The organism is Thalassospira sp. ABL2_045, assembly GCF_056161285.1.
On sequence record NZ_JBSWYV010000021.1, the window covers coordinates 1 to 49,625 of the forward strand.

Genomic DNA, 49,625 nt, shown 5'->3' on the forward strand with positions numbered 1-49,625 from the left:
CCGAACTCAGAAGTGAAACCAGCCTGCGCCGATGGTACTTTGTCTTAAGGCACGGGAGAGTAGGTCACCGCCGGGCCTTCCAAATACAGCACATATTCCCTATAAACACACGACTTTGAAAACCCTCGACCTTAACCGGTCGGGGGTTTCGTCGTTTCTGGCTTAGGCGTCAGTGTCATTCTGTGCGGCCGCCTCACGAAGCGCCTCACGCGGGTGTGAGGATTTGTGTGAAATCTCTCACGTCCCTTTGACTGCGCGTGTGCGAATGGTGCAGTGACGAAAATACACATCGCCCTTACGGTTAAATCATCACCTGGACTTGAGAGTCCTTATTTAACCGAAGGGAAACGACGATGAAAAAAGCAATGGTTCTGGGCGCAGCATTGAGTGCTGCTGTTTCAATGGCGGCGGTCAATCAGGCAGCTGCCGATGGTGCCAAGGAAAAGTGTTTTGGCGTGTCGCTGGCGGGTCAGAATGACTGTGCTGCTGGTCCGGGCACGACCTGTGCCGGTACCTCGACTGTCGATTATCAGGGCAATGCCTGGAAGCTGGTTCCGGCCGGCACCTGTGAAGATATGAGCTTCACCACGGCCGATGGCCGCGAAGTCATGGGCAGCCTCGAAGCACTCGATCGCGATATCCCGCAGGGCTAAGCCCCATACCTCCTGAAGCCTGCCTCGCGTCCCAACGGACGGTCAGTACAGATCTGCATATGTCTCCCTTGCTGACCGTCCGCCCTTGGCGCTTCGCTCTGAGCGCAGAGTAGAAAACACAAGGTTCCCCGATATGAAACCGCTGACACAGATTTCCAAACGTTCGCTTCCGGCCCATGGGCTTCCTGAACGCGCGGGTGTCGGCTTTAAGGCCGAGCACGCGCAAGATGTCTTTAGCAAATCCCCCGCTGTTGGCTGGTTTGAGGTGCATCCGGAAAACTATATGGTGGCCGGTGGCCCGCGACTGGCCATGCTTGAAGAACTGTCGGCGCAATATCCGGTTTCCATGCATGGGGTTGGATTGTCGCTTGGGGGTGGGGAGCCGCTCAACAAAAACCATCTGGCCGATCTCAAACGCCTGGTCGACCGGTTCAATCCCGCCATGGTGTCCGAGCATATTGCCTGGTCAGCCCATGAAGGGCTTTATATGGCCGATCTGTTGCCAACCCCGATGACGAAAACCTCGTTGTCGCAATTGGTCGATGCCATCAACACGGTTCAGGATTTTATTGGCCGCCGGATCCTGATTGAAAACCCGACCTCTTATGTGCCGTTGCCGCAAAACTCGATCCCCGAGCTCGAGTTCATCAGCGCAGCAGCAGAGCGCAGCGGCTGTGGTTTGCTGATCGATGTAAACAATGTATACATATCAGCGCATAATCTGGGCTTTGACGCCAATGAATTTATTGATGCCGTGCCCGGTGATCTGGTTGGTGAAATCCATCTGGCCGGACATGAGGAAGACGCCAACCCCGACGACATTGTTCTGATTGATACCCATTCACGCCCCGTGGCCGATCCCGTATGGGATCTGTTTGATCGTCTTGTTGCCCGCATTGGGCGCAAGCCGACCCTGATTGAATGGGATAATGATGTGCCCGACTGGGATGTGCTGGCGCGTGAAGCAGCCCTTGCCGACCGTCATCTTGATAATACCATGGCCGAACCGCTTGAGGTCGCGTCATGACGGCGCTTAAGACATTTTATGACGGTTTTACCGATGCTCTGAATGCATCCGAGCCAGATGCTGCACCCAGCAGTGTCGCAGATGGCTATGCGCATCGGTTCAAGATTTACCGCAACAATGTCCATCGTGGACTTTATGACGCGTTGGGGGCGGCATATCCGACCGTGCACAAGCTTGTCGGGGGCCGCTTTTTTGATCGCCTCGCGCAGGGGTTCGTTCAGTCCGAAACCACGCGGTCCGGATCGCTTGCGCTTTACGGGGCGGGCTTTGCGGCTTTTCTGGAACATCATCCGGTGCGGGAAAGCTTGCCGTATCTGCCCGATATTGCGCGGCTCGAACGTGCCCAGCTTGAGGTCAGCACATCGACTGATGCCAAACCATTAATGGCCGATGATCTGGCCGGGCTTGAAGACCAGCTTGAAGCCATGCAACTGCGGGTCCATCCGGCCTGTCAGGTGATTGCCTCAAGCTACCCGATCTTTTCCATCTGGCATGCGCAAAACCCGGTCGAGGGTGAACAAGCTGGCAAAGCCAGTATTGTGCAACGTGCTGAAACCGTTTTGATCACCCGGCCTTACATGCAGCTCGAAATGCGTCTTCTGAGCGCAGGGCAGGCGGTGTTTTTTAGTGCACTGACGCGCGGCGGTTCAAGCCTTGGTGATGCGTGCGCCGAGGCGCTTCAGGCCGATCCGGATTTTGATGTCATTGCGAGCTTTGCCGAATTTTTAACAACGGGCGCATTCGACGCCCGCCTGAATACCCCGAGAGGAAACGGGCATGATGACGAATAATGTACAGAACGTAATGGGCAGTTTTGCCCGTCTTGAGATGAAAATGGACGCCCTTGGCGGTCGGGATGTTGTCGGGATTACCAGCCGCGCGCTTTTTGTGCTTTTGCTGCTGCCCTATTACTTCAACAGCGCGCTGACCAAGATTGATGGCGTTGGCCTCAGTGCCGGGGCATTTGCGCAGATCCTGCCACCGATTGCCGAGCAGTATCTTTATGATACGTCTGCCATTCCGTTCTTCCCGTGGCATCTGATTGTCTGGGCTGGAACCATCGGTGAGTTTGTCCTGCCGATCCTGATTGTGGCGGGTCTTTTCACCCGTCTTGCAGCGCTCGGCATGATCGGCTTTATGGTTGTGCAAACCATTGTCGATGTGGCGTTCCATGGCGCGGCCCTTGGTATGCTTGCCAATGGCCTGCCGAATGAGTTGATTGATCAGCGTTTGCTATGGATTGCACTTCTGGCCGCCATGGTCTTTGCCGGTGGCGGCAAGCTGTCGTTCGACCGGTTTTTGTCGAACCGGTAAGCCTGAAACTCCGTTAAAGGGGGAGTAACATCGGCGCCATTGATGCGACCAAAAGCACCGCCATGATGATGTTAAAGACGCGGGCCCGGTTGCCCTGGCTGATGAAACTTCGCATGGTGGCGCCAAACATTGCCCAGCTTGAAATGGATGGGATATTGACCAAGGCAAAGACAGCAATCATCGTCAAAAGTCCGTGTATGCCTGCGTCCGGTGCCGTGTAGGTGACCGTCACGATCAGTGCGACCGTCCATGCCTTCGGATTCAGGAGCTGTAACATTGCAGCCTGAACAAAACCGATCGGTTTTGATGTTTTTGGATCGGTGCCGTCAAGGGATCCGGTTTGCGATATCTTGTAGGCAAGCCACAGGATATAGGCAAAGCAAACAATACGCAGAATATCCTGTGCCATGGGAAAGCGGTCCAAAACCTCGCCCAGTCCCAAACCGATCAGGAACACCATCGAAAGAAAGCCGCTGCTGATGCCAAGGATCAGCGGGATGGTGCGAACGATGCCAAAATTTGCACCCGATGCCAGCAGCAGGAAATTGCCCGGACCGGGGGACACTGACATGACAAAAGCAAAACCGATCAGGGCGGTAAGGTTTTCAGGGTTCATAATCTTATCTGTCCATCTGGTGATATGCTTTACGGATCATTGAGTATTCCCGGACAGGTGTCTTTGCGCTAAGCTGCCAATAATTTAGCAGATCGTTCCAAATTGGCTTGGCGGCTAAGATGCAGCAAGATGTATTAAGTGATGCTTGTGCCGGATTGCGGTTGCGCAGTGACCTTTATTTCACTGCAGAACTGGCCAATGCGTTCAGTGTGCATGTCCCGAGCGAGGGCGCACGCATCCGGTTTCATTTGGTTTTGGCGGGCAGCTGTAAGCTGATGCTTTCCGAAGATGAACCGGTCATCGACCTTTGCGAAGGTGATCTTGTGTTGGTGCCGAATGGTCGCGGGCACATTCTGTGTGATGCGCCGGGACGCGACGTTGTCGCGCTATCTGATGCCATGGCTGCCTGTTTTGACCCGATGGCGGGCATGTTGCGCAATCATTCCGATAACGGGTGTGATGTCCGTTTGCTGTGCGGGTTCTGTGCCTTTGACGAAGATGAGCGCCATCCGGGATTTGGTCTGATTGACGATCACGTGATCCTACGCGCAGATGATCGGACATCACAGGCGCAATCATCCATCGTTGCGATGATCCGAACGCTTGCACAAACGGCAGAACCTGGCTGGCGTGGTGCGTTGGCTCGTCTGATGGAGGTTCTTGTGATCACGCTTATGGCTGCGCAGTTGCGACGTTCCGATTTGCCGCAAGGTTTCCTTGCCGGGTTGGCGGATATCAAAATCGCCCGAGCACTCTCCAGTATCCACGGCCAACCTGAACGTGACTGGACCGCAGAGCTTTTGGCTCAACAAGCCGGGATGTCACGAACACGTTTTGTTGTGCGGTTTGGTGAATGCGTCGGGATCGCACCGATGCAATATCTGCAGAATTGGCGCATGCGTCGGGCAAAGGTGCTTTTGCGCGATACCAACCTGTCGATGGTAGAGATTGCCTTGCATTGCGGCTATCAATCAATGCCGGCGTTTTCCCGGCGTTTCATGGCGCAATATGGCGAAGGTCCCGGCGCATTCCGACGCGAATTACGAAAGCCTGTGGCAGCACAATGATCCCTGTACTGAACCTTATTTCGCAGCGAGCCGGTCGTTTTGCGCACTCGCGTCACGCAGGCTTGCAAGGTATTCCTGACTGATTTCATGCACCGCCATGATGTGCCCGTAAAGCAAATCTTCGGCCGCCTTGACGTCACCGCGCAGGATGGCATCGACAATGCCCTGATGTTCCTCATGCGAGGAGGCCAGTCGTGCCAGGCTTTGGAACTGGACGCGGCGGAAGGGCGCCACGCGGCGACGAACAGAGAGTGTTACATCGACCAGCACATCGTTATGGGTGCCGCGATATAGCGTGTTGTGGAATGACCGATTGAGGGTCTCGTAGTTGTCGCTATCCCCCAGACGGACCGTTTCCGCCAACTCATGATGCAGTTTTTCAAGGTTGTGGCGTTCAGTGCTCGTCATGCGTTTGGCGGCAAGGCGGCCGCATGTGCCCTCGAGTTCGGCCATGCTTTCAAACATTGCGGTCAACCGTTCCGGGGTGGCCAGCGAAACATAAACGCCGCGGTTGGGGATTTTTTCTGCCAGTTCTGATGCGGTCAGCAACTGCAACGCTTCGCGCACCGGAGTGCGTGATACGCCAAACCGTTTGGCCAAAAGCGGTTCTTCCAGACGCTGTCCCGGGGGCAGCTTGCCTTTGACGATATCATCTTCCAGCGCCTGACAAAGCTGCTGGGCAATACCGACGGGTTCGGATTGCTCGGGCGGGGTGGTGAGCGCATGGCGAAGCTCGATCATCTGGCGTTTAGACCCTTCTTGCGAGGTTTATTTGGTTCGAATGTATACACCAATATTTGCATCAAGGCCAAGTATCTCAAGGGGTGTAAAATTTGCTTCATTTTTCCTTCCTTGAATTGCGTATTTTGTGTGCATTGAAAATGTGCGATGCGATATATCGATTAAATATTGTGCATAGTGATGTTGCCTGAAAAGACTGAAAACAAGTTAAGTTATTGAAAAATAAGCAATGGCATGCGTGTTGCAGGATGTATACACAATGCGGAGTGCATTCCGTTGAGCTTACGTTTCACAGAAACAGCTATCTCTATCAGGGAGACATCAATGACAAATGTTAAACGGCGCGACTTTCTGACCAAATCGGCAATCGGTGCTGCCGCAACCGGTGCAGGGGTGGTTGCAGCCCCGAATATCGTGCGCGCTCAGGAAACCTTTAACTGGAAAATGACCAATGCCTATGGCCCAGGGTCACCGTTCTATGTGACCGGTCCGGGCAGCCCGGAAGATTTCTGCAGGCGTGTCACCGAAATGTCGAATGGTCGTCTGAACATTCAGCATTTTGCCGCAGGCGAACTGATCCCGGCTCTTGAGGGCTTTGACGCGGTGCAGGCCGGTACGGTTGAAATGAATGCGGCCAACGCCTATTTCTGGGCGGGTAAAATCTTTGCTGCCCAGTATTTCACAACTGTGCCTTTTGGCCTGAACTTCCAGGGGGTAAATGCCTGGCTTTATCACGGTGGCGGGCTTGAGTTGTGGCACGAAGTTTATCAGCCTTATGGTCTGGTGGCCTTCCCGATGGGCAATACCGGCGTTCAGATGACGGGTTGGTTCCGCGAACCGATTGAAAGCCTTGAGGATTTCAATGGCTTGAAAATGCGTATCCCGGGTCTGGCGGGTAAGGTCTATCAGCAGATCGGCGTTGAAGTGAAACTGCTGCCGGGCGGCGAGATTTTCCCGGCCCTTGAGCGTGGCGTGATTGACGCCGCCGAATTCGTTGGCCCGTATCAGGATCGTCGTCTGGGTCTTCAGAAAGCCGCCAAGTATTACTACACCACCGGCTGGCATGAGCCGTCCAACGTGACCGAGCTTCTGATCAACCAGAAAGCCTGGGAAAGCCTTCCGGCTGATCTCCAGGCGATTGTCAAAAACGCGGCACAGGCCTGCAACCTTGATAGCCATTCATGGTGTGAAGCTAATAACGCGGCTGCCTTGCGTGATCTGGTCGAGAACTTTGGCGTTACCGCCCAGACCCTTCCTGATGAAGTGGTCACCAAGCTTAAGGGGATCACGGCTGATACCCTTGAAGCCGAAGCCGCCAAGGATCCGGTCACCAAAAAGGTCCATGACAGCTTCATGGCGTTCCGTGACACCCACCGTGAGTGGGCCGCGATCAGTGAAAAGCCCTATCACGGCATCATTTCATCGAAAGGCGGGATGGGCTGACATGAATTCGACCCGTACTGAACCGTTACCGGACCGTGCCTTGGGGCTGGTTGTCGACATTGCCGGATGGGGGGCTGCGATCAGTGGTCTGGCCCTCGTTCTGGTGGTCGGTGGCAATGTATTGCTGCGCTACCTATTCAATTCCGGAAGTGTCGCGATGCAGGAACTTGAATGGCATCTGGTGTCACCAATTGCCCTGATGGGGATGGCCTATGGCATGCGCCACGGCGGTCATGTGCGGGTCGATTTTCTATATGAACGTCTGGGCCCCCGGGCCCAGGCGATCATTGATCTGTTTTCTGCTGCCCTGATGGCGGTTCTGGGTGGGGCATTGATCTGGTTTTCAATTCCCTATGTCGAACAATCCATCATGATGGGCGAGGGATCACCAGATCCCGGGGGATTGCCGTATCGCTTTTTGCTTAAGGCCTTTATCCCGATCGGGTTTGGTTTGTTGCTGCTCCAGGCGATTGCGCAGGGGCTGATCAATTATCGTCAAATCGTTGCTGGCGACAGCGAACCTGCCTTGGATGCATCTGATGCGGTCACGCAAAGCGGTGCAGGAGACTAATCAGAAATGACCGGAAATGAATGGCTGGCCATCGGTATGGTCGGGGGCTTCTTTGGCTTCCTCGTGCTCGGTGTGCCTGTGGCGATCTCGCTTGCGATTTCGGGGTTTGCCTTTGGAATTATGGGGTTTGGCACCGGTTTGTTTAACCTGTTGCCGGCCCGTGTCTATGGCGTTGTGACCAACTACACGCTGCTTGCCTTGCCGCTTTTCATCTTCATGGGGGTGATGCTTGAAAAGTCAAAGCTTGCCGAAGAGCTGATTGACGTGATCGGCCATGCCATGGGCCGGCTCAGGGGCGGTATGGGTCTTGCTATCGTGATTGTCGGTGTGCTGATGGGCGCGTCTTCTGGCGTTGTCGGGGCGACGGTTGTCACCGTTGGTTTGCTCTCACTCCAGCCGCTGATCAATCGCGGCTATGACAAAGGGGTCGCAAGCGGTGTGATTTGCGCATCCGGTACGTTGGGCCAGATCATTCCGCCCAGTCTGGTGCTGATCCTGCTTGCAGATATCTTGGGTGAATCTGTCGGGACCTTGTTTGCTGCTGCCATGGTGCCGGGCTTGATCCTTGCCGGGATGCTTGGGCTGTATCTTGTGTTGCTGGGTATTTTTAAGCCGGAAATGGTTCCCGCCATCCCGCAGGATGAGCGCGACAGCATGAGCACACAGCAATTGCTGCTCAAGATTGGCAAGGTTGTTGTGCCGCCATTAGCGCTTGTGTTTGCGGTGCTTGGCTCGATTGTCGGCGGTATTGCCGCCCCGACAGAGGCGGCCTCCATGGGGGCGCTCGGGGCGTTGCTTCTTGCGTTGTTTACTGGGCGTCTGAATTTCACGGTGATGCGCGATGTGCTGCATGACACCCTGATCACCAGTGCAATGGTGTTCTTCATCCTGATTTGTGCCCAACCCTTTGGTCTCGCCTTCCGCGGTCTTGGCGGCGAGGGGCTTGTCCATGCCATGTTTGAATGGGTTCCCGGTGGGGATATGGGCAACCTTCTGTTCATGATGGGGGTGATTTTTGTTCTGGGCTTCTTCCTGGAATGGATCGAAATCTCCTATATCGCCCTGCCGATGTTCTTGCCCGTGTTCCAGTATAGCGGGATCGATATGGCCTGGCTTGCCATCCTGGTGGCGATGAACCTTCAGACCAGTTTCCTCACACCACCCTTTGGCTGGGCGTTGTTCTTCCTGAAGGGGGTGGCACCAAAATCGGTTTCAACGGTTGATATTTATCGCGGCGTGATCCCGTTTATCGGCATTCAGGCGATCGCACTTATCTTGCTGTTCGTCTTCCCGGAGCTGACCAGTTGGTTGCCCGATCTGATCGGGTGGTAGGCCGGACTGGAAAATAGGTATTCTACGATATGAAAAGGCGCTGAACGGAAAACCAAAACAGCGCTATGAACAATGCAGTCGGCCATGCCTCATTCAATACGGGGCGTGTCCGAACGCATGATGGCAGGGAGGTCAACGCACAATGTTACGTTCAAGAACCGCACTCGGGGGCATGATGACAGCCCCGCATCATCTGGCCGCTGAGGCCGGGCGTGACATCCTGCGTGAAGGGGGCAACGCGGTTGAGGCGATGATTGCTGCCGCCGCCGCCATTGCTGTTGTCTATCCGCACATGAATGCGATTGGCGGGGACGGGTTCTGGCTGATTGCCCAGCCCGGCAAAGACCCGGTTGCCATTCGGGCGTGCGGCGGGGCAGCGGTTCTTGCAACGCCTGACTTTTACCGCGAACAGGGTCATGCTGCGATCCCGGCCCGGGGTCCGTTGGCGGCTCTGACGGTGGCGGGTGCCATTGGTGGCTGGATCAAGGCGGCCGAGGTCGCAAACGCGCTTGGCGGCAAGATACCGCACAGTCGCCTGATGGCCGATGCGGTCCATCATGCCCAAACCGGTGTTCCGATCACGAAATCACAGAGTGCGCTGACCAAAAGCAAAATGCCGGAGCTTGAAAACTCTCCGGGCTTTGTCGAGACCTATGCCGCAAACGGCCTTCCGGCGATTGGCGATGTATTGCGCCAGCCGGCTCTTGGCGCGGCGCTGGAGCATCTTGGCCGTGTCGGGTTTGATGATTTTTATCGCGGCGACATTGCGCGCAGCAATGCGTTGGGGCTTGAGGCCGCCGGGAGCCCGCTTCGCCTTGCCGATCTGGAAGGCTATCACGCCAAAATCATGACCCCACTGTCGGTCAAGCTTTCAAGCGGCGCAGTGTTTAATATGGTGCCGCCGACCCAGGGCGTTGCCTCGCTGATGATCCTTGGTCTTTATGATCGGTTGGGGTTGGGTACCGCACAGCGTGACGGGTTTGATCATATCCATGGTCTGATCGAGGCCACCAAACGTGCCTTCCTCAAACGCGATGCGCATATCGGCGATCCGGACCGCATGGGCATCGATCCGATGGCGTTGCTGTCTGACAAAATGCTGGATGCCGAGGCCGCCAAGATCGATATGAAAACCGCGCTTTCTTGGCCGCATGTTGCGAAACCCGGCGATACGATCTGGATGGGCGCGGTTGACGCCAATGGCGTTGCCGTGAGTTATATCCAAAGCATCTTCTGGGAATTCGGATCAGGTGTTGTGGTGCCCGAAACCGGCGTGCTGTGGCAAAACCGCGGATCGAGCTTTACGTTGCATGACGGTCCCAACCAGCTTGGATCGGGTCGCTTGCCTTTCCATACCCTGAACCCGGCCTTGGCGAAGCTCAATGACGGATCGGTGCTGACCTATGGCACCATGGGCGGCGAGGGGCAGCCGCAAACCCAATCGGCGATCTTTACTCGCAATGTCCTATATGGGCAGGACCTGCAGGAGGCGGTTAGCGCCCCGCGCTGGTTGCTGGGCAAAACCTGGGGCGATGACACCACAACCTTGAAACTCGAAAACCGCTTTGACCCGACGCTGATCGAAAAGCTGAAATCCGCCGGTCATACGGTTGAGTTCGTCGGGCCGTATGAAGACATGATGGGCCATGCCGGCGGCATTCGGCTGCGCAAGGATGGCGTAATGGAAGGTGCGTCTGATCCGCGTGCTGATGGGGCGATTGCAGCACTTTAATTCCCTTTGCCAAACTCCCACTCAATCACATTACGATAGGTTTCACCTGGCTTGAGCCACGGGCTTGGGAAGTCCGGGCGGTTGGGGCTGTTGGGGTAGGTTTGCGGTTCCAAGGCGATGCCCGCAGTTTGGTGTAAGCCTGTGCTGGTTTCTGTTTTCATCTCGTTCGTGAAATGCTGTGCGAGGTAGAATTGCAGGCCGGCTTCGGTTGAGAAGAGTTTGATGGCGCGGTTGCTTTGGGGATCAAGCAGGGTGGCGATTTGGCGCAGGGTTCCACGGTCGCCGGTCAGGCAGAAATTGTGATCAAAGCCCTGGTCGGCGTTTGGCAGCATCTCAGAAATTTTGGCGGGGTTTCGGAAGTCATATCCGGTGCCGGTCACGTCACTTGGCGGGCCGTCGGGGATGAGTTTGTCGTCGACCGGAAGCCATTTATCGGCGTTGATCTGAAGGATGTGGTCGGCGGCAGTTTCGTCAAACTCCCCAGACAAGTTCCAATAGGCGTGACTGGTCATGTTGACCGGGCAGGGTTGATCGCAGGTGGCGGTGATTTCAAGCCGAAGGCGGTTATCCGCGATCAGTGAATAGGTGGCCTGTGCCCTCAATGTGCCTGGATATCCCTGATCCTCGTCGGGTGAGGTCAGTTCGAACGTAACACTGGTGTCGGTTTGCGCCGTGATCGTCCAGATCCGGCGGTCAAAGCCATCCGGCCCGCCATGCAAGTGGTTGTCGCCCTCGTTCGCGGCAAGTTTGATGAGTTTCCCGGTTTCATCGCGATATTGCGATCCTTCGATGCGGTTGGCGTAACGTCCGCAGACCGCCCCGATATAGCTGTCTTGCGCAAGGTAGGTGGCATCATCGATCAGGTTGACGGCAATATTGGTCTCTTCCCCGGTCTCGAGATCGCGCAGATAGGCCCCGCAAAGACGCGCGCCAAGCGCAGAAACCAAGACGCGAATCTGCGGGCTTGAGAGGGTCGCGCGTGGGGCATTTTCACCCGCATTCAGGGTGGCGGAGGATGTTTCTGCCATGTGTGGTGAGGGGGCGGTCTGAGGCATGTGTTCCTTCCCGAAGCATTGATTTTTATAGGTTTACCGGCACATCGGTATCGCTTGACGCGATCACTCTAAAGGATGGTGCACTATATGGTTGAGAGCCAACAAATCATATTGTAATACTATATGGCTTTTAAACAATAAACCATACTTAGGGAGGAAATCGTGGTAAGTTTTAAAAAGCTCGCAGTCTCGACTGCAGCGCTGGGTGTTGCGCTAGGTCTTTCGGTTGCCGCACAGGCCGAAATGATGATCGGGTTCTCGCAAATCGGGTCGGAAAGTGGCTGGCGGACATCTGAAACCGCGTCGATCAAGGCCGAAGCCGAACGTCGCGGTATTGATCTCAAATTCTCCGATGCACAGCAGAAACAGGAAAACCAGATCAAGGCCGTGCGGTCCTTCATCGCACAGGGCGTTGATGGCATCCTGCTGGCGCCGGTGGTTGAAACCGGTTGGGATCAGGTCCTGAAAGAAGCCAAGGATGCCGGTATTCCGGTTGTGCTTGTTGACCGTGGTGTGGATGCCAGCGAAGACCTTTATCTGACCAAGGTGGCGTCTGACTTCGTGGTCGAAGGTGCCCTGGCTGCTGCATGGCTGGCATCGGAAACCAACGGTGTCTGTGATGTGGTCGAGTTGCAGGGAACCGTTGGGTCCTCTGCCGCAAACGACCGTAAGGAAGGCTTTGAATCGGTTGTTTCGAACTTCCCGGCCATCAACATCATCCGCTCGCAATCGGGTGACTTTACCCGTTCGGGCGGCAAGGAAGTCATGGAAAGCTTCCTCAAGGCTGAAAACGGTGGGGCCAACATCTGTGCGGTTTATGCGCATAATGATGACATGGCACTTGGTGCCGTGCAGGCGATCAAGGAAGCCGGCCTGAACCCGGGTGAGGACATGCTGATCGTCTCGATCGATGCGGTGCCTGATATCTTCAAGGCAATGGCCGATGGCGATACCAACGCCACGATCGAGCTGAACCCGCATCTTGGTGCGCCGTCCTTTGATGCGATCAAGGCATCGATGAATGGCGAAGATGTGCCGAAATGGATCAAGGCAAACGGCCCGCTCTATCTGCCTGATACTGCCGCGGAAGAATACAAAATGCGCAGCAAATAACATCTCGATGTTTCCGTGGGTTTCGGCCCGCGGATCAGAAGGCGTGTTTTTCAATGCATTGGACGTGCTCCGGCGATTGCCGGGGTGCGTCCGGTTGTATCCGCGACAAAAGACCTCATAGAGTGACAGGGAGAGGGCAGGTTATGTCTAACGCAGTGCTTTCAGTGCGCGGTGCGGGGAAGTTCTTTCCCGGCGTCAAGGCGCTGGAGGATGTTGATTTCGACCTTGAAGCGGGCGAAATCCACGCCCTTCTGGGCGAAAACGGGGCGGGTAAATCTACCCTGATCAAGGTAATTACCGGCGTGCATCCCCGCGATGCCGGTGCGGTGATGCTTGATGGGCAGGAAATCCATCCGCAGCATCCAGGCGACGCACAGGGGCTGGGGATTTCAACCGTCTATCAGGAAGTCAATCTGGTGCCGACCTTGTCGGTGGCCGAAAACCTGATGCTGGAACGTCAGACCCGCAAATTCGGCCTGATTTCATGGAAAAAGACCGAGGCTGATGCCAAGGCAGCCCTGGAAATCCTCGGTCTTGATATTGATGTCAATCGACCGCTTGGGTCCTATTCGGTTGCCATTCAACAACTCGTCGCGATTGCCCGTGCGGTTGCGCTTGATGCCAAGGTGCTCATTCTGGATGAGCCGACAGCCTCCCTGGATGGTGAGGAAATCCAGACGCTGTTTCGCATCATGCGCGAATTGCGCGACAAGGGGCTGGGGATTGTCTTTGTTACCCACTTCCTTGATCAGGTCTATGCCGTCACCGACCGCATCACGGTGCTGCGCAACGGGCGGCTGGTGGGAACCTTTGTCACCAAGGATCTGGCCCAGATTGATCTGATCAATCACATGCTGGGCCGTGAACTGGCCGAAGTCAGTGCCCACCGTCATCAGGACGAGGGCAGCTATAACGGCCCCGCCCGCCAGATCCAGATCAAGAACCTTGGCAAGAAACGCGTGCTGGAACCGGTATCACTTGATCTCAAGGCCGGCGAGATTGTCGGACTTGCCGGACTTTTGGGATCCGGTCGAACGGAACTATCCGAGCTGGTCTTCGGCACACAGCGTGCCGATAGCGGGCTTGTGTTTTTGGATGGCGAGCCGGTCATGCTGCGCTCCCCGCGCCATGCGATCCGGTCGGGCTTTGGGCTTTGCCCCGAGGACCGCAAGCAGGATGGAATTGTTGCCGAACTGAGCGTGCGTGAAAATATCGTGCTGGCCCTTCAGGGACGGCGGGGCTGGCTGCGCCCGATCCCGCGTTCCGAGCAACAACAATTTGCCGATGACATGATCAAGGCGCTCGGCATTGCGACCCCCGATAGTGAAAAGCCTGTCGGGCAGCTCAGTGGCGGCAATCAGCAGAAAGTCATTCTGGCGCGCTGGCTGGTCTCCAAGCCGATCCTGCTGATCCTTGATGAGCCGACACGCGGCATTGATGTCGGTGCGCATGCTGACATCATCAAACTGATCAAGGAACTCTGTGACGAGGGGCTAGCGCTTCTGGTGGCGTCATCCGAGCTTGAGGAAATTGTTGCCTTTGCCGACCGGGTTGCGGTGATGCGTGATCGCGAAAAGGTTTCCGAACTGGTCGGGGCCGAGATCACCCAAGACAACATCATCGAGGCGATCGCGCGATGACCAGTTTGCAAGACAAAAAGAAATTACGGGAAAGCAGCACCATGTCTGCATCTTCTTTGATAAGTCGGCCGTGGTTTGGTCCGGTCGCCGCACTGATTTTGATCGTGCTGGGGATCGGGGTGATTTCACCCGACTTCTTTAATATCCGCATTGTGGACGGGCATCTGTATGGATCGCTGGTCGATGTGGTGCATCGCGGCGCGTCCACGGCCCTTGTTGCGGTCGGTATGGCAATTGTGATCGGCACGCGCGGAATTGATCTTTCGGTCGGCTCGATCATTGCCATATCGGGTGCGGTGATGGCGGTTCTGATCCGCGATACCGATCTGCATCCGGCCGTCATCATTCTGGCCGCCCTTGGGGCCGGGGTGTTGTGTGGGCTGTGGAATGGCCTGCTTGTCGCCTTCCTTGATATCCAGCCGATCATTGCCACCCTGATCCTGATGGTGGCCGGGCGCGGTATTGCCCAGATGATCACCGGCGGACAGATCGTGACTTTCCACGGGGAGTTTTTTGAGGCGATTGGCAGTGGCTATTTGCTGGGTATTCCCTGGCGGGTGATCATTGCGGCCGCCGTGATTGCCGCGATCTATTTCGTCATGCGTCGAACCGCCTTGGGCCTGTTTGTTGAATCGGTTGGTGGCAATGCACGCGCCAGCCGGGTGGCGGGCATTGATGCCCGCGGGATAAAGCTGATGGCGTACGGCGCATCGGGTCTGTGTTCCGCCTTCGCCGGGATCATTATTGCCGCCGACATCCGTGGGGCGGATGCCAACAATGCCGGGCTGTGGCTTGAACTCGATGCCATTCTGGCGGTTGTGATTGGCGGCGCGTCGCTGATGGGCGGGCGGTTCTTTATCGGGATGACCGTGATTGGTGTTTTGATCATTCAGGCGCTGACGACGGGCATTTTGCTTTCGGGGCTTCCGTCGCAATACACCCTGATCGTCAAGGCAGCCGTGGTGATGATTGTTCTTTTGGTGCAGGCGCCAAAATCCCGCGAACTGGTCGGGCAGGCGATGGAACGTTTGAAGCGGGGGAAATCCGATGAAAATCAATGAACGCTTTTATCCGATCCTCGCCACCATTGCCGTTCTCGTCCTGCTATATGGCTACGGGATTTTTGAACATCGCGCCTTTTCCGATACCTATGTTCTGGGCGCGCTTCTGACCGACAATGCCTTTCTGATCATCACGGCCGTTGGTATGACCTTTGTCATCCTTTCGGGCGGGATTGATCTGTCGGTTGGGTCGATGATTGCCTTTATCGGGGTGTTGATGGCCGAACTTGTCACCGGGTTTGGCATGCATCCGGTGATGGCGGCCCTGATTTCCCTGGTTGTCGGGTCAGCCTTTGGCGCTTTCATGGGCGTGATGATCGCCAAGTTCGATATTCAGCCCTTTATCATCACGCTGGCCGGGATGTTCTTCCTGCGTGGCATGTGCTTTTTGATCAATCTGGATTCCGTTCCGATTGATCATCCGTTTGTCGCCGCCTTTAGTGGTTTCAAGGTGCCGTTGCCCGGGCGTGGCTGGTTAACGGCATCCGCACTTTTGATGCTGGCGACCGTGATTGGTGGGGTGGTAATTGCCCATTACACCCGCTTTGGCCGTAACGTTTACGCCATTGGCGGGGATCGGCATTCGGCCGAATTGCTGGGCATTCCGGTCCATAGCACCATCATCCGGGTTTATACGCTGTCAGGCTTTTTCAGTGCGCTGTCGGGTGTTGTATTCGCCTTTTATACCGGGTCGGCCTATCCGCTGGCGGCGGTCGGGGTGGAGCTTGATGCGATTGCCGCGGTGGTGATTGGCGGCACGCTTCTGACCGGCGGGATGGGCTTTGTCATGGGGACGTTCTTTGGCGGGATCATCATGGGCGTGATCCAGACACTGATTGCCTTTGACGGATCGCTCAATAGCTGGTGGACCAAGATTATGATTGGCGCATTGCTGTTTGGCTTTATCGTCCTGCAACGCCTGATCACCCGGTCCTTCTCGGGCATGCGGGCCGGGGCGACATAATCAGCTATGCAGGATCGAAAATTTTGATAAAAGGGCGGCCATCACAGGCCGCCCTTTGTTGTTGAAGTGCATGAAAATCAGCAGCCAGAACAGGTCTTGCCTTCATCCGTGCAGACTTCGGCAATCTTGGCTTTCAGGTTGGCCGCGGACTGCGCGTCTGCCTTGCTGCATGCGCTGCCCGCCGTACCGGTCTTAAGCTGATCACCGACAACAAAGTTGTAGTGGTTTGACCCGCTGCTATAGGTCAGGAAGTTCTTGCCGCAATGCAGGTGCGGGTACGTGCTGCCATCATTCGCTCCGGCGTCTGTGTAATAGGTCTGATTTGCGCAATAGTCTTTCTTGAGGTTTGCCTGCGCGGTTTGGGTGGTGACCGCAAGCGCAATCAGTGTACCCAGCACAGTCATAAGGTGTTTCATAACATACTCCTTCGAAATGAAGAAAACCGGCCAAAGGGCCGGTTTTGCGACGTATCAGGGTATGTGTTGTGATCTGATCGGTATCAAAGCCCGATCTGATCCCAGTCATGTTCAACCGACATGCCGAGCTGATGGCGCAGCTGGCGCATGGTGCGGCGTAGTAATTTATGCATGGTCGCGCGGGCTTCTTCCGGATCACGATGGCTGATCGCGGCATAGACGGCCTGATGATCGGGCAGGGATTGTACATGCGGTGCCGGGCCGCCAGATGACAGGCGGAACGACCCGATGAGGGCAGTTTCAATCAGCATGCCGAATGATTTCATGAAATCATTGCCCGATGCGTTGAGAATCTTCTGATGGAAGTCCAGATCGGTCAGATAGACCGCCTCGGTGCCCGGTTCGGCATTTTCCATCGCGTCATAGGCATCCGAGATCGCCTTGATTTCGTCCTTGGTGGCGCGGACTGCGGCCATGGCAGCCGTATTGGGTTCAATGATCAGGCGTGTTTCAAACAGGGCATAGAGGAATGCCGGGTCCGGGTCCGGGAAGTGCCAGGACAGGACATCAGGGTCCAGCAGGTTCCAGCTTGAGCGCGGCTTGACGCGCGTGCCTGTTTTCGGACGGGATTCAATCAGGCCCTTGGCCGACAGGATCTTGATCGCTTCACGAAGCGCCGTGCGCGAGACATCAAGGGATTCACTTAACGCCGCCTCTGTCGGCAGGACATCGCCCGGCACCAGCTTGCCAGACACAATGCGTGCGCCAAGGTCGTGCGCAACAATGCTGTGCAGGCTGCGTTTGGCATAGGTTCTCGACATGGTGGACGACATATATTCCCTCCGGCGTGGCCCTGATTGGAAAGCAAAAGGCAAAAGGCCCGCTTTGTTATTATTCATATAATATGAATTAATGCGCAGGGCAACTTATCTGGCACCATCGGGGATTTGCGCGGCAAGGCATATATTTGGAAGGTAGCTGAACCTTGGCAGGTGAGGTGGAGAATTGCAATGCCAAGGTATTTGCGTATGTCATCAACTTATAAACTAACTTTGCTGTCACGGAAAGAAAAGACTTCCTGTTTGACGCTTGACAGGTCCGGACATCCTGATCATTAATGTTATTGTATGAAGAATAAAAACAAAATTGTCAGGAGGAAACATCATGACGTCGTGCGAGGTCAAACACCCGGAACGCTAGGCGGATCCGGATCGCAAGGGCGGGCGTCGGAAAAGTTGGTTCCAGGATAACTGGTTCTACCGCGCTGCAACGTTTGCAATGGGTGTACTTTCTGTCAATTTTGGGTTGAAATCATGATGGTGCACATGGGGTTTCTGTGCGCCTGACAGTAAAAAAAGCACATGACGGGAGATGAAAAGATCATGTCTGATCGCATGCCGACACACTACACAAGCCTTGAAGACAAATCGGTATTCATCACCGGTGGGGCATCTGGCATTGGCGAGGCGCTGGTGACCGCCTTTGTCGAACAGGGGGCCAAGGTCGCCTTTGTCGACATCATGGAAGATGCCGGTAATGCGCTTGTTGAAAAGCTTTCCAAGGATGCGCGTAATGAGCCGGTCTTTATCAAGTGTGATCTGACCGATATCGCTGCCCTTCAGGCAGCTGTCGCCAAGGCAGCCGAAATCAATGGCCCGATCACGGGGCTTCTGAACAATGCCGCCAATGACACCCGCCATAAATGGCAGGACGTCACCCCGGAATACTGGGATGAACGCCAGGCGATCAATATCCGCCCGTCCTTCTTCTCGATCCAGGCGGTGGCCCCGATGATGCAAAAGGCCGGTGGTGGCGCGATCATCAATTTCGGCTCTGTCAGCTGGATGATGGGGCAGGGCGGCATGCCGGGCTACACCACGGCCAAGGCTGCGACCCATGGTCTGACGCGCGGTATGGCGCGTGACCTCGGTAAGGATCATATCCGGGTCAATACGCTTGTGCCGGGTTGGGTGATGACGCAACGCCAGCTTGACCTTTGGGTCGATGAAGCGGCCGAACGCGAAATCGATGAACGCCAGTGCCTGAAAAACAAGGTACTGCCGGGCGATATTGCCCGCATGGCGCTGTTTTTGATTTCCGATGAAGCCCGCATGGTCACCGCCCAGAACTTTATCGTTGATGGTGGCTGGGTCTGATACCGGCCAACCGCACATATTTCGAACAGACAACCAAGACCGTTCAGGACAGAATTTATGAGACTGGTTCAATTCAAGGACACCGCCGGCGCACAGCATGTTGCCGTGGTCAACGACGAAAACACCCTGATCCCGCTCAAGGGGGTTTCCACCACCCGCGAACTTGCGACGATCGCGCTTGCCAAGGGCATGACGATGATCGAAAAGGCGAAAATCCGCATGGGCGACATCACGGTCGACTATAACGAGGTCGCGCGTGACGGGCGTCTTTTGCCGCCGATCACTCATGCCGATCCGGCGCATTTTCTGGTGACCGGTACGGGCCTTACCCATCTTGGCTCCGCCTCGGCGCGCGCGAACATGCACAAGGCCGACAACAAGGACGCCAATGAAACGGACTCAATGAAGATGTTCCGTATGGGGGTCGAGGGCGGCAAGCCCAAGGCGGGCGAACATGGTGTGCAGCCGGAGTGGTTTTATAAGGGTGATGGCTCCATCGTTGCCGATCCGGGGGCGGATATTCCAAGCCCGTCCTTTGCCCTGGATGGCAGCGAGGAGCCGGAAATCGCCGCAGTTTACATCATTGATCATGACGGCACGCCGGTACGCATCGGCTTCGCGATTGGCAACGAGTTTTCCGATCATGTGATGGAACGCCAGAACTACCTTTATCTGGCGCATTCAAAGCTGCGTCATTGTTCGATGGGGCCGGAATTGCTGCTGGGTGATCTGCCAAGCCATGTCGAGGGCACCTCGCGCCTGTATCGCGATGGCGAGGTGATCTGGGAAAAGCCGTTCGTCAGCGGCGAAGACAATATGTCGCACTCGATCGCCAATCTTGAATATCACCACTTCAAATACGACCTGTTCCGCCGTCCGGGCGACGTGCATGCCCATTTCTTTGGCACCGCGACGCTCAGCTTCGCCGATGGCGTGACCACCCAGGACGGCGACGAATTCGAAATTGAATCCACCCTGTTTGGCCGCCCGATCCGCAACCGCCTGATGAAACAGGTGGAACGCCCGGTGACCATCAAGGCGATCTGAGGTCTCTCTGAGACTCCCAAGGGGCAAAGCCCTGACGACCTCCAAACGACACGACTTGCCCCGGTACTGAAATGTGCCGGGGTTTTCTTTTTTTATCTCAGGTTGTGGTTTGGTGGTTGTTTGTGTTCTGCTAAAATATGGTTGAGAGAGACAGACGCTTAGTAGAGAAAATAAGGCTGTCTTCTTATTCACGGGAATTGTAATGGTTGCAGGCGATAACTCATTGAGCATAAAGAAAAAAGATATTTGTCGCCTCAAAAATGCGCTCGATTCTGTCCGAAAAACATGCCTGGTAGATCATATGCCCATGGTGGCAGGCCTTGATCTACCTGCTGCAGATCGCATTCTCAAGCTGTCAAACAATCTGCGCGATCCAGTCGACAATTGGCTCCCGATTGAGAATGTGTGGGAAATAGCTGGACTGAAAAAGGACGAGCTTCGAATTTCACGTGTTCTGGCATGGTACCTTGATCCGAAAGCCGGCCATGGCCTTGGTGCTGGATTGGTTGAAAGATTTCTTTCCTTGTCGGAAATGCCAGCATCATTTTCCAGTGTCAGGGTTGTCTGTGAAAATAATCCGGATGGTATGACTGGTAACCGGGTCGATATACTTATCGACAGCCCGCAATTTCTGACGATTGTTGAAGTAAAGATCGGTGCCGGGGAGCAGCCCGATCAAATAGATCGATATTGCAGGATTGCTGCAGCCCGTGCGGGATCAGCGCGACCATGGAAGGTTGTCTATTTGACCCTCGATGGCAGGAACCCTGCGTCCGGGTCTAGCGATGCCGATCAGGTGTTCTGCATGTCTTGGCCGGAAGTGGCGAGTATTCTCAGGGCAGCAGCAGAGCAGAGCTCGCAAATTTCCAGTTTTCTGGCCAATAATTTTGCCGATCATATCGAAAATATTGTTCGAGGATAATGTCATGAATGAACGTGCAAAACAGGCAGGGTTGGCAATTTTGCAGGATTTAGCCCTATGGAACCGATCCGCTGTCTTTTTAGAGCAGGAAATCGAAGGCACAGCATATCGTAAATGCGAAGATGCTTTAACCGTTTGGAGTAAGAGGCAAGACTGGCACCGTGGCGGAACGAAAAAGGCGGATTTGGAAAATATCTGGCTGGCCCCGAAACACTGGAATATTGGGGAAGATAATTGGCTTGCCGGTTTCTGGTTCTGTCGACGGCCGGATCACACGAGTAACTCATACGGGGTTGCTGATCTTGTTGGGCAGGGAGAAACCGATTTCGGCTTCTATTTTGATGTGGACTACAAGTATCTCGGCGGCAAGAAACAGTGGATGGCTTATATCTCTCGGTCTTCTAATCATGTTGATAGGCTTGCCGAGCATGGTTGGGAAAATTTGGGGGAGGGAATGTTCTTCTTTCCATCAAAACTGAATGTCGAAATGCTGATATCTGCTTGGGAATCTGGAAAGTGGACGCATCTGACAGACCCAATCACCGATCACCTCGAAAGTATCGTTGAAAATCTCGAATTGTTTGATGACTTCTTAGAAGGGGCAAAATCAGCATAGGGGAGGGCAGTCTTGGTTGGATTGTAAGAAAAGGGGGCGGTCCCCTTTTCACATTTTAATTGGCGTGAAAAAATTAAACATTGTTTTTAGCGTGGGAGAAAAGAATGGCGGAGCTTTCTCAAGCAAAACAGCAGGTGTTGAATCGATTTGAGAATCGCACCGATGATTGGAGCTTTGGTGAGTTTGAAACTGCCCTCAAAGAGGAAATGGGAAGTCGATACGGTAATTACCAAACTGCGAAATTTACAATAATTGATGCAGATAAATCTGGAAAGTGGCCGAAGACTGTAGCGCGCTACGTTCTAACCAACTTCCAATTGTTTGGGAACTCGCCGGGAGAGCTTTCCGGTATATGCTCACGTCTTTTTAGCTCAATGTCGGAAGAAGAAAAGAAAGGTTGGCAACCCAAAAAATCATAAAAAAGTGCACAGTCCCCTTTTTCGTCCGCAGCAGAGAACGAAACCGATTCATCAAATCGTTGAGGTGTATATCAGTAGGGTGTTGGATATTGCGCTCGGATATTTTCAGGTAACAACTTGTAAAGTTTTAATAGGATGTGGCGGTGAGAACTCCTGAATAACTTACCATTTTGTACACATAAAAAGTGTCCCTGTCGAAACTGGTCGGTGTTAGGAAAGTCTATTGTATCTGCGTCAATCGAGATCGACCCAATATAGTTCCCCAATATACTTGTGAAACAATGCAATGATTTTGATTCAGAAAAAAGGGGACAGACCCCTTTTAGCTTGTTCGCAATAGACTAGCCTTGATAGATGTACGCCCGCCTCCGCGGGCGTGACGCATGGATGGGATCGGGGGTGGAGCGCCTGAACGCACAATAATCGACTTGTTGTTCAATTGTACCAAGTGTCGTACAATTAGATTGAAGCCAAGTACAGGAGAGTTGTTGTGCGGGTTTTACCCTATAGCCGGGCCAGACAGGCATTTGCCGACTTGATGAAGGCGGTGAATGCCGATCATACACCGTTTCATATTACGCAAAAATCGGGTGATGATGTGGTGATCATCAGCAAGGCGGATTATGACGCCATGCAGGAAACCATGCATTTGCTGTCCAGTCCGGCCAATGCGCAGCGCCTTAACCGCTCGATTGCTGAACTGGAAGCAGGGAACGGGATTGAGCGACCGCTGGTCGAGGAATGAAGCTGGTCTGGAGCGAGGACGCATGGCAGGACACTCTGTACTGGCTGGCGACAGACAAGAAGATGGTCAAGCGGATTAACGCCCTGATCAAGGAAATCAAGCGCACGCCCTATGCCGGGACGGGAAAGCCCGAACCGTTGCGGCATAACTGGTCCGGGTACTGGTCGCGCCGGATCAGTCAGGCGGATCGGCTGGTATATAAGCACACCGATGACGCGATTTATATTGCGCAGGCACGGTATCATTACTGAAAAAGGGGGCGTCCCCTTTTGCATTTGTCCCCTTTTTGCATTTGGTAGAGCCTATGGTCAATTGTCCTGTGCCAGCAGGAGCCAGAAGGCGAAAAGCGGCGTTCGTCCGGCACGCATGGCGTGAAGAATGCCCGGCGGATTATAGAAGGAGCCGCCGGGGCCCGGCTGGAACCAGGGCCCGTCATCTTGGCTGAAATCACCTTGGGTCAGGACGAGGTAGGTTTCTTCCGGGGGATGGGTGTGATCGGGATAGCGCACGCCGGGTGCCAGCAGGGAGACGCCCAGCCAGACATCGCTGCGACGTTCGATCCCGCCGGGACCGATCAGCATGGCATTGGCATGGTTCTCTGCGAAATCCGCACTGGCATTGGCGGTTGTGCCGCTGCGGGGCTGCCAGCAAAGCGCGTTTTCCACGGCAAGGAAGGCGTCGGCCAGACGGCGCAAGTCGCCAGTCAAATCTGCCGAAGACAGGGCCTTGTCCAGCCAGAGGTCGCAGACCGGCAGACGGGCGGCGTTCCGTCCAGAGGCGGGACGACCCGTTTTCAGCGCAGCGAAGGCCCGCACGATGCTGTGGCGCGAGACCGCGTCGGTTGCATGGGTTGTGAAGGCCGTCTCGGCCGCCTCTACCAGGGTCTGAAGAGCAGGGGAGCGCATGCCCGCCTCCATTTGCGTTTCGATTACGAGACCTAGGGTCAGGCCCCTTTTTTGAACTTTAGTGGACATTTTAAACATTGCAAATGCGTTGAGGTGCCAAATGGAAATCGCAGAATCTATAACGTAACCGGAAGGTTTTTCATGCGGGCGTTGGTGAAGCTGTTTGCCACAGAAATGGGGATAGATTTATTTTTGATGATTTCCCAAGTCATGTGCAGGGCAGGTCGCGCCTTTATCGTGATGATGGGGTGATCTGAGTTTTATCCGGGATTCCCAGGGGCGTAAAACGCCCGCCTGCCTCCAAACGACACGACTTCCCCCGGTTCACTATTGGACCGGGGGTTCTTTTGTTTCATTTCCACGGTGATCAGTTTGTTCCGTAAAGTGCCTGTTGTGCAGAAAGGGCTGCGTCCTGTAACGCGCCCAGGAACCTGTCGCGGTTCTGATCAAGGGTTGTGGGCGATGCGCCAAATATCGACAGGGCCGAGATCATCTTGCCATGGGCGGTGGTGATCGGAACGGCGAGGGCATAGATGTCATTTTCGCGCTCGCCCTTGTTGGTGGCAAAGCCCTGGTCGCGGATGATGACGAGCTCAGCCTTTAGGGTGTTGATATCTGTGATGGTGTGGGCGGTCATGCGGCTCAGGTCGGCAGTTTTGAAATAGCGGTCCTGCCCCTCGGCATTCATATGTGCGAGCCACAATTTGCCGTGTGCGGTGCAAAACGCATCAAGGCGCGAACCAATCCGGATATCAACATAAAGCGGCCGGTCGGGCAGGGCCTTGGCAATGCAGACGGCCATGTCGCGATCAAATTCGGTCGCCATGCAGGCCTCACCGGTTTCGCGTGCGAGCTGATCAAGGATCGGCTGCAGGATGGTGGGCAGGTTGCCTTCTTGTAAAACACGTTCGCCCAGATCGGCAAACATATATCCCAACCGAAAGACGCCGCGCGATGTCACCCGTAATGCCCCGGCATGAACCAGCGTGTGCAGGAACCGGTGCGCGGTAATCATGTTGATGCCAAGCGCATCGGCCGTTTCCTTGGCGGTCAATTCGCTTTGCCCGGCGGCAAACAGATCAAGGATCTTGAACGCCTTGAGCACGGAACCATTGAGTTGGCTGGTCATCGGATCACTTTCCCATGCAAACAGTAAATATGCTGCCGCCCTGTCTTGACGGGCAGCGGATTTCAAGAATAAACTATATTATAAATAATATTTCAAATATAGAAATAAAGGAGTGTGCTGCATTTAATCTGTCCCGGCCCGCAGGGTTTGTTTTTGACGGCGTTTCGCAGCGTTACAGCGTTTGACCGATGTGCCGCATCGCTCTGCACGCTGTGCCTTGCCAAACGGCACGTCAAAAACAAACAAAATGGAACAGATTAAGTGCAGCAAGCTCCCGGAAAGCAAGAGGCGTCTGATGAAAAACGACAAGCAGGAAAATTCCGGTCAAATCACCCTGACCGCTGGTGGGGCGGTTCTGGCCCGCATGAAGGCGATCGGGATTGATTATATCTTTGCCAATTCCGGGACCGACTTCCCGCCGATCATCGAAGGCCTGGCCGAGGCCGCGGCAAAGGATATCGACCTGCCACACGCGCTGATCATGCCGCACGAAAATGCCGCGATGGGGATGGCGCATGGGTACTACCTTGCGACCGGCAAGACGCAGGCGGTGATGGCGCACACCAATGTCGGCCTTGCCAACTGTGCGATTGGGGCAATCAATGCCGCGACCGAACATGTGCCGGTCGTTCTGATGTCGGGCCGAACCCCGGTGATGGAAAAGGGGCGGCTGGGCGCACGTACCGTGCCGATTGGCTGGGGCCAGGAAATGCGTGATCAGGCGGCATTGGTGCGGGAAAGTTCGAAATGGGAGTATGAGCTTAAATTCCCCGAACAGGTGCCCGATGTCGTTGATCGCGCCTATGCCATCGCATCATCCGTGCCCAAGGGCCCGACCTATGTCAGCCTGCCGCGCGAAGTTCTGTGTGAGCCGTGTCCGGGGGACGAGATCAACGGGCCGCTTCGCATGCAGCCGGTTCCGGTCGCCCCGCCGCAAGCATCGGTCGAACAGGCTGCTGACGTTCTGGCCAATGCCAAGAACCCGGTGATCATCGCACAACGCGGCACCGGCACGGCAGAGGCCTTTGGGCGTTTTGGTGATCTGGTCGATCAGTGGGGCATCCCGGTGGTGCAATACTGGGCGATCCAGCTTGCCATTGGCACAGAACATCCGATGTTTGCTGGCATGGATCCGGCACCCTGGCTTAAGGATGCCGATGCGGTGGTGGTGATGGATTGCCTTGCCCCCTGGTCGCCCGATATCCATGATCTGCCGAGCAACTGCAAAGTCATTCAGATTGGGCAGAACCCACTTTATTCCCGCTTTCCGGGGCGTAATTTTGCCGCCGATATCTCGCTTGTTGGTGAAACCGGCGACGTGATCATGATGCTTTCTGAGGTCATGGATCGCCGTCATGCGGATCATAAGTCGGTTTGTGCAGATCGCCGCGAAAAGATCTCCGCCATCAATGCCGAAACCCGCAAAAAGGCCCTGTCCATGGCCGATGCCGGGGCGGTGGACCCGATGACCAAGGCCTATGTCTCGCGCTGTCTTTCGGATGCGATTGCGGATCGTGCTGCCACGGTATTCTCGGAGCTTGGCTGCCCGCTGGAGCCGCTGTCGCTTTCGGAACACAGCAGCTGGTATCAGGAGCCGCATTCCGGCGGGCTTGGCTGGTCCTTCCCAGCCTCGATGGGCTATCAACTGGCCGATAAGGACAAGCTGGTCGTCGCCACCATGGGCGACGGGTCCTACATGTTTGCCAACCCGACAGCCTGCCATCAGATTGCCGAGGCGCTTGAGCTTCCGGTCCTGATCCTTGTTCTGAACAACAATGAATGGGGGGCGGTGCGCCAGTCGGTCACGGGCATGTACCCGGATGGCTATGCGGCCAAAACCAATGAGATGCCGCTGACTGCGCTCAAACCGAGCCCGGACTTCACCAAGGTCGCCGAGGCCAGCCGTGCCTGGGTCGCCAAGGCCAAACGGGCAGAGGATTTGCCCGGTATCCTGCGCGATGCGATCAATCATATCGACACCAACCGCACCCATGCGCTGGTTGAAGTAACGATTGCGCCTTAAGCGTTTTGTGATTGTAATGCAGCTCTGGCGCCCGGTATCCTGTCGGGCGTCATCGTTTTGAACAGATGCCCTGTATTTTGGCATCGCTAAATGCCTGCTTGCATCGCAGGCAGTTTCATTATTTCATTGTTTCATAAGTTTAATCATTTGAATTGCCTGCCCGGAAGGAACCAGTATGGATCGTGTTGTCGGAACCTCGGGGCGTATTGCGTTTGCAAGCGCGATGCGCAACCTCCTTGCGGATGTGTATCCCGCGCACGACCATGCCGAACTGGTGCGTCGCGTGTTCGAGGTTTTGGGCCTGCCGATCGAGGGCGATGGGCCAGAACCCTGTGAGGAATACCTGCGAAAATGGGATCAGCGCGATGCGTTTCTGATCACCTATGGCGACAGCATCCAGCAGGACGGCAAAAAGGGCCTGCAAAGCCTTGGCGAATTTCATCGCAAATGGCTGAAAGACTGGCTGACAGGCATTCATATCCTGCCATTCCATCCCTTCACGTCTGATGATGGCTTTTCGGTCAGCGATTTCGATATGCTGCGCCCGGAACTGGGTGACTGGAGCGATGTCGAGGATCTGGCAAAACACGGTACGGTGATGGCCGATCTGGTGGCCAACCATATTTCGGCATCCCACCCGTGGTATCAGCAGTTTCTGGCCGGCGAGAAGCCTGGTGTTGATTATATCAAGACCGCAAGTCTTGAAGACGATTTGTCCGATGTCGTGCGCCCGCGTAGCCATGCCTTGCTCAACCACGTGGTAACCAAGAACGGCGAAAAGCAGGTCTGGTGTACCTTCAGCTACGATCAGGTCGATCTGGATTACGGCAATCCGGACGTGTTTTTCGAGATGCTCAAGGTCGTGCTGAATTACCTCAGGCATGGCGTGCGCGTGGTGCGGTTGGATGCGATTGGCTTTATCTGGAAAGAAGTCGGCAGCACGTCGATCAATCTTGAACAGACCCACAAACTGATCAAGGCGATGCGTCTGGCCTGTAATGCCGTGCATCCCGATGTGCTGTTTATTACGGAAACCAATTTGCCGCTTCTGGAAAACCTGTCCTATTTCGGCAATCAGGATGAAGCGCATCTGATTTATAACTTCTCGCTGCCGCCGGTAATCATTCACGCGTTGCTGAGCGGGCGGAGCGACTATATCCGCAAATGCATCATGGCGATGCCACCTGCGCCTGCGGGCTGTACGTTCTTTAACTTTACCGCAAGCCACGATGGCATCGGGTTGCGCCCGGCCGAAAACCTGATCCCGGATGACGAAATTGAAGGCCTGCGTGATCACGCGGTCAAGATGGGCGGGCAGGTCAGTTACCGGGCGCTCAAGGGCGGTGGACAGAAGCCTTATGAGCTTAATGTCACGCTGTTTAGCATGCTGGCTGAAAACTTTGCCGGTGAAACCACCATGGGGCTGGAACGCTTTGTGATGAGCCAGGCGATCGCCATGTCGCTTGAAGGCATTCCGGCAATTTACGTTCAAACCATTCTAGCAACGGAAAATGATCAGGATGCTTATACTGAAACCGGCATTCCACGGCGCCTGAACCGCAAAATCTGGAAGCTTGATGATGCGGAAGAAACGCTGACGCGTGAAGGCCCAGCACGCTCGGCTTTTGATCAGTTGCGTGCCCTGATGTCGATCCGTCAGGGACAGCCCGCTTTCCATCCGAATGCCACGCAATACACACTCAACCTTGGCCAGAACCTGTTGGGCATCTGGCGGCAATCGCATCTGAATGAACAAAGCATCTTCTGCGTGTTTAATTTAACAGAAGACCCGCAGGACCTCGATCTGTCAAAGATCAACCTGATCATGACCGAAGGCTGGCAGGATCTGATCACTCAGCAGGTGGTGGGCGACTATAACGGCATGATGAGGCTGGCGCCCTATCAGATCGTCTGGATATCGAACATGGATGGCCGCAACCGCACCGAAAGCCGCCTTCTGCAGCGCTATCGTGATGCCATGCCGGTTTAGCACACCTCAGTGCCCAATCCACAGCATTCGTATCCGTACGAGAATTGAGACAAGCTTTCGCGGCGTCTCTGTCTCGCATGACGCAAGTGGTATCGGCGTGCGGGACTTTATCTGATCGTTTGCAGTTCGGTTTTCTGTTTGCGATCTAAACAGCGTGTATTGGTGCCCCAGGAACTGAATGAAGTTTGGCTGATCATCCAAAATAATTCTCCGTTAAAAATCAAGCACCAGCCATTTGTCCCATGTGATATGATGAAAAATGAAGTTCACATTTTGGGTTATATTTTTCAAAAATGAAAAATGCAGATTGGAGCGCTTATCAGTTGTTCATGGCGGTGGCGCGTCATGGCGGGCTTTCGGCCGCTGCGGAGAGTTTGGGCAGCAGCCCGGCCACTCTTGGGCGTCACATCCTTGCTTTTGAACAGTCAACCGGGCGGCATTTATTCGTGCGAAGCCCGAGCGGTTATGAGTTGACCGTTGATGGGCAGCACCTTTTTGAAGAACTGCTTGAAATGGAAGCAGCGGCAAGACGTCTGGATGCGTGGTACGGCAAATCAGATGGGCATTCTGTTGTTCGATTGGCGGCGGGCAGTTGGGTGGCGCGTCTTATTGCTCAGAATTTCTCAAAGATTTCTGCAGCGCATGACCCGTTTGGCATTGAGATGCATATTTCCGAAGAACGCGCCAAGCTGCAGCATCGCGAGAACGATATTGGTATTCGCGCTGTCGCACCAACAGAGCGAAACCTGGCAAGTGTCAAAACCGGCGAGGTGGCATACTGCGCCTATCGATCAAGAAACATGCCTTCGACCAATCAGGATCGTTGGATTGCGATAAATGCAGATTATGCTGTGTCGCCATACCTAGTCTGGCCACACAAACATTTTAGTGATCAAGTGATGGTCACGGTTGATCGGGCACGAGACATGCTTGACCTTGCGGTGGCTGGAACAGGAAATGCGGTGCTGCCTTGTTTTGTTGGCGATGTAGAGCCACAGCTTGAACGTGTTGACGAGGATCTTTCAGACCTTCGGCACGGTCAATGGATTGTCGTAAATGACGGTGACAGACATCGCGAGAGTATCCGTCGCGTTATGGACCGGGTGACCCGGTTGTTGAAATCCCACGCAAAGCTGTTTGCCGGGCAGCGCTCGCAAACCAGTTAGGTTGATTGCTGTCGGAGATATGCCTGTCGTTCCGCTGTCTATTGTGCTGCTTAAAATCATTAAACCATAGTGCATGCTTGACGTGCGCAAACACTGTTGCACGCAGGTAAAATTTCCTTGTATACGGTGGTTTAGAGTTGAAGAGATCAGGGGCATGACGCGCAATGGCTTACGCGCAGGAAGTTCGGATTCCACACTTGCCCGATGATACCGACCACCGTGTTCGGGCATATGTAGAAATCTGGTGGGATGCGGCCCGCAATGGGCAATTGCCTGAGCGCAAGCGATTGAATGCAGACGTTTTGTCGCGATGGCTCGACGATATCTGTATTTATGAATATCTGCCTGAAAACCGGGATTTCGTTATTCGCATTGATGCGCCCAACCTCATCGAGGCCAGTGGTGAATGTTACAAGGGCTGTTCGCCGCGTCAGATCGATCTTGATTTCGGGACAACCGTTTATCCGACGCTTCTAGAAGTCATCGATACCGGAAAGCCGGCCTTTCAGCGTGTCGGGTACCAGCGTGCGGTATGGGAAGAGTGGCTGCGCATTTTGTTGCCCGTCCAGACCACGGATCGGTCCGGGAAGGTGATCAAGCAGGTTTTTGTTACCCATTTTCTGTATCGCGCATAATCATTGGCAAATTGATCCGCAAAGCTTGTTTCTGGCGTGAGTGTCCCCAAGTGGATGCTGAAATGAGTTTTGGGAATTTTACCGCCAATGTTCGACACCTCCGATATTGAATTGACCCGTTTGCCCAAGGGTGGAGACGGACATATCCGTGCGCTTGCCGATGTTTGCCGCAAAGCGCCGGGCGCGTGCCGTATGGGTAACGTGTCCTCGTGTGCCGTTCTGATCGCCGGGCGACAGGGGTTCTGGCACGATGATAGCGGCATCTGCGAATACCAGCCCCAAGCATCCAATCATTTTCAGATGCCTGTCCGTCAGGTGATTGGCGGGCGGTTCGTCTGTGCGCCAATGCATGCTGTGTAACAGGGGGATTTGAGTTGGAGTCAAGTGCCGTTCAGGAAAAGGAAATCTCGCAAGATGAGTTGGACGATAACGTGCCAGCCAAAGCTCGTGAGTTGCTTGCCTTTTGGAACAAACATGCATCAGGGCGACAATTGCCCACGCGTGGCGATTTTCGTCCGGGCAATCTGAGGGCATGGATCGAAGATATCTCGATCTTTGAGTATATTCCCGAGAAGGATGATTTTCAGATACGTATCGAAGGCGAAAATATCGCGGCCCTGACCGGAGAGGACTGGCGCGGTGGATTTGCCCGTGAACTCGACAGCCAGTTTTCAACCAGCCTGCATGCGTCAATGACCGTTCTGCGAATGACGGGCGAGCCACAGCTTCATCATTTGCAGGTGTTCCAGAAGAACTGGCAGAGCGCGATCCGCTTACTGTTGCCAGTTTTGCTGCAAAAGCCGGGCAAGGAAGACATTCTTCAGGTCTTCCTTGCTATTTTCCCGATCGAAGAATAGGGCGGCGCCTAGCCCCGGTTATTTGCCGATTTCCATGTCATGAAGGTCATCTTCAACAGCACTTGAAAGCTGTTCAAAGATATCCCCCATCGCACTTTCAACGCGCTGCCAGCTTGGGATGAACGGGCTTTCGAGCGGGTTTTCAAGATAGTGCTGACCGGCACTGATGATCACTTCTGACAGGACTTCAACGCAGTTTTCTTCCTCGTCACGATTGATCTTGAGCCCGTTAAACAAAGCATCGGCGCGGTACTGCTCGATCAAATCAAGTGCAACGCGGTAATAGGTTGCCTTGAGTGTGCGGAAGGTTTCCGGGGTAAAGACCGTGCCCTGGGTGGCGAGTTTGCGGAACAGCGATTTCGCGATGTCACTTGCCATGCGTGACAGTCCGTCATCCTTTTGCGCCGGGTCGAATTCGCGGTGCTTGTGATCATAGATATCGGCGATATCAACCTGGGCCAGACGATGGACCGTATGGTTACGATACATTTCCGAAAGCATGGAAACTTCAAGGCCCCAGTCGGACGCCACACGCAGGCCATAGGCAACATCTGTGCGGATCGCCATTTCCCCGGACAGCGCATAGCGGAAGCAATCAAGATAGTTCAGGAAATCGGTCTTGCCGACGACCTGTTTCAGTGCCCGGATCAACGGTGTGACAAACAGGCGGCACACGCGGCCCTTGAGCGTGCCATTGGCAACGCGCGCGTAATAGCCCTTGGCAAAGGCAAAGTTGAACGCCGGGTTGGCGATCGGATACATCAGCTTGGCCGGCAGGTCCGGGGTATAGGTCGCGATGTCGCAATCATGAATGCCAATCACCGAGCTGCGGCCAGACGCCAGTGTATAACCAAGGCAGTACCAGACGTTACGGCCTTTGCCCGGCTCGTAACGGGCGAGGTTGTTATCAGCCAGCCGATCATGCACGTTGCGCAGGCGCGGGCCGTCATTCCACAGGATGCGAACATGCTGCGGCAGGTCCTTGAAAAACTCGCGGGCATGGAGGTATTGCTGCGCATCGGCACGATCAAGCCCAACGACAATCTGATCAATATAGGTCGCCTGTTTAAGCCCCTCGACAATGGTGGTCATGGCCGGGGTTTCGAGTTCGGAATACAGGCAGGGCAGGATCAGGGTCTGACGCCGTTGGCGGGCGAAGGCGCTCATTTCATAGGCGAGTTCTTCCGGGTTGCGGTCAAGAATGCGATGAAGGGTTGTAATCGGGCCACCCTGATGGAAATCAGCCATGAAGTACCTCGCTGTTTTTATTGGTATTGATTATCTGATCCAGAATTTCATTAACCGCCACGTTCCATCCCGACGGGCCCGGCTCGGGCGCAATGCGCAGGTTTGGGTGCTCAAGCAGCGGTAGCGTGCGCTTTCCATGCTTTAATGGAATTTGTACGGCGTAGTCGGCCTCGGCCAGCATCGGAATGTCGTTTGGAGAATCTCCGAGCGCGATTGTCGTGAAGCGCTGCTGGGATGCATCATCAAGCCAGGTAATCGTCAAACGTTCGACCATACGCCGCATCGCCTGTCCCTTGCTCGACGTCCCGCACAATGTATGGAATCTTCCGCCTTTCACCAGCTTAAGACCAGACTTTTCCGCGATCTTGCGGGCAAGTGCGATGTCCTTCGCTGCAGGCTGCCAGATCAGCGGGTCCGAGCAATATCGCTGGCCTGCGCGTATTGCATCTTCAAGCGGTAAACCGGTTTCTGCCGCAATGACTTCCGGGTTGACAGTGCGGAAACTTTCAACGGGGACAGCGACAGCAGACCGGATGTTTTCGCGGGCGCGATCAACCGTTTCGGTTGCCGGGCCATATTGTTCGACATTGCCGTTAAGCGCGATTACGCCGCCGTTTTCACCGATAAGTCCGTCAAAGAGGCCTGATGTCTCATTGATATATTCAAGTTCGGCGACTGTTTTTGAAGATACCGCGATCAGTGGGATGGAAAGCAGCTTCAAGCGGTCCAGTGCCGGACGGGCATCCACCCAGCTATAGGTGTCATGATCAAGCAATGTGCCGTCAAGATCGGTAAAAATGGCGATGGCGCGGCTGTGAGGCATCTTCCCATTTGTCGCAGTTTTAAAGGGGTTTGACCTAATTGTGCAGGGCCGAAAGAAATAACTTAGCATAGTGCTGGTAAAGGATCGACAGGTCGCGGCATGAATTTTTTAGTCCCGCGGGAGGGTTGAGGAGTATGTAAGAAGTTCTGCTGTTTTCGCGGTGCAAGTTTGGACTTTTATTGTTTTTGTAGCAAACTCTGGATCGCTTGCTACTTCAGGCCGTATCACACAGTCCTGTTTTCGGCGCATCAAAGTGTCATTCTTTTAACCTTGCAGGAGGCCAAAGAACGGTGGGAACAAAACAGACAGCATATTTTTTGAGATCCTCTGTCGTTTTGACATCGATTGCGGTCAGTTGTTTGACGATCACAGCGTCGCTTGCGCAACCAGATCCGTCAAAAGCTTCCGGCTCCGGTATCGAAGTGCATTTTGCTGTTGCCGAATGGCCCCCGCTGGTAACAGAAAACCGCCTGGAATTCGGTACGATTTCGGGGCGCATTAGCAAGATTTTCAGCGCTATGGGATTGGACGCACGGTTCGAGTTCCTGTCATGGCCTCGCGCAATGGAATTGACACGCCGCGGAGAGTATGTTGCGACCTTCCCGTGGTGGCAAACATCCGAAAGAAGCGATGAATTTCATATTCCCGAGTTCCCGGTGGCCTCTTCAAACCACAAGGGATTTTATAAGCTTTCCCGTTTTCCAGATGGATTGGAAATCAATGATTTTGGCGACGTTGCCGATCTGGGGTTGCGTCCGGTGGTGGTTGCCAGTTATTGGCACGAAAAAGAATTTAAAAAGCTTGATGTCGGTGTCGATGTTGTTGCCAATCCTGAATCGGCTTGGCGTTTTCTGAATGCAGACCGGGCTGATATTCTTTTCGAAGACGAAGAACCCGGATGGTTTGATCTAACAGAGACACTGGGTGCCGATGTTGCAAAAACCTACGCGACAACAGACATTGTGCCGACCAGTAACCTGTTTATCCTTTTTTCCCGACATCATCCAGATGGTCAGAAACTGAGAAAGGCCTTTGATGAGTTCATGTCGTCGGAAGAGGGACAGGGCATATACGAGCTTTGGTCAATTCTGCCTGATGGACGGCAGACGTTGCAAGATGAAATGGTCGCATTGCCAGTCAAAGATTGAGATGAAATGAAGTTCTCGCTGAGCGGTAACTGATCATCCCAGATTGGTTCCGAAATATAACCAAAATCAGATAGGTGTTCGATTTGTCCAATCATTGTCCCGGTTTGTCCATTCTGTCCTAACCGCAACAGGCGTATTCTTTGCGCAATGGAATGGTTCTTGTTCCAATTCAAAAACAGAAGCAAAAACCGTGATCTTGTGAGGAAATCGTCATGCATGTCCCTGTCGTAATCATTGGCTCCGGCCCGGCCGGCCTGTTGCTGTCGCATCTTCTGCATGTGCAGGGGATCGATTCCGTTATCCTTGAACGCAAAAGCCGCGACTATGTCGAAAGCCGCATTCGTGCAGGTGTCCTGGAAATGGGGTCTGTCGAACTGATGAAACGTGTGGGCGTCGATGCCCGCATGAACAAGGAAGGCATCATTCATGGCGGTATCTATATCAGTGTCAATGGCAAGCGCACCCATGTGAACATGGAAGAACTGACCGGTGGATCGACGGTGATGATCTATGGTCAGACCGAGGTCACCAAGGACCTGATCCAGGCGCGTCTTGATCACGGCGGTGAAATTATCTTTGAGGCCGAGGATGTCAGCCTGCATGATGTTAATGGCGAGACGCCAAGTGTTCGATATGTCAAGGATGGCAACGCACTGGAGTTGACCTGCGATTATATTGCAGCCTGTGACGGTTTCCATGGTGTCGGGCGCAAGACCCTGCCGGGTGTGCAGGAGTTTGAAAAGGTCTATCCGTTTGGCTGGCTGGGTGTTCTGGCCCATGCAAAACCGGTTGCCGATGAACTGATCTATGCCAAGCATGATCGCGGCTTTGCCCTGTGTTCAATGCGCTCGGACAAGGTGGTGCGCCACTATGTTCAGGTGCCGATGACCGACAAGATTGAAGACTGGTCTGATGATCGCTTCTGGAACGAGCTTCGCACCCGCCTTGGCGAGGAAGACGCCGAACTTGTCAACGAAGGCGAAGTGTTTGAAAAAAGCATCGCCCCGCTGCGCAGCTTCGTTGCCGAACCGATGCAGCATGGTCGCCTGTTCCTGGCGGGTGATGCTGCCCATATCGTGCCGCCGACCGGGGCAAAGGGGCTTAACCTTGCGGCAAGTGATGTGCACTACCTGTCCGAAGCCCTGATCGCGAAATACAAATCCAACCGTGAAGACCGGCTGGCGAGCTATTCCGAGACGGCCTTGGCGCGTGTCTGGAAGGCAGAGCGGTTCTCGTGGTGGATGACCTCGATGCTGCACACCTTTGGCGACCAGAAGGAATTTGACGGTCGCATCCGGGATGCAGAACTTGAATATATCCTGTCGTCAAAAGCAGGTTTGAAAACCCTGTCGGAAAACTACGTTGGTTTGCCTTACTGATCGGCGTAACGGGGATACCCACCCCCGAAAGAGAAGTGCCGCTCTGCAAACCGCGCAGAAATCCGACAGGTTATGAAACGGTCCGCAACCCACGCGGGCCGTTTCTTTTTTATGATGCCTCGAAATCATCACATTTGCCATGGGAACCAATCGCCATGTCAGCACGTTACCTGTGTGTTGCTGTTTTCAAGACAATAGGAGAAAACCATGGCGACCAAGACCGAGACGACTGCTGATACTGCAAAACTTCAGGCGGATGTCGATGCCCTGCGCAGCGATCTGGCCGAAATCACCAAGACCCTGAAAACCATGGGTAGCCAGACGGCAGAAACCAAGACGCAGGCTGCGGCAGAACGCATTCGCGAAGTTTCCGGTCAGGCGCGCGAGCAGTTTGACCATGCACGCGGTGTGGCCGTGGATCAGGTTCGTGAGAACCCGCTGGCTTCTGTTGCTGTGACCTTTGGTGTCGGCCTTCTTGTCGGCCGTCTGCTGCAGAAATGATCGATCAGCTGACCGATATACTCGTCGATCAGGCAAAGGCCGCCGCCCGCAAGGGCGCGGCTTTTGCTGCGATCGCGGTTGTGATGCTGATCGGGGCCGGTTTCTTGCTGGCAGCGATCTATATGGCGCTTGCCGCATCCTTTGGCGCGATTGCAGCGGCGATGGCGATTGGCGGCACAATGGTGACGCTGGGGCTGGTGGCGCTTGCCATCATGTTGCAGCGTGACCCGGGTGAGGCGGTCGATCAAATGAGCGCCGAAGAACAAGCCGCCCAGGCCCGCAAGTCCGAAGATGACATGTTGTTTGATCTTCTGGTGCATTCGGCCATGACCGGATATGCGACCGGGCAAGGCAATAAGCCACGCATGCAATCGGGCTTTGACCAGATGATTACCGATCTTGGCGCGCTTGGTATTTTTGATCCGCCCAAAGGACGGATGGAAACCGAGCAGTCGGACCATGATCCGGAAAAGAAAATGGCGGGATAGCAAAAGCTTCCCGCCATTTTTGTGTTCTGATGTGACCTGGCTTATTCGCCGTGGAAATGCACCGTGCCGATAAAGGGCAGGTTGCGGTTGTTCTGGGCATAGTCGATGCCATAACCGACAACGAATTCATCGGGAATATCAAAGCCGCAGAAATCAATCGGGATTTCAACTTCGCGGCGCGACGGCTTGTTCAAAAGCGTGCAGATTTCCAGACGGTTCGGGTCGCGGGTTTTAAGAAGCCGGACAACTTCCGAAAGCGTGTAGCCGGTATCAATGATGTCTTCGACCAGCACCACGTCCTTGCCACGGATCTGGCCATCCAGATCCTTGACGATACGCACATTGCGAGAGCTTTCCGTGGAATCGCCATAGCTTGATGCGACCATGAAATCGACCTCGACCGGGACAGTCAGTTTGCGCACCAGATCGGCGATGAAAACAAAAGAGCCGCGCAGAAGCCCGACGACAATCAGCTTTTCTGTGTCCTTGAAGCTTTCATTGATCTCGGCGGCAAGCGTATCGATTTTGGTGGCAATTTCGTCCGCCGTTATCAGCGGCTTGACATCATAGTCGGCCATAAATTCCGGTCCTGAAGCGTTATGGGGTGGTATCTCGCTTGCTAGCATAAGCCGGTCACAATGACCAGCCTGTGAATGGTAACAGAAGTATAATCCCGTAGGTCAAAGGCCGCCAAATCGCGCCATCCGCGAAGCCGATTAGTGCGATTGCACGCAAAAGTATTTTTGTGGTTCTAAATTGTTTTGCAGGGCCGTAATGCCAAGACCTTGCTGCCGCGTTTTCTACGCGGCCTTGAAGATCACCGGTGTGTCACCTTCGTGCCATTGATCATATTTGATCATGGCCTGCTCAAAGAAGGAAGATGCCAGGAAATCATCCAGCCAGCGTTGAACATGCACGAACGGCATGGCGTCAAAGGCGTCTTTGTCGGTATTGGCAAACTGGCGAATGAACGGTGCAATGGCGAAATCAGCCAGCGCCGGGCGCGACCCGAACAGGTATTTCCCAACCGCAAGCCGCCCATCAAGGCGGTTGAGGATCTTTTCCGCGTCGCGGCGATGTTCGGCCGGGTCAACATCTTCGTAGCGGTTAAAATACTTGTAGCGATCCAGATGATGCTTGAACGGACCGTCATTTTGGGCAATCAGGGCCAGCATATCGTCAAGCGAGCCGCTTTCCGGTGTCAGCCATTCCAGCGGATCATTTTCCGCCAAGGCCCAGACCATGATTTCAAGGCTTTCATCAATTACCGAACCATCGGGCAGGATCAGGACCGGCACGGTGGCCTTTGGGGATGCTGCGATCATGCTTTGCGGCTTGTCGCGGAGGACAACTTCGCGGAGTTCGACATCAATGTCGGCGGCCAAAAGCGCCATACGCGCACGCATCGCATAAGGACAGCGGCGAAAACTGTAAAGGATGGGCCGGGACTGCGAAGCCGCGTCTGTTGTGGCCTTCGCCGGGGGAAGGTCGGTCGTCGCGCTGGACGGTGATTCTGACTTGGTCGTTAGCTCAATCTCGGACATATATTCGGATTAAACCGTGCATGACGCGATTGCAATAGACATTCTGATGCCGCGACATTTGCGCGGCCCCTTGGTGCCCTGACGCGTAGAATGGGAAAATTGGTCGGTTTTGCGACTTTTTTGGCCCGGTGGGCTTGATTTCACTGCCCGGTTTGTGAAAGGACAGTGCACCAGATTTCACAACAGGCACAGGAAAGAGGGCAGACGCCAAAGCGCGTATGCGATATTCTGTGAACCTGCAGATAACAGCCGTTGGAAAGAACAAGGGGCAAGTCCTATGACACCGTCAGAGATCGCACGCGTCGAAGATTACCTGCGTCGCACATTTGAGAACCCGAAAATCGCCGTTGATGTGCCCAAGAAAAAGCATCTTCCGGTTGAGATGCGCGTTGGCGACGAATTCGTCGGTGTTGTTCACCGTGATGAGGATGAAGGCGAAGTCAGCTACTCGCTGAACCTTGTCATCCTCGAAGAAGACCTGCCGCCGGCAAAATAATCTGTGATCTGATCGCATTCAAAGCGCCCCGTGCCTGAACTGGCCGGGGCGTTTTGTTTTTCTGAGATTTGTCACGGGGCTGAATGATTTTGTGCACTGCCGCGACGCGGGGAGGGGCTTTGCCATGAAATCACCGGCGTGATCGTCAAGGCCGGCCGTGATGTCGAATTTCTCAATGACGGTGACGTTTGCTCCGTACCGTTCAATATTGCGTGCGGCCGATGCCGTAACTGTTTCGATGGGGATGGATATACCGCATCTGGAAACAAATTTGTTGGCAACACGTTGAAGTGAAAGTGCCTTAAGCACGCTTAAGACGAATTTGTTTTCAGGGGAGCTCCATGGGGTCATGGATTGAACAGCACGCCACCTTGCTGCAGGTGGGTGTCAGCATCGCAACATTGATGATCTGGATTTTCTATGCGCAATTGCTGTTTCAGAGCTACCGCCGCGCACGACGTCCGAAAATCGTCATCAATCAGATGCTGGGCGAGTCAGACAAGGCCCGCTTTCTGATCAGCAATATGAGCCAGGAAGCCATCCATATCGACAAGGTGCTTGTCTGTGTCGGCGATCCGCAAAACCAGATTTGTGAACAGGTCACCGACGCCGATCCGGAACAGATTTTCAAGGATCGTGATCAGGATGAGACGCCGCTTTCGACCAGCTTGGAAGAAGTGACATTGCAGGGGCCACTTGATGCCGGACATTGCATCGAGTTGGGGGCGTTGCAAAACCTGCTTGCGCGAATCAAACGGCGTTCGGAAGCCTCCCAGGCGACTCAGAATAATGATCTGGGCGCGACTGATCACCAAAGGATCGAAATCACGGTAATCGGTGTTTACAGTTCTGAAAAAGGGGTGATCGGTGCAAGTCGGGCTTTCATCTGTGATCAGGATGGCAATCTTCGTCCCGAAGACGTCCAGACAACCCAGCATGCCGGGTTTTTCGCCCGCAAGCGCATGGCGCGCCTGCATGCGCAATATGTGTGATGAAACGAAAACGGGCCCCGCAAAACGGGGCCCGAATGGTGTGAGTTTGTTGTTGGGGCGCTCGATCAAGCCGCCGTTTTGGCATCTTCGGACTTGATGACCTTGTGGTTGTCTTCATTCATGCCAAGCTTCCAATAACTTGAGATATAAAGATCATCCTTGCCAAGACCGCGATCCGCGCGGAAATAGCTGCGCAATGCGCGCATGGAAGTGAATTCACACGCCGCCCAAACTGAAATCCGGCCACCGTCATGCCATGGCAGGCGTTTGACCACATCGCTCAGGACCGAGTTTTTCGTGCCCGGATGCGGGTTGATCACCCATTCGATCGTGATGTTCTCGGGCTTTTTCAGATCCTGCATGTCGGCCTCGGACCGGACTTCGATCACGGCATAGCCGCGCGCGTTATCGGGCAGGGCTTCCAGATTGACCGATACGGCTGGCAGGGCGGTCATGTCACCGACGATCAAGAACCAGTCGGCGGTCGGATCAACCAGCTTTTTCGGGCCGGGACCACCGATTGTAATGACATCACCGGGCGCGCAATTGACCGCCCAGTTGGATGCCGGGCCGCCATGATCATTGTCATCCGATCCATCACCATGCATGACGAAATCGATATCGATCTCGCGGCCCTGATCGGTCATGCGGTCATGACGTACGGTATAGGTCCGGCGCAGGACGCGGTCCTTTTCATCGCCTTCAATCGGGAAGATCAGTTTGACATAGGCGCTTTCCTGATCTTCGGGAAAGTCCTTCATGCCGTCACCGCCAAGAGTGACGCGCAGCATGTTGGGGGTGACATATCCCTTTCTGATCACGGTCAGATCGCGTAGGGAAGGCTTGCTCATTTCTTCACTCCTTGGTCCCAAGTCCTTGGTCATTTGGGTCGTTATCCGCAAAGTCGAGTTTCTTGCATTTGTGGGTTTCCAGGTTGTCGGACATCAGATTGGCGATCTCGACAAAATCATGGATCTGCTGTGGCGTAAGACCGCTTGTCATTCGGGATCTGACTTCTTTTTCGACTGCGCGGAAATCTTCCATTTTCGCGCTGCCGGCGGCCGTCAAATGCAGTGTTTGGCTCCGTCGATCTTCGGGGTGCGGGCGGCGTTCGATCAGCCCGTCATTTTCTAGTTCTTTCAAAAGCCGCGTCACCCGGCCTTTGTCCTGACCGGATTTTTCGGCCATTTGCTGGGCGGTGATGCCCGGGATGCGGACAATCCATTTCATCACCCGCTTGTGCGAGATCGGCATGGGCATGCTTGCTGCCTGCATCGCATGCATCAAACGTCGTTTATAGGCATGCACCAGCCGATGCAGGGTTTCACCGGGGACATGGACCTGATTTTCGACCTGATTTTCTTCGGTCATGGTTTTTCTTTCATCCTCAGGCGTTTGCCGTAATTAGGCCGCTGCGAAGGGCATGGCGGCGGCCTTCGCAAATCAATGTTGCCAGGACCGCCGATCCACTGGCCACCCAAAGAATGGTCTGCAGATCAAAGCTGCCACTTGTGCCAATCAGGATGGCGGCCAGGGCGGCACCAATTGATTGACCCGTCAGGCGTGCCGTGGCCAGCAAGCCGCTGGCGCCACCGGAACGGTCACGCGGGGCAGAGGTCAGCAACAGGCGGTTGTTGGGCGCCTGAAACAGCCCGAACCCGGCACCGCACAGCGCAAGGGTGATCACCATTGCGACGTCGCCATCGACATCGGCGCTGAGCGTGATGCCATACAGCCCGGTGGCAAACAGGCCCATGCCTATTCCTGTCAAACGCATCGGGGAATAACTGTCAGCCAATTTCCCGGCCAGCGGGGCGATGATGGCGGCGGCCAAAGGCCATGGCGTCATCAGCAAACCGGTGACCGTCGGGCTATATCCCAACACATCGTGGAAATAGAAGGGCAGGGCGACAAACGCAATCATCAGGGCGCAAAAACCAGCAATCGATGATGCAATCGAACAGGCAAAGACCGGCAATTTCAGCAAATCAAGCGGCAGCATCGGACGCGAACGCGACAATTGGCGGCGCACCAGAAACACCCCGGCGATCAGCGATATTGCAAACTGTGCTGCAATCAAACGCGGATCGCTTTCAATGCCGATATTGCCAAGGGCAGCAATCAGACCACCAAAGGTCAGGACATTGAGTATCGCACTGATGACATCAAACCGTGTACGGCTTGGCTGGGTAAATGGCAGGCTGAAGAACCCGATGGCAATCGCCAGCACCGACAGCGGCAGATTGATCAAGAACAGCCAGTGCCAGCTTGTAACGGCCAGAATGGCCGACGCAATACTTGGTCCGGCAGCGGCCGAAACCGATACCGTCATCGCGATCCAGCCAATCGCAATCCCCAGCTTTGCCTGCGGAAAGATATGGCGCATCAGGGCGGGGTTGATGCTCATGATTGCCGCCGCACCAAGGCCCTGTAACACGCGGGCTGCGGTCAGAAATTCGATGTTCGGGGCCATGGTGCACAGGGCGGATGCCACGCCAAACAGGCCAACCCCGACAAGATTGATTTTGCGAAAGCCGATGGCCTCGCCAAGGGCGGAAAGCGGCAGAAGTGCGACCACAATCGAAAGCTGATAGGCGGTTACCACCCAAATCGCATGGGCGGGTGATACACCCTGATCCGCCGCAATGGTTGGCAAGGCTACATTGATGATCGTACCATCGAGCACCGCCATCATGATGGTGACCAGAATGGCAAGGGTGGCATAGAACCGCCGGGGTTTTGGCAATCCGTCAGGGTGAATTTCAGGTGATATGCGAAACAGTCCGGGCATGGGGCAGTGCTTTCAGTCGGTGGCGCGAGGGGCGTGGCGACCAAACAGGGCATTGCATCGAAACAGCGTGGGGCGCCATCAGGTGCCAACGCAATTCCCTGTTTGGTTGACTTAATCAACTACATGAAAATGGTTGATATTGTCAACTATGATCTGACCTGCTCATACGGGCAGTATTCCTGCGGATCGATGGCAGTATCATCGCGAATGGAACAGGAGGAACGCAGATGAAATCAATCATCACGCTGGTAATTGCCGGACAACTCACACTCGGTTTGGTGGTCCTGCCAGAACAGACAAACGCGCAGCCGGGCTTTGTCGATCAAACGGTTGAGCATGGTGGCGGGTGCCGGAAAAGCTCCCCGCCCGGTCAGTGTTGCCAAATGAACAAGAAGGCGGGCAGTGTGCATTGTCATTGAGGGGGCGAGCATGAGGCTGTGTCCGAAAATTCTTTTCATTTGTTTGTGTAAATGTTATTAAAAGTTTGCATTAAGAAGGCGGGATAATGTTGCAGGTTGTCTATGCAAGGGAAGCCCGTAAGGCGCTGCGCAAAATACCGAAAAAGATGCGTGACGGCATCACGGGAAAAATCGACCTGATCGCAGAAAACCCGCGCCGCACCGATCTGGATATAAAACCACTCAAAGGTGTTGCGGCATGCCGGTTGCGCGTTGGGCAATACCGCGTGATCTATACCGAGGACGGCGTCATTCTTGATGTGCTTAAAATCGGTCCGCGCGGCGATATCTACGACAAGCTTTAGGAGACAGGCGATGAATGCGCCCCACCAGATCATTTACAAAGACGACAAGCCCGAATTCGCCGTCGTGCCATGGGATGAATATGTAAAACTCTTCAAGCCGACAGAAGATGATCTGGACAGAATGGCCTATGACCAAGCCGTGGCGCACGATGATGGTGTACGCTTTCCTGCTGCGGTGATCAAGCGTCTTAGTGACGGTGAAAATCCGGTGCGCGTGTACCGGGAATACTATGACCTGACGCAGGAAGAATTGGGCGCGAAAGTCGGTGTGACCGGAACCTATATTGGTGCCGTTGAACGGAACGCACGCCCGCTGTCAAAAAAGCTGGCGATGAAAATTGCATCTGTTTTCAAAGTCGATACGGATGAATTGGAGCCTTGGTTGCAAGAGTGACCTGGCGTGGTTGGAGGAAAATAAATCTGTCCCCTTTTCCTGTGATCAAGCGTCTCAGTGACGGTGAAAACCCGGTGCGCGTATATCGCGCGTATTATGATCTCACACAGGAAGAATTGGGCGCGAAAGTAGGGGGGACCGGAACGTATATCGGTGCTGTTGAACGGAACGCGCGTCCGCTGTCAAAAAAGCTGGCGACGAAAATTGCATCTGTTTTCTATGTTGATGCGGATGAATTGGAGTCTTGGTCGCAAGAGTGAACTTATGGGGTGGACGGAAAATAAGTCTGTCCCCTTGGGCGGAAATTAAATGTGTCCCCTTTTTCAAGAGTGACCTGACGGTTTTTGAAAAATAAATCTATCCCCTTTTTTACCTTTCGGCGGAGGTTAGGAGGGGTCGGTTTCACCTCTACGGACTGCTTCCAAAAAACTCTTGCCGAAAGCAGCAGTATCGCTATTTGTGGATTCCGACAGTCTTTTTGCTGTTTCTACGAATAGATCAGTTGGGTCAAGCGGTTCGAGATTTGACTTTGAAACTCTATCGAAGTCCCCACCTGTGGAATAAACTCTTGCGATGACGGCTTCAAGAACCCTTGGCGCAAGGTCATCAGACTTTAGAGTTTCTTCAATGAATGAAAATAGGTTCTTGTCATCTCCACATCCCCACCAAAACCAAATGATTCTAGACGGGTCAGCTTGGCTGATAAGTATGTTTTCAGCAGCTAGTTCATGTACGCGATTGAGTAATAGCGAGCGGGCGTCATCTCCGCCTTTACCTAACATTGGCTTCGTTGGATTTGCTCCGCGGTAATCGTTTCTGCTGTCTCCAACTGCAGACCTCATGAATTCGCACAGGAAAGATATATCTGGTTGGGTGCGAACTTGCTCGATGACTAGCTCGGCCTGATGATCTTCTTCTTTCGTGCGCAAAAATGCCCGTAGAGCCATTCGAGCTAAGTCTATTGAAGATGAGAAGAATGGTATTCTAGTTCTAGGAGCGAGTTTTAGTGCCAGATATGCTGCATCAATAATTACTTTTGCCCAGTCATCAGAGAAATCAGAACCTGCAATAAAGTAATCGTTGGATATCAGTTCGAATATTTCGATAAAATGATCTTCGGATGTGATGTTCCCGGTTTCAATGTTTTTTTCAATGAATTCATAGAATTGTTTGGGTTCAAATTTTTCTGAACTTATTACATCCAAAAGTTGTGTTTTGGGGTCGTCGGAAAATGGGTCCAATCCGAAATAAATATGTGATCTATCCTCTTTGTCAAAAAGGATTCTGCGTTCTTGAAATTGCTGAGGACTTGATATCTGTATCCTCCCAAATGCATTTCTGAATTCGCTCAATAGAAATTCAAGTGCATTTTGTGAAGCTTCGGGATTCTTTGCGTCCTCAAAGAACGTCAATAGTTCTTCTTTTTTGTAGCCCAGTTTACGTCGTTTCATTTTATGACCATACATATTGTCTAAGTAACTGGTAAACTCTTGGTTCGAACGTTTCCAGTGTAGTTAGGATTAGTAGGTCGACAGGCTCCACCCTTCCACGTAATGCGCCAATAGCCATCGCAAAACTGTTTGTTAGCCTATTTGCATCGCGTGGAGTTCGAATGTAATGTTGTAGTACGTATTGCCAAGCTTCCGTAAGTCTCCAAGTGGAATATGCTATTTGATGCTCTGATAAAACCTGTAGTATTTCTTGCTGGAATATCTGTTGAACTTGTCGAGTTGTTGGTAAGGGGATTGGCCTAGCGTATTGGACGATCTTCTCTAAAAAATCTCCACCGTGAGTACTTCTATTCCTGCGAATTGACTTCGCGACGATGCGATGGAATTCTTCTTGATCATAGGAAAGAAGATATACAATATTTGGCAGATTCGCGAGTCCTTTTATGGCGGATATTACCGAAGATGCTTCATCTGGTGAAAGCCTATCCAGGTCATCAATTACAAATATAATCCTTCTGTTTTTTTGCTTTTTGAGTGAATCTGACAGTCTTTTTTTTGCATTTGAGAGAGATATTTTTTCTTTTTTCTCAATGGCCTGAAGGAAGTTATCTATCCCTGATACGCCGACATTTCTTGCCGCATTTGTTGTCGCTAGTTTCAATATTTCTTTAATATATATATTCAGTAATTCGGCTTGCTCTGTGCCAAAACTAGAATGTACAGCTGAAGATAGTTCTTCAATTATTGAAATAGTAGTTTCTGTACAGCTAGAAAAATGCCAAGGAGAAAAGTGTATTACTGAGAATGGTGGCCCAAGTTCAAATTTATGGGCGTATAGACTGTAGTTGTATATGTCGTCTATATCTTCTTCTAGTGGGAACAAGCCTGATATTTGGCGCATCACGTACTTTTTGTCGAACGACAGTAACGACAAACTACTATTTGGCCGGGCCTCTGACTCATACCTCATTACGGTCAGATAGCTTTCATGGAGATGATCAAGGTGCTCTTTTTCATACCAGGTGACGGATTGTTCCAATGTTTTCTGGATGCAAATTTGTTTTAAGTAATGGACAATAAAATTGATAGTTGTCGTTTTCCCGCTACCCCAAGGACCTGTCAACGCTGCGACAAACCCTTCCTCGCTGACATCGACATTAAGTAAGCCGTTCGCAAAATTATATGCAAAGGTACGGCGATTTAGTGAATCTCTTAGAACAGACTTCAGTGGAATGTCAGAGTTTCTCATTTCGATCTTCTGTGTATTTTATTTTAAGTAGTGTTTGGGATAGAAGTACAAGCTGTCAACAAATACCCACCGGTCGGCGCTTCCCAATCCACCATCTCGCCGAAGCAGTAGGTGCCCGGGCGTTTGATGAGTTGGAAATTGTCATCGAGTTCTTCCCATGCGACACCGCCCGCGGTGCTGATGGCCTCGTCGAGTGGGCGGGGCTTTTTGATTTGAAGCGGCAGGGTCTTGATCGCGGTGGCGAGGGCTGCCGGGGCGTTTAGCGTTTCGCGCGGGGTGACTTCGAAAATGAGGGCTGTTTTGGTGGCATCAAGGCCGAGGGTTTTGCGCAGGTGATTGCCAAACGAGTTTTTGCCGCGCGGCTTTGACAGGCGCTTGATGACGTCATCAAGTGTGCGGTCGGGGCAAAGGTCGAGTGTAAGCGTGCCAACACCGGTTTCAAGCCATTGATCGCGAAGCGTAGCCGAAATAGCGTAGACAGCGCTGCCTTCAATCCCGGTTTTGGAAATGACGAATTCGCCGCGTACTGTTTGATCGCCGCATGTGAGTGTCACGGCCTTGACGGGCGACCCGGCGCATTTGTCGATCAGATGGTCGGTCCAGTCGATCTCAAAGCCGCAATTGGCCGGCTTGAACGGGTTGCACTTGATCCCGGCATTGGTGAGGATTTCCATCCATTTGCCGTCTGAGCCCAAGCGTTTCCAACTACCACCGCCGAGTGCGAGAATGGTGATGTCAGCGGTTGCGGTGATTTCGCCATCGGGCGTTTTGAAAACAGCGTGATTGTCGGCGTTCCAGCCGGTCCAGTAATGGCGGTAATGGATGGTGCAGCCGAGACCCTCAAGTCGTCTAAGCCAGGCGCGCAACAGCGGGCTTGCCTTCATCGCGGTCGGGAAGACCCGACCAGACGAGCCGACAAAGGTTTCAATCCCCAGTCCCGCGCACCATTCGCGGATCTGATCGGGGCCAAACTTGCGCAAATGCGGTTCGAGCCGTGCGCGCGATGTGCCATAGCGCGAAAGAAAGGTTTCAAGGTCTTCGCTATGGGTGATGTTAAGCCCCGATTTCCCGGCCATCAGGAATTTACGCCCGGCACTTGGCATGCCTTCATAGATCGTCACGGCATAACCATCACCCGCCAGCCGTTCAGCCGCCATCAATCCTGCCGGACCCGCACCAATGATCATGGCGGTTTTGCCGTTGGGTGTTGGCGGGATGCGGTCAGTGGTGTGTGGCATTTCGGACCTTGTGACGCAGGGGATAAGTGTCTGGCGGTTTTAACGGCTTTGGGCGGCGATGGCAATTTGTGTGCTGATTGTTCTGATCTTTAACGTGGGTCGCATTTTCTTGAGTTTTGCGGCGTTGCCTCCTAGGTTCTTTTCCCACCCCACGAAAGCATACGGAATTGAATGATGATCTCTGGACTCTGGCAGACCCCGACCGAAGACGACCTGACCTGCATTGTTGCGATGATGGAAGACCTGACCTTTCAGGACCGTATTTCACGCGTCCCGGATGAAAACCTTCGCGCGGCGCTGAATGGATCGCCCGATAATGCGCTTTGGGTGTTTCGCGTTGACGGGCGTGCCGTGGCCTATGCCTATATGACAGAAATGGCGACGGTATTCCCCAAACTGGACGAATTTGGCGTGTTTGAGCGCGGCCATGGCTATGGCAAGGCAGCCCTTGCGGCATTGGCCGAAAAATGTGCCGAAACGCCAACGTTTGAGAAGCTTTGGCTTAAGGTTGTTGATGGCAATGATGTGGCGATGGCGCTATATCGCAGCATTGGTTTCGGCGAGGAAGAATTCTTGCCCAAGAATTGGCTGACGCGCGCTGGTGACATCGTTGATGTCTATCGCATGTGGCTGACACTTGATACGTTGCGAAGCCCCGCAAACTAACGATTATCAAGCCTGAACCGGGCCGGGGAACTCCCGGCCTTTTTGGCAAAGAAGCGCGAAAAATATCCGGCATCGCGAAAGCCCAGCTCATCGGCGATTTGCTGAATGGCGATGTCGGTATAAATCAGCGTGCGTTTGGCTTCCAGCATCAGGCGGTTTTGCACCACCTCGCTTGCGGTCATGCCATAGATGTCCTTGGCAATGCGGTTCAGCTGGGTCGTGGTCACGCCAATCTCGCGGGCATAGAAATCAAGCGATTTGTGCTGCTTGTAAAAGGTTTCGACCAGCGTCTGAAACTTGCGGAATTTTTCGGTCTTTTGTTCCTGGCGTGACAGGCGCGCTGAATGGTCCTGTGGTACGGTGCGCCCGATGCCCAGAAGCAACAGGCCGAGGATATGGCGAAGCGCAAAAAGCCGGCCGGTATTGTGGCTGTAATATTCCTGGGCGAGTTGCGATATCAGAAAATCCGCCGGGCTATCGGTTTCGCCAGAGGGTGACCGTGTATCCACACAGACGGCCTGATCAAGGCGGGCGAGGAGTTTGGGGGCGGGGCTAAGAATTTCCTGCAGGTGATAATCGGTCAGTGATATCACCCAGCCATCAATGTTATCACTGAATTTAAAGCCGTGCACAGTGCCCGGCGGGACGGTGATAAGCTGACCGGCCTGCATTGTAAGGCTTTGGTCATCAAAGCTGATTTCGGCCCGCCCGCGGGTGATGTAAAGCAGCTGAAACAGGTTGGTATGGCGATGCGGTTTGATGTGCAGATCATACAGGCGCGAGCGTTCCGGGATGCTTTCAAGGTGGAAGAATTCCGGCTCCGTGACCGGTTGCGGATCAGATGTAGTTTCCAGATCAAAGCCATCGCGCGCACCGGGCTTTGTCGCCGCATCGCGTTCGCCATAAAGCTTATAGATCGGGATGTTGTTGCGCATCGTTGGTTTGTACTGCGGTGGCTTTAATGAACTGTGTTGGTGCAGTTTAGACTGTTTTTGGGCTGACAAAAAGAAAAGCAGCGGTGTTAAGTGTCAAGGACCGCTGCATGATATATGCGCATCCTTGCGTTTGCCCTTACAATGATTTTGCGCATGACGGCGAC

56 protein-coding genes and 1 rRNA gene are annotated in these 49,625 nt (G+C 54.0%); 38 read left to right on the forward strand and 19 right to left on the reverse strand.

The window, feature by feature from the left end; translation table 11 throughout:
• The 5 genes from rrf to ACXAIA_RS19840 form a co-directional block, all read left to right on the forward strand.
• Positions 1 to 76 (forward strand): 5S ribosomal RNA (gene rrf / locus ACXAIA_RS19820); the annotation flags it as partial.
• 277 nt (positions 77 to 353) lie between these two features.
• The gene (locus ACXAIA_RS19825) at positions 354 to 653 is read left to right on the forward strand and encodes a BufA1 family periplasmic bufferin-type metallophore (protein ID WP_064790669.1); all 300 of its coding nucleotides are present in this window, start codon (positions 354 to 356) and stop codon (positions 651 to 653) included.
• A 133-nt stretch (positions 654 to 786) separates the two neighbouring features.
• Positions 787 to 1,680, forward strand: a complete 894-nt coding sequence (bufB, locus tag ACXAIA_RS19830) for an MNIO family bufferin maturase (protein ID WP_475350874.1) — start codon at positions 787 to 789, stop codon at positions 1,678 to 1,680.
• Entirely contained in the window at positions 1,677 to 2,471 is a 795-nt protein-coding gene (locus tag ACXAIA_RS19835; protein WP_475350875.1) for an HvfC/BufC N-terminal domain-containing protein, read from the forward strand. Before bufB ends, ACXAIA_RS19835 begins: the two co-directional genes overlap by 4 nt.
• Complete coding sequence (locus tag ACXAIA_RS19840; RefSeq protein WP_475350876.1) at positions 2,458 to 2,994, forward strand: DoxX family protein; 537 nt, start codon at positions 2,458 to 2,460, stop codon at positions 2,992 to 2,994. Before ACXAIA_RS19835 ends, ACXAIA_RS19840 begins: the two co-directional genes overlap by 14 nt.
• A 13-nt stretch (positions 2,995 to 3,007) precedes the next feature.
• Here ACXAIA_RS19840 and ACXAIA_RS19845 read toward each other — a convergent pair whose 3' ends face one another.
• A complete protein-coding gene (locus tag ACXAIA_RS19845; protein ID WP_475350877.1) occupies positions 3,008 to 3,610 on the reverse strand; it encodes a LysE family translocator in 603 nt (200 codons plus the stop codon).
• A 119-nt stretch (positions 3,611 to 3,729) separates the two neighbouring features.
• Between ACXAIA_RS19845 and ACXAIA_RS19850 the strand changes: the two genes are divergently transcribed.
• The gene (locus ACXAIA_RS19850) at positions 3,730 to 4,677 is read left to right on the forward strand and encodes an AraC family transcriptional regulator (protein WP_475350878.1); all 948 of its coding nucleotides are present in this window, start codon (positions 3,730 to 3,732) and stop codon (positions 4,675 to 4,677) included.
• 15 nt (positions 4,678 to 4,692) lie between these two features.
• On the opposite strand, the gene ACXAIA_RS19855 is transcribed toward ACXAIA_RS19850, so the two are convergent.
• Positions 4,693 to 5,418 (reverse strand): GntR family transcriptional regulator, encoded by a 726-nt coding sequence (locus ACXAIA_RS19855; RefSeq protein ID WP_475350879.1) that lies wholly within the window; start codon positions 5,416 to 5,418, stop codon positions 4,693 to 4,695.
• Between the two features lie 324 nt (positions 5,419 to 5,742).
• Here ACXAIA_RS19855 and ACXAIA_RS19860 point away from each other — a divergent pair, with 324 nt between their 5' ends.
• The 4 genes from ACXAIA_RS19860 (at position 5,743) to ACXAIA_RS19875 (ending at position 10,496) form a co-directional block, all read left to right on the forward strand.
• Positions 5,743 to 6,861 carry a TRAP transporter substrate-binding protein gene (locus ACXAIA_RS19860; RefSeq protein WP_475350880.1) on the forward strand — a complete coding sequence of 373 codons (1,119 nt, stop codon included), beginning with the start codon at positions 5,743 to 5,745 and terminating at the stop codon, positions 6,859 to 6,861.
• A 1-nt stretch (position 6,862) separates the two neighbouring features.
• On the forward strand, positions 6,863 to 7,432 hold the full coding sequence (locus ACXAIA_RS19865) for a TRAP transporter small permease subunit (protein WP_475350881.1): 570 nt from the start codon (positions 6,863 to 6,865) through the stop codon (positions 7,430 to 7,432).
• Between the two features lie 6 nt (positions 7,433 to 7,438).
• A complete protein-coding gene (locus tag ACXAIA_RS19870; RefSeq protein WP_475350882.1) occupies positions 7,439 to 8,764 on the forward strand; it encodes a TRAP transporter large permease in 1,326 nt (441 codons plus the stop codon).
• 142 nt (positions 8,765 to 8,906) lie between these two features.
• Complete coding sequence (locus ACXAIA_RS19875) at positions 8,907 to 10,496, forward strand: gamma-glutamyltransferase family protein (RefSeq protein ID WP_475350883.1); 1,590 nt, start codon at positions 8,907 to 8,909, stop codon at positions 10,494 to 10,496.
• Here ACXAIA_RS19875 and ACXAIA_RS19880 read toward each other — a convergent pair.
• Positions 10,493 to 11,551 (reverse strand): aldose epimerase family protein, encoded by a 1,059-nt coding sequence (locus ACXAIA_RS19880; protein ID WP_475350884.1) that lies wholly within the window; start codon positions 11,549 to 11,551, stop codon positions 10,493 to 10,495. The genes ACXAIA_RS19875 and ACXAIA_RS19880 overlap by 4 nt on opposite strands.
• 162 nt (positions 11,552 to 11,713) lie before the next feature.
• On the opposite strand from ACXAIA_RS19880, the gene ACXAIA_RS19885 reads away from it, so the two are divergent.
• From ACXAIA_RS19885 to yjfF, 4 genes are all read left to right on the forward strand, one after another.
• A complete protein-coding gene (locus tag ACXAIA_RS19885; RefSeq protein WP_475350885.1) occupies positions 11,714 to 12,664 on the forward strand; it encodes an ABC transporter substrate-binding protein in 951 nt (316 codons plus the stop codon).
• A gap of 143 nt (positions 12,665 to 12,807) precedes the next feature.
• Positions 12,808 to 14,304: a sugar ABC transporter ATP-binding protein gene (locus ACXAIA_RS19890; protein ID WP_475350886.1), complete on the forward strand. Its 1,497-nt coding sequence runs from the start codon at positions 12,808 to 12,810 to the stop codon at positions 14,302 to 14,304.
• Between the two features lie 41 nt (positions 14,305 to 14,345).
• Positions 14,346 to 15,365, forward strand: a complete 1,020-nt coding sequence (locus tag ACXAIA_RS19895) for an ABC transporter permease (protein WP_475350887.1) — start codon at positions 14,346 to 14,348, stop codon at positions 15,363 to 15,365.
• Positions 15,352 to 16,329, forward strand: coding sequence for a galactofuranose ABC transporter, permease protein YjfF (yjfF, locus tag ACXAIA_RS19900; RefSeq protein WP_475350888.1), 978 nt, complete (start codon positions 15,352 to 15,354; stop codon positions 16,327 to 16,329). Before ACXAIA_RS19895 ends, yjfF begins: the two co-directional genes overlap by 14 nt.
• Positions 16,330 to 16,406: 77 nt before the next feature.
• On the opposite strand, the gene ACXAIA_RS19905 is transcribed toward yjfF, so the two are convergent.
• The gene (locus tag ACXAIA_RS19905; protein ID WP_475350889.1) at positions 16,407 to 16,745 is read right to left on the reverse strand and encodes a hypothetical protein; all 339 of its coding nucleotides are present in this window, start codon (positions 16,743 to 16,745) and stop codon (positions 16,407 to 16,409) included.
• An 83-nt stretch (positions 16,746 to 16,828) separates the two neighbouring features.
• A complete protein-coding gene (locus tag ACXAIA_RS19910; RefSeq protein WP_475350890.1) occupies positions 16,829 to 17,578 on the reverse strand; it encodes a FadR/GntR family transcriptional regulator in 750 nt (249 codons plus the stop codon).
• 549 nt (positions 17,579 to 18,127) lie between these two features.
• Here ACXAIA_RS19910 and ACXAIA_RS19915 point away from each other — a divergent pair.
• From ACXAIA_RS19915 to ACXAIA_RS19945, 7 genes are all read left to right on the forward strand, one after another.
• Positions 18,128 to 18,901, forward strand: a complete 774-nt coding sequence (locus tag ACXAIA_RS19915; protein WP_475350891.1) for an SDR family NAD(P)-dependent oxidoreductase — start codon at positions 18,128 to 18,130, stop codon at positions 18,899 to 18,901.
• Between the two features lie 57 nt (positions 18,902 to 18,958).
• Entirely contained in the window at positions 18,959 to 19,948 is a 990-nt protein-coding gene (gene araD1 / locus ACXAIA_RS19920; RefSeq protein WP_475350892.1) for an AraD1 family protein, read from the forward strand.
• Between the two features lie 202 nt (positions 19,949 to 20,150).
• The gene (locus tag ACXAIA_RS19925) at positions 20,151 to 20,870 is read left to right on the forward strand and encodes a PDDEXK-like family protein (RefSeq protein WP_475350893.1); all 720 of its coding nucleotides are present in this window, start codon (positions 20,151 to 20,153) and stop codon (positions 20,868 to 20,870) included.
• Between the two features lie 4 nt (positions 20,871 to 20,874).
• On the forward strand, positions 20,875 to 21,486 hold the full coding sequence (locus ACXAIA_RS19930) for a hypothetical protein (RefSeq protein ID WP_475350894.1): 612 nt from the start codon (positions 20,875 to 20,877) through the stop codon (positions 21,484 to 21,486).
• A gap of 104 nt (positions 21,487 to 21,590) precedes the next feature.
• Positions 21,591 to 21,905, forward strand: coding sequence for a hypothetical protein (locus ACXAIA_RS19935; RefSeq protein ID WP_475350895.1), 315 nt, complete (start codon positions 21,591 to 21,593; stop codon positions 21,903 to 21,905).
• Between the two features lie 490 nt (positions 21,906 to 22,395).
• Positions 22,396 to 22,650, forward strand: coding sequence for a type II toxin-antitoxin system Phd/YefM family antitoxin (locus tag ACXAIA_RS19940; protein WP_475350896.1), 255 nt, complete (start codon positions 22,396 to 22,398; stop codon positions 22,648 to 22,650).
• Positions 22,647 to 22,901 carry a Txe/YoeB family addiction module toxin gene (locus ACXAIA_RS19945; protein ID WP_475350897.1) on the forward strand — a complete coding sequence of 85 codons (255 nt, stop codon included), beginning with the start codon at positions 22,647 to 22,649 and terminating at the stop codon, positions 22,899 to 22,901. Before ACXAIA_RS19940 ends, ACXAIA_RS19945 begins: the two co-directional genes overlap by 4 nt.
• Before the next feature lie 57 nt (positions 22,902 to 22,958).
• Here ACXAIA_RS19945 and ACXAIA_RS19950 read toward each other — a convergent pair whose 3' ends face one another.
• Both ACXAIA_RS19950 and ACXAIA_RS19955 read right to left on the reverse strand, forming a co-directional pair.
• Positions 22,959 to 23,555 (reverse strand): dimethylsulfonioproprionate lyase family protein, encoded by a 597-nt coding sequence (locus ACXAIA_RS19950; protein WP_475350898.1) that lies wholly within the window; start codon positions 23,553 to 23,555, stop codon positions 22,959 to 22,961.
• Positions 23,556 to 23,922: 367 nt separating this feature from the next.
• A complete protein-coding gene (locus tag ACXAIA_RS19955; protein ID WP_475350899.1) occupies positions 23,923 to 24,684 on the reverse strand; it encodes an IclR family transcriptional regulator in 762 nt (253 codons plus the stop codon).
• A 295-nt stretch (positions 24,685 to 24,979) separates the two neighbouring features.
• On the opposite strand from ACXAIA_RS19955, the gene ACXAIA_RS19960 reads away from it, so the two are divergent.
• The 6 genes from ACXAIA_RS19960 (at position 24,980) to ACXAIA_RS19985 (ending at position 31,355) form a co-directional block, all read left to right on the forward strand.
• Complete coding sequence (locus ACXAIA_RS19960) at positions 24,980 to 26,707, forward strand: thiamine pyrophosphate-requiring protein (RefSeq protein ID WP_475350900.1); 1,728 nt, start codon at positions 24,980 to 24,982, stop codon at positions 26,705 to 26,707.
• A gap of 175 nt (positions 26,708 to 26,882) precedes the next feature.
• Complete coding sequence (locus ACXAIA_RS19965) at positions 26,883 to 28,697, forward strand: alpha-amylase family glycosyl hydrolase (protein ID WP_475350901.1); 1,815 nt, start codon at positions 26,883 to 26,885, stop codon at positions 28,695 to 28,697.
• Positions 28,698 to 28,990: 293 nt separating this feature from the next.
• Positions 28,991 to 29,863 carry a LysR family transcriptional regulator gene (locus tag ACXAIA_RS19970; protein ID WP_475350902.1) on the forward strand — a complete coding sequence of 291 codons (873 nt, stop codon included), beginning with the start codon at positions 28,991 to 28,993 and terminating at the stop codon, positions 29,861 to 29,863.
• A 164-nt stretch (positions 29,864 to 30,027) separates the two neighbouring features.
• The gene (locus ACXAIA_RS19975) at positions 30,028 to 30,498 is read left to right on the forward strand and encodes a hypothetical protein (protein WP_475350903.1); all 471 of its coding nucleotides are present in this window, start codon (positions 30,028 to 30,030) and stop codon (positions 30,496 to 30,498) included.
• 87 nt (positions 30,499 to 30,585) lie between these two features.
• A complete protein-coding gene (locus ACXAIA_RS19980; protein WP_475345725.1) occupies positions 30,586 to 30,858 on the forward strand; it encodes a hypothetical protein in 273 nt (90 codons plus the stop codon).
• 59 nt (positions 30,859 to 30,917) lie between these two features.
• Positions 30,918 to 31,355, forward strand: a complete 438-nt coding sequence (locus ACXAIA_RS19985; RefSeq protein ID WP_475350904.1) for a PAS domain-containing protein — start codon at positions 30,918 to 30,920, stop codon at positions 31,353 to 31,355.
• An 18-nt stretch (positions 31,356 to 31,373) separates the two neighbouring features.
• Here ACXAIA_RS19985 and ACXAIA_RS19990 read toward each other — a convergent pair whose 3' ends face one another.
• Positions 31,374 to 32,603: a glycosyltransferase family protein gene (locus ACXAIA_RS19990; protein ID WP_475345727.1), complete on the reverse strand. Its 1,230-nt coding sequence runs from the start codon at positions 32,601 to 32,603 to the stop codon at positions 31,374 to 31,376.
• Entirely contained in the window at positions 32,596 to 33,426 is an 831-nt protein-coding gene (locus ACXAIA_RS19995) for an HAD-IIB family hydrolase (protein WP_475350905.1), read from the reverse strand. Before ACXAIA_RS19995 ends, ACXAIA_RS19990 begins: the two co-directional genes overlap by 8 nt.
• A 290-nt stretch (positions 33,427 to 33,716) precedes the next feature.
• Between ACXAIA_RS19995 and ACXAIA_RS20000 the strand changes: the two genes are divergently transcribed.
• The 4 genes from ACXAIA_RS20000 to ACXAIA_RS20015 all read left to right on the forward strand — a co-directional run bounded on the left by ACXAIA_RS20000 (position 33,717) and on the right by ACXAIA_RS20015 (position 36,942).
• Entirely contained in the window at positions 33,717 to 34,574 is an 858-nt protein-coding gene (locus ACXAIA_RS20000; RefSeq protein ID WP_475350906.1) for a hypothetical protein, read from the forward strand.
• 212 nt (positions 34,575 to 34,786) lie between these two features.
• A complete protein-coding gene (pobA, locus tag ACXAIA_RS20005) occupies positions 34,787 to 35,953 on the forward strand; it encodes a 4-hydroxybenzoate 3-monooxygenase (RefSeq protein ID WP_475350907.1) in 1,167 nt (388 codons plus the stop codon).
• A 207-nt stretch (positions 35,954 to 36,160) separates the two neighbouring features.
• Complete coding sequence (locus tag ACXAIA_RS20010) at positions 36,161 to 36,454, forward strand: ElaB/YgaM/YqjD family protein (RefSeq protein WP_475350908.1); 294 nt, start codon at positions 36,161 to 36,163, stop codon at positions 36,452 to 36,454.
• Positions 36,451 to 36,942 (forward strand): hypothetical protein, encoded by a 492-nt coding sequence (locus ACXAIA_RS20015; protein WP_475350909.1) that lies wholly within the window; start codon positions 36,451 to 36,453, stop codon positions 36,940 to 36,942. The genes ACXAIA_RS20010 and ACXAIA_RS20015 overlap by 4 nt, the downstream gene beginning before the upstream one ends.
• Positions 36,943 to 36,983: 41 nt before the next feature.
• On the opposite strand, the gene hpt is transcribed toward ACXAIA_RS20015, so the two are convergent.
• Together hpt and ACXAIA_RS20025 are read right to left on the reverse strand one after the other, a co-directional pair.
• Positions 36,984 to 37,520, reverse strand: a complete 537-nt coding sequence (hpt, locus tag ACXAIA_RS20020) for a hypoxanthine phosphoribosyltransferase (RefSeq protein ID WP_064790643.1) — start codon at positions 37,518 to 37,520, stop codon at positions 36,984 to 36,986.
• Between the two features lie 222 nt (positions 37,521 to 37,742).
• The gene (locus ACXAIA_RS20025; RefSeq protein WP_475350910.1) at positions 37,743 to 38,486 is read right to left on the reverse strand and encodes a glutathione S-transferase; all 744 of its coding nucleotides are present in this window, start codon (positions 38,484 to 38,486) and stop codon (positions 37,743 to 37,745) included.
• Between the two features lie 277 nt (positions 38,487 to 38,763).
• On the opposite strand from ACXAIA_RS20025, the gene ACXAIA_RS20030 reads away from it, so the two are divergent.
• Positions 38,764 to 38,982: a DUF3126 family protein gene (locus tag ACXAIA_RS20030; protein WP_064790642.1), complete on the forward strand. Its 219-nt coding sequence runs from the start codon at positions 38,764 to 38,766 to the stop codon at positions 38,980 to 38,982.
• An 18-nt stretch (positions 38,983 to 39,000) separates the two neighbouring features.
• Here ACXAIA_RS20030 and ACXAIA_RS20035 read toward each other — a convergent pair whose 3' ends face one another.
• Complete coding sequence (locus ACXAIA_RS20035) at positions 39,001 to 39,333, reverse strand: hypothetical protein (RefSeq protein WP_475350911.1); 333 nt, start codon at positions 39,331 to 39,333, stop codon at positions 39,001 to 39,003.
• Here ACXAIA_RS20035 and ACXAIA_RS20040 point away from each other — a divergent pair.
• Positions 39,324 to 39,974 (forward strand): hypothetical protein, encoded by a 651-nt coding sequence (locus ACXAIA_RS20040; protein ID WP_475350912.1) that lies wholly within the window; start codon positions 39,324 to 39,326, stop codon positions 39,972 to 39,974. The two genes, ACXAIA_RS20035 and ACXAIA_RS20040, sit on opposite strands and share 10 nt — an antisense overlap.
• A gap of 65 nt (positions 39,975 to 40,039) precedes the next feature.
• Here the strand turns inward: ACXAIA_RS20040 and ACXAIA_RS20045 are convergent, their stop codons facing one another.
• From ACXAIA_RS20045 to ACXAIA_RS20055, 3 genes are read right to left on the reverse strand one after another with little or no spacing between them, the layout of a single operon-like run.
• On the reverse strand, positions 40,040 to 40,825 hold the full coding sequence (locus ACXAIA_RS20045; protein ID WP_475350913.1) for a siderophore-interacting protein: 786 nt from the start codon (positions 40,823 to 40,825) through the stop codon (positions 40,040 to 40,042).
• Positions 40,826 to 40,829: 4 nt separating this feature from the next.
• On the reverse strand, positions 40,830 to 41,345 hold the full coding sequence (locus tag ACXAIA_RS20050; RefSeq protein ID WP_475350914.1) for a MarR family winged helix-turn-helix transcriptional regulator: 516 nt from the start codon (positions 41,343 to 41,345) through the stop codon (positions 40,830 to 40,832).
• Positions 41,346 to 41,361: 16 nt separating this feature from the next.
• A complete protein-coding gene (locus tag ACXAIA_RS20055; protein ID WP_475350915.1) occupies positions 41,362 to 42,765 on the reverse strand; it encodes an MFS transporter in 1,404 nt (467 codons plus the stop codon).
• A gap of 227 nt (positions 42,766 to 42,992) precedes the next feature.
• Here ACXAIA_RS20055 and ACXAIA_RS20060 point away from each other — a divergent pair, with 227 nt between their 5' ends.
• The 4 genes from ACXAIA_RS20060 to ACXAIA_RS20075 all read left to right on the forward strand — a co-directional run bounded on the left by ACXAIA_RS20060 (position 42,993) and on the right by ACXAIA_RS20075 (position 44,182).
• Entirely contained in the window at positions 42,993 to 43,184 is a 192-nt protein-coding gene (locus tag ACXAIA_RS20060) for a hypothetical protein (RefSeq protein WP_475350916.1), read from the forward strand.
• Positions 43,185 to 43,270: 86 nt separating this feature from the next.
• Positions 43,271 to 43,528 carry a type II toxin-antitoxin system RelE family toxin gene (locus tag ACXAIA_RS20065; protein WP_475350917.1) on the forward strand — a complete coding sequence of 86 codons (258 nt, stop codon included), beginning with the start codon at positions 43,271 to 43,273 and terminating at the stop codon, positions 43,526 to 43,528.
• A gap of 10 nt (positions 43,529 to 43,538) precedes the next feature.
• On the forward strand, positions 43,539 to 43,922 hold the full coding sequence (locus ACXAIA_RS20070; protein ID WP_475350918.1) for a helix-turn-helix transcriptional regulator: 384 nt from the start codon (positions 43,539 to 43,541) through the stop codon (positions 43,920 to 43,922).
• Positions 43,919 to 44,182: a helix-turn-helix transcriptional regulator gene (locus tag ACXAIA_RS20075; RefSeq protein WP_475350919.1), complete on the forward strand. Its 264-nt coding sequence runs from the start codon at positions 43,919 to 43,921 to the stop codon at positions 44,180 to 44,182. The genes ACXAIA_RS20070 and ACXAIA_RS20075 overlap by 4 nt, the downstream gene beginning before the upstream one ends.
• Before the next feature lie 126 nt (positions 44,183 to 44,308).
• Here the strand turns inward: ACXAIA_RS20075 and ACXAIA_RS20080 are convergent, their stop codons facing one another.
• The 3 genes from ACXAIA_RS20080 to ACXAIA_RS20090 are packed head-to-tail and all read right to left on the reverse strand — an operon-like array spanning position 44,309 to position 47,860.
• The gene (locus ACXAIA_RS20080; RefSeq protein ID WP_475350920.1) at positions 44,309 to 45,373 is read right to left on the reverse strand and encodes a hypothetical protein; all 1,065 of its coding nucleotides are present in this window, start codon (positions 45,371 to 45,373) and stop codon (positions 44,309 to 44,311) included.
• 1 nt (position 45,374) lies between these two features.
• Positions 45,375 to 46,622 (reverse strand): KAP family P-loop NTPase fold protein, encoded by a 1,248-nt coding sequence (locus ACXAIA_RS20085; RefSeq protein WP_475350921.1) that lies wholly within the window; start codon positions 46,620 to 46,622, stop codon positions 45,375 to 45,377.
• Positions 46,623 to 46,645: 23 nt separating this feature from the next.
• Positions 46,646 to 47,860 (reverse strand): TIGR03862 family flavoprotein, encoded by a 1,215-nt coding sequence (locus tag ACXAIA_RS20090; protein ID WP_475350922.1) that lies wholly within the window; start codon positions 47,858 to 47,860, stop codon positions 46,646 to 46,648.
• Between the two features lie 171 nt (positions 47,861 to 48,031).
• Between ACXAIA_RS20090 and ACXAIA_RS20095 the strand changes: the two genes are divergently transcribed.
• Complete coding sequence (locus ACXAIA_RS20095; protein ID WP_475350923.1) at positions 48,032 to 48,526, forward strand: N-acetyltransferase family protein; 495 nt, start codon at positions 48,032 to 48,034, stop codon at positions 48,524 to 48,526.
• Here ACXAIA_RS20095 and ACXAIA_RS20100 read toward each other — a convergent pair.
• Positions 48,523 to 49,461: a helix-turn-helix domain-containing protein gene (locus ACXAIA_RS20100; protein WP_475350924.1), complete on the reverse strand. Its 939-nt coding sequence runs from the start codon at positions 49,459 to 49,461 to the stop codon at positions 48,523 to 48,525. The genes ACXAIA_RS20095 and ACXAIA_RS20100 overlap by 4 nt on opposite strands.
• Positions 49,462 to 49,625: the final 164 nt, after the last annotated feature.

What these genes read in the sequence shown, in the direction of transcription:
- ACXAIA_RS19825 (WP_064790669.1), top strand. Translation starts at nt 354, where the DNA reads ATGAAAAAAGCAATGGTTCTGGGCGCAGCATTGAGTGCTGCTGTTTCA.
- bufB (WP_475350874.1), top strand. Translation starts at nt 787, where the DNA reads ATGAAACCGCTGACACAGATTTCCAAACGTTCGCTTCCGGCCCATGGG.
- ACXAIA_RS19835 (WP_475350875.1), top strand. Translation starts at nt 1,677, where the DNA reads ATGACGGCGCTTAAGACATTTTATGACGGTTTTACCGATGCTCTGAAT.
- ACXAIA_RS19840 (WP_475350876.1), top strand. Translation starts at nt 2,458, where the DNA reads ATGATGACGAATAATGTACAGAACGTAATGGGCAGTTTTGCCCGTCTT.
- ACXAIA_RS19845 (WP_475350877.1), bottom strand. Translation starts at nt 3,610, where the DNA reads ATGAACCCTGAAAACCTTACCGCCCTGATCGGTTTTGCTTTTGTCATG.
- ACXAIA_RS19850 (WP_475350878.1), top strand. Translation starts at nt 3,730, where the DNA reads ATGCAGCAAGATGTATTAAGTGATGCTTGTGCCGGATTGCGGTTGCGC.
- ACXAIA_RS19855 (WP_475350879.1), bottom strand. Translation starts at nt 5,418, where the DNA reads ATGATCGAGCTTCGCCATGCGCTCACCACCCCGCCCGAGCAATCCGAA.
- ACXAIA_RS19860 (WP_475350880.1), top strand. Translation starts at nt 5,743, where the DNA reads ATGACAAATGTTAAACGGCGCGACTTTCTGACCAAATCGGCAATCGGT.
- ACXAIA_RS19865 (WP_475350881.1), top strand. Translation starts at nt 6,863, where the DNA reads ATGAATTCGACCCGTACTGAACCGTTACCGGACCGTGCCTTGGGGCTG.
- ACXAIA_RS19870 (WP_475350882.1), top strand. Translation starts at nt 7,439, where the DNA reads ATGACCGGAAATGAATGGCTGGCCATCGGTATGGTCGGGGGCTTCTTT.
- ACXAIA_RS19875 (WP_475350883.1), top strand. Translation starts at nt 8,907, where the DNA reads ATGTTACGTTCAAGAACCGCACTCGGGGGCATGATGACAGCCCCGCAT.
- ACXAIA_RS19880 (WP_475350884.1), bottom strand. Translation starts at nt 11,551, where the DNA reads ATGCCTCAGACCGCCCCCTCACCACACATGGCAGAAACATCCTCCGCC.
- ACXAIA_RS19890 (WP_475350886.1), top strand. Translation starts at nt 12,808, where the DNA reads ATGTCTAACGCAGTGCTTTCAGTGCGCGGTGCGGGGAAGTTCTTTCCC.
- ACXAIA_RS19895 (WP_475350887.1), top strand. Translation starts at nt 14,346, where the DNA reads ATGTCTGCATCTTCTTTGATAAGTCGGCCGTGGTTTGGTCCGGTCGCC.
- yjfF (WP_475350888.1), top strand. Translation starts at nt 15,352, where the DNA reads ATGAAAATCAATGAACGCTTTTATCCGATCCTCGCCACCATTGCCGTT.
- ACXAIA_RS19905 (WP_475350889.1), bottom strand. Translation starts at nt 16,745, where the DNA reads ATGAAACACCTTATGACTGTGCTGGGTACACTGATTGCGCTTGCGGTC.
- ACXAIA_RS19910 (WP_475350890.1), bottom strand. Translation starts at nt 17,578, where the DNA reads ATGTCGTCCACCATGTCGAGAACCTATGCCAAACGCAGCCTGCACAGC.
- ACXAIA_RS19915 (WP_475350891.1), top strand. Translation starts at nt 18,128, where the DNA reads ATGTCTGATCGCATGCCGACACACTACACAAGCCTTGAAGACAAATCG.
- araD1 (WP_475350892.1), top strand. Translation starts at nt 18,959, where the DNA reads ATGAGACTGGTTCAATTCAAGGACACCGCCGGCGCACAGCATGTTGCC.
- ACXAIA_RS19925 (WP_475350893.1), top strand. Translation starts at nt 20,151, where the DNA reads ATGGTTGCAGGCGATAACTCATTGAGCATAAAGAAAAAAGATATTTGT.
- ACXAIA_RS19930 (WP_475350894.1), top strand. Translation starts at nt 20,875, where the DNA reads ATGAATGAACGTGCAAAACAGGCAGGGTTGGCAATTTTGCAGGATTTA.
- ACXAIA_RS19935 (WP_475350895.1), top strand. Translation starts at nt 21,591, where the DNA reads ATGGCGGAGCTTTCTCAAGCAAAACAGCAGGTGTTGAATCGATTTGAG.
- ACXAIA_RS19945 (WP_475350897.1), top strand. Translation starts at nt 22,647, where the DNA reads ATGAAGCTGGTCTGGAGCGAGGACGCATGGCAGGACACTCTGTACTGG.
- ACXAIA_RS19950 (WP_475350898.1), bottom strand. Translation starts at nt 23,555, where the DNA reads ATGCGCTCCCCTGCTCTTCAGACCCTGGTAGAGGCGGCCGAGACGGCC.
- ACXAIA_RS19955 (WP_475350899.1), bottom strand. Translation starts at nt 24,684, where the DNA reads ATGACCAGCCAACTCAATGGTTCCGTGCTCAAGGCGTTCAAGATCCTT.
- ACXAIA_RS19960 (WP_475350900.1), top strand. Translation starts at nt 24,980, where the DNA reads ATGAAAAACGACAAGCAGGAAAATTCCGGTCAAATCACCCTGACCGCT.
- ACXAIA_RS19965 (WP_475350901.1), top strand. Translation starts at nt 26,883, where the DNA reads ATGGATCGTGTTGTCGGAACCTCGGGGCGTATTGCGTTTGCAAGCGCG.
- ACXAIA_RS19970 (WP_475350902.1), top strand. Translation starts at nt 28,991, where the DNA reads ATGAAAAATGCAGATTGGAGCGCTTATCAGTTGTTCATGGCGGTGGCG.
- ACXAIA_RS19975 (WP_475350903.1), top strand. Translation starts at nt 30,028, where the DNA reads ATGGCTTACGCGCAGGAAGTTCGGATTCCACACTTGCCCGATGATACC.
- ACXAIA_RS19980 (WP_475345725.1), top strand. Translation starts at nt 30,586, where the DNA reads ATGTTCGACACCTCCGATATTGAATTGACCCGTTTGCCCAAGGGTGGA.
- ACXAIA_RS19990 (WP_475345727.1), bottom strand. Translation starts at nt 32,603, where the DNA reads ATGGCTGATTTCCATCAGGGTGGCCCGATTACAACCCTTCATCGCATT.
- ACXAIA_RS19995 (WP_475350905.1), bottom strand. Translation starts at nt 33,426, where the DNA reads ATGCCTCACAGCCGCGCCATCGCCATTTTTACCGATCTTGACGGCACA.
- pobA (WP_475350907.1), top strand. Translation starts at nt 34,787, where the DNA reads ATGCATGTCCCTGTCGTAATCATTGGCTCCGGCCCGGCCGGCCTGTTG.
- ACXAIA_RS20010 (WP_475350908.1), top strand. Translation starts at nt 36,161, where the DNA reads ATGGCGACCAAGACCGAGACGACTGCTGATACTGCAAAACTTCAGGCG.
- ACXAIA_RS20015 (WP_475350909.1), top strand. Translation starts at nt 36,451, where the DNA reads ATGATCGATCAGCTGACCGATATACTCGTCGATCAGGCAAAGGCCGCC.
- hpt (WP_064790643.1), bottom strand. Translation starts at nt 37,520, where the DNA reads ATGGCCGACTATGATGTCAAGCCGCTGATAACGGCGGACGAAATTGCC.
- ACXAIA_RS20025 (WP_475350910.1), bottom strand. Translation starts at nt 38,486, where the DNA reads ATGTCCGAGATTGAGCTAACGACCAAGTCAGAATCACCGTCCAGCGCG.
- ACXAIA_RS20030 (WP_064790642.1), top strand. Translation starts at nt 38,764, where the DNA reads ATGACACCGTCAGAGATCGCACGCGTCGAAGATTACCTGCGTCGCACA.
- ACXAIA_RS20040 (WP_475350912.1), top strand. Translation starts at nt 39,324, where the DNA reads ATGGGGTCATGGATTGAACAGCACGCCACCTTGCTGCAGGTGGGTGTC.
- ACXAIA_RS20035 (WP_475350911.1), bottom strand. Translation starts at nt 39,333, where the DNA reads ATGACCCCATGGAGCTCCCCTGAAAACAAATTCGTCTTAAGCGTGCTT.
- ACXAIA_RS20045 (WP_475350913.1), bottom strand. Translation starts at nt 40,825, where the DNA reads ATGAGCAAGCCTTCCCTACGCGATCTGACCGTGATCAGAAAGGGATAT.
- ACXAIA_RS20050 (WP_475350914.1), bottom strand. Translation starts at nt 41,345, where the DNA reads ATGACCGAAGAAAATCAGGTCGAAAATCAGGTCCATGTCCCCGGTGAA.
- ACXAIA_RS20055 (WP_475350915.1), bottom strand. Translation starts at nt 42,765, where the DNA reads ATGCCCGGACTGTTTCGCATATCACCTGAAATTCACCCTGACGGATTG.
- ACXAIA_RS20060 (WP_475350916.1), top strand. Translation starts at nt 42,993, where the DNA reads ATGAAATCAATCATCACGCTGGTAATTGCCGGACAACTCACACTCGGT.
- ACXAIA_RS20065 (WP_475350917.1), top strand. Translation starts at nt 43,271, where the DNA reads ATGTTGCAGGTTGTCTATGCAAGGGAAGCCCGTAAGGCGCTGCGCAAA.
- ACXAIA_RS20070 (WP_475350918.1), top strand. Translation starts at nt 43,539, where the DNA reads ATGAATGCGCCCCACCAGATCATTTACAAAGACGACAAGCCCGAATTC.
- ACXAIA_RS20080 (WP_475350920.1), bottom strand. Translation starts at nt 45,373, where the DNA reads ATGAAACGACGTAAACTGGGCTACAAAAAAGAAGAACTATTGACGTTC.
- ACXAIA_RS20085 (WP_475350921.1), bottom strand. Translation starts at nt 46,622, where the DNA reads ATGAGAAACTCTGACATTCCACTGAAGTCTGTTCTAAGAGATTCACTA.
- ACXAIA_RS20090 (WP_475350922.1), bottom strand. Translation starts at nt 47,860, where the DNA reads ATGCCACACACCACTGACCGCATCCCGCCAACACCCAACGGCAAAACC.
- ACXAIA_RS20095 (WP_475350923.1), top strand. Translation starts at nt 48,032, where the DNA reads ATGATGATCTCTGGACTCTGGCAGACCCCGACCGAAGACGACCTGACC.
- ACXAIA_RS20100 (WP_475350924.1), bottom strand. Translation starts at nt 49,461, where the DNA reads ATGCGCAACAACATCCCGATCTATAAGCTTTATGGCGAACGCGATGCG.